At 60.1% G+C, this 57671-nt stretch carries 47 protein-coding genes and 1 riboswitch (1 of these 48 running past the window's edge); of the genes, 28 read left to right on the top strand and 19 right to left on the bottom strand.

All coding sequences use genetic code 11. From position 1 onward, the window contains the following. Nucleotides 1–662, bottom strand: the 5' portion of a protein-coding gene (locus tag AC13DD_RS18865) for a 3'-5' exonuclease (RefSeq protein ID WP_008177073.1). The gene continues 67 nt to the left of window position 1, outside the view; 662 of the gene's 729 nt are visible here — the first part of the coding sequence; its start codon is at nt 660–662; its stop codon lies beyond the left edge, outside the window. Continuing rightward, nucleotides 655–2529 (bottom strand): putative nucleotidyltransferase substrate binding domain-containing protein, encoded by a 1875-nt coding sequence (locus AC13DD_RS18860; RefSeq protein WP_014579070.1) that lies wholly within the window; start codon nt 2527–2529, stop codon nt 655–657. Before AC13DD_RS18860 ends, AC13DD_RS18865 begins: the two co-directional genes overlap by 8 nt. Before the next feature lie 122 nt (nt 2530–2651). After that, nucleotides 2652–2874: riboswitch (cobalamin riboswitch) on the top strand. A gap of 135 nt (nt 2875–3009) precedes the next feature. Between AC13DD_RS18860 and AC13DD_RS18855 the strand changes: the two genes are divergently transcribed. The 6 genes from AC13DD_RS18855 to AC13DD_RS18830 all read left to right on the top strand — a co-directional run bounded on the left by AC13DD_RS18855 (nt 3010) and on the right by AC13DD_RS18830 (nt 8836). Further along, nucleotides 3010–4848, top strand: coding sequence for a TonB-dependent receptor plug domain-containing protein (locus AC13DD_RS18855; RefSeq protein WP_053113671.1), 1839 nt, complete (start codon nt 3010–3012; stop codon nt 4846–4848). A gap of 30 nt (nt 4849–4878) precedes the next feature. After that, entirely contained in the window at nt 4879–5763 is an 885-nt protein-coding gene (locus AC13DD_RS18850) for a cobalamin-binding protein (RefSeq protein ID WP_273155715.1), read from the top strand. Then, a complete protein-coding gene (locus AC13DD_RS18845) occupies nt 5750–6724 on the top strand; it encodes a FecCD family ABC transporter permease (RefSeq protein WP_053113674.1) in 975 nt (324 codons plus the stop codon). The genes AC13DD_RS18850 and AC13DD_RS18845 overlap by 14 nt, the downstream gene beginning before the upstream one ends. Next, on the top strand, nt 6724–7488 hold the full coding sequence (locus AC13DD_RS18840; RefSeq protein ID WP_273155713.1) for an ABC transporter ATP-binding protein: 765 nt from the start codon (nt 6724–6726) through the stop codon (nt 7486–7488). The genes AC13DD_RS18845 and AC13DD_RS18840 overlap by 1 nt, the downstream gene beginning before the upstream one ends. Before the next feature lie 72 nt (nt 7489–7560). Continuing rightward, nucleotides 7561–7911: a RidA family protein gene (locus tag AC13DD_RS18835; protein ID WP_008177087.1), complete on the top strand. Its 351-nt coding sequence runs from the start codon at nt 7561–7563 to the stop codon at nt 7909–7911. Between the two features lie 76 nt (nt 7912–7987). After that, the gene (locus AC13DD_RS18830; RefSeq protein WP_273155711.1) at nt 7988–8836 is read left to right on the top strand and encodes a sulfurtransferase; all 849 of its coding nucleotides are present in this window, start codon (nt 7988–7990) and stop codon (nt 8834–8836) included. Nucleotides 8837–8865: 29 nt separating this feature from the next. Here AC13DD_RS18830 and AC13DD_RS18825 read toward each other — a convergent pair whose 3' ends face one another. Continuing rightward, nucleotides 8866–9390 carry a cytochrome b gene (locus tag AC13DD_RS18825; protein WP_273155710.1) on the bottom strand — a complete coding sequence of 175 codons (525 nt, stop codon included), beginning with the start codon at nt 9388–9390 and terminating at the stop codon, nt 8866–8868. Nucleotides 9391–9453: 63 nt separating this feature from the next. Then, entirely contained in the window at nt 9454–9807 is a 354-nt protein-coding gene (locus tag AC13DD_RS18820; protein ID WP_008177093.1) for a hypothetical protein, read from the bottom strand. Nucleotides 9808–10025: 218 nt separating this feature from the next. Here AC13DD_RS18820 and AC13DD_RS18815 point away from each other — a divergent pair, with 218 nt between their 5' ends. Beyond that, nucleotides 10026–10751, top strand: a complete 726-nt coding sequence (locus AC13DD_RS18815) for a response regulator (protein ID WP_008177094.1) — start codon at nt 10026–10028, stop codon at nt 10749–10751. Next, entirely contained in the window at nt 10748–12166 is a 1419-nt protein-coding gene (locus AC13DD_RS18810; RefSeq protein WP_104270458.1) for a sensor histidine kinase, read from the top strand. Before AC13DD_RS18815 ends, AC13DD_RS18810 begins: the two co-directional genes overlap by 4 nt. A 6-nt stretch (nt 12167–12172) precedes the next feature. Here the strand turns inward: AC13DD_RS18810 and AC13DD_RS18805 are convergent, their stop codons facing one another. From AC13DD_RS18805 to AC13DD_RS18765, 9 genes are all read right to left on the bottom strand, one after another. Then, a complete protein-coding gene (locus AC13DD_RS18805; RefSeq protein WP_008177099.1) occupies nt 12173–12403 on the bottom strand; it encodes a hypothetical protein in 231 nt (76 codons plus the stop codon). Between the two features lie 30 nt (nt 12404–12433). Beyond that, nucleotides 12434–14182, bottom strand: coding sequence for an ArnT family glycosyltransferase (locus AC13DD_RS18800; RefSeq protein ID WP_482931575.1), 1749 nt, complete (start codon nt 14180–14182; stop codon nt 12434–12436). A gap of 9 nt (nt 14183–14191) precedes the next feature. After that, nucleotides 14192–14860, bottom strand: a complete 669-nt coding sequence (locus AC13DD_RS18795; RefSeq protein ID WP_136630665.1) for a TVP38/TMEM64 family protein — start codon at nt 14858–14860, stop codon at nt 14192–14194. Between the two features lies 1 nt (nt 14861). Further along, complete coding sequence (locus AC13DD_RS18790; RefSeq protein ID WP_136630666.1) at nt 14862–15629, bottom strand: glycosyltransferase family 2 protein; 768 nt, start codon at nt 15627–15629, stop codon at nt 14862–14864. 93 nt (nt 15630–15722) lie between these two features. Beyond that, nucleotides 15723–17135, bottom strand: coding sequence for an ATP-binding protein (locus AC13DD_RS18785; protein WP_412536935.1), 1413 nt, complete (start codon nt 17133–17135; stop codon nt 15723–15725). Then, nucleotides 17132–17815 carry a response regulator gene (locus tag AC13DD_RS18780; RefSeq protein WP_069182625.1) on the bottom strand — a complete coding sequence of 228 codons (684 nt, stop codon included), beginning with the start codon at nt 17813–17815 and terminating at the stop codon, nt 17132–17134. Before AC13DD_RS18780 ends, AC13DD_RS18785 begins: the two co-directional genes overlap by 4 nt. Before the next feature lie 22 nt (nt 17816–17837). Further along, nucleotides 17838–19385 (bottom strand): ArnT family glycosyltransferase, encoded by a 1548-nt coding sequence (locus AC13DD_RS18775; protein ID WP_412536936.1) that lies wholly within the window; start codon nt 19383–19385, stop codon nt 17838–17840. After that, nucleotides 19369–20343 carry a glycosyltransferase family 2 protein gene (locus tag AC13DD_RS18770; RefSeq protein WP_083231744.1) on the bottom strand — a complete coding sequence of 325 codons (975 nt, stop codon included), beginning with the start codon at nt 20341–20343 and terminating at the stop codon, nt 19369–19371. The genes AC13DD_RS18775 and AC13DD_RS18770 overlap by 17 nt, the downstream gene beginning before the upstream one ends. Nucleotides 20344–20347: 4 nt before the next feature. Beyond that, nucleotides 20348–20761, bottom strand: a complete 414-nt coding sequence (locus tag AC13DD_RS18765) for a GtrA family protein (protein ID WP_482931574.1) — start codon at nt 20759–20761, stop codon at nt 20348–20350. Between the two features lie 217 nt (nt 20762–20978). Between AC13DD_RS18765 and AC13DD_RS18760 the strand changes: the two genes are divergently transcribed. The 8 genes from AC13DD_RS18760 (at nt 20979) to AC13DD_RS18725 (ending at nt 30286) form a co-directional block, all read left to right on the top strand. After that, entirely contained in the window at nt 20979–21689 is a 711-nt protein-coding gene (locus AC13DD_RS18760; protein WP_194838957.1) for a thermostable hemolysin, read from the top strand. Continuing rightward, nucleotides 21673–23859: an AMP-binding protein gene (locus tag AC13DD_RS18755; protein WP_069182629.1), complete on the top strand. Its 2187-nt coding sequence runs from the start codon at nt 21673–21675 to the stop codon at nt 23857–23859. The genes AC13DD_RS18760 and AC13DD_RS18755 overlap by 17 nt, the downstream gene beginning before the upstream one ends. After that, a complete protein-coding gene (locus AC13DD_RS18750; RefSeq protein ID WP_136630669.1) occupies nt 23846–24628 on the top strand; it encodes an SDR family oxidoreductase in 783 nt (260 codons plus the stop codon). Before AC13DD_RS18755 ends, AC13DD_RS18750 begins: the two co-directional genes overlap by 14 nt. Continuing rightward, nucleotides 24625–25245: a tetratricopeptide repeat protein gene (locus AC13DD_RS18745; protein WP_136630670.1), complete on the top strand. Its 621-nt coding sequence runs from the start codon at nt 24625–24627 to the stop codon at nt 25243–25245. The genes AC13DD_RS18750 and AC13DD_RS18745 overlap by 4 nt, the downstream gene beginning before the upstream one ends. Before the next feature lie 94 nt (nt 25246–25339). Further along, on the top strand, nt 25340–26854 hold the full coding sequence (locus tag AC13DD_RS18740; RefSeq protein WP_482931573.1) for a sensor domain-containing diguanylate cyclase: 1515 nt from the start codon (nt 25340–25342) through the stop codon (nt 26852–26854). A gap of 82 nt (nt 26855–26936) precedes the next feature. After that, nucleotides 26937–27803, top strand: a complete 867-nt coding sequence (locus AC13DD_RS18735; RefSeq protein ID WP_069182633.1) for an MBL fold metallo-hydrolase — start codon at nt 26937–26939, stop codon at nt 27801–27803. An 8-nt stretch (nt 27804–27811) separates the two neighbouring features. Then, a complete protein-coding gene (locus tag AC13DD_RS18730) occupies nt 27812–29545 on the top strand; it encodes a SulP family inorganic anion transporter (protein WP_069182634.1) in 1734 nt (577 codons plus the stop codon). A gap of 81 nt (nt 29546–29626) precedes the next feature. After that, a complete protein-coding gene (locus AC13DD_RS18725; RefSeq protein ID WP_069182635.1) occupies nt 29627–30286 on the top strand; it encodes an energy-coupling factor ABC transporter permease in 660 nt (219 codons plus the stop codon). Nucleotides 30287–30297: 11 nt separating this feature from the next. Here AC13DD_RS18725 and AC13DD_RS18720 read toward each other — a convergent pair whose 3' ends face one another. The 3 genes from AC13DD_RS18720 to AC13DD_RS18710 all read right to left on the bottom strand — a co-directional run bounded on the left by AC13DD_RS18720 (nt 30298) and on the right by AC13DD_RS18710 (nt 34391). Then, nucleotides 30298–32430 carry an EAL domain-containing protein gene (locus tag AC13DD_RS18720; RefSeq protein ID WP_412536939.1) on the bottom strand — a complete coding sequence of 711 codons (2133 nt, stop codon included), beginning with the start codon at nt 32428–32430 and terminating at the stop codon, nt 30298–30300. A gap of 162 nt (nt 32431–32592) precedes the next feature. Beyond that, entirely contained in the window at nt 32593–33123 is a 531-nt protein-coding gene (locus AC13DD_RS18715; RefSeq protein ID WP_069182637.1) for a response regulator transcription factor, read from the bottom strand. Then, entirely contained in the window at nt 33120–34391 is a 1272-nt protein-coding gene (locus AC13DD_RS18710; protein WP_412536940.1) for a sensor histidine kinase, read from the bottom strand. The genes AC13DD_RS18715 and AC13DD_RS18710 overlap by 4 nt, the downstream gene beginning before the upstream one ends. A 138-nt stretch (nt 34392–34529) precedes the next feature. Between AC13DD_RS18710 and AC13DD_RS18705 the strand changes: the two genes are divergently transcribed. The 7 genes from AC13DD_RS18705 to AC13DD_RS18675 all read left to right on the top strand — a co-directional run bounded on the left by AC13DD_RS18705 (nt 34530) and on the right by AC13DD_RS18675 (nt 45827). After that, nucleotides 34530–36539, top strand: coding sequence for a TonB-dependent receptor domain-containing protein (locus AC13DD_RS18705; RefSeq protein WP_412536941.1), 2010 nt, complete (start codon nt 34530–34532; stop codon nt 36537–36539). Between the two features lie 272 nt (nt 36540–36811). Further along, nucleotides 36812–38260 (top strand): YfcC family protein, encoded by a 1449-nt coding sequence (locus tag AC13DD_RS18700; RefSeq protein ID WP_136630676.1) that lies wholly within the window; start codon nt 36812–36814, stop codon nt 38258–38260. Nucleotides 38261–38284: 24 nt separating this feature from the next. Continuing rightward, nucleotides 38285–39514 carry an arginine deiminase gene (locus AC13DD_RS18695; protein ID WP_136630677.1) on the top strand — a complete coding sequence of 410 codons (1230 nt, stop codon included), beginning with the start codon at nt 38285–38287 and terminating at the stop codon, nt 39512–39514. Nucleotides 39515–39532: 18 nt separating this feature from the next. Further along, nucleotides 39533–40534: an ornithine carbamoyltransferase gene (locus tag AC13DD_RS18690; RefSeq protein WP_136630678.1), complete on the top strand. Its 1002-nt coding sequence runs from the start codon at nt 39533–39535 to the stop codon at nt 40532–40534. A gap of 1 nt (nt 40535) precedes the next feature. Beyond that, complete coding sequence (gene arcC, locus AC13DD_RS18685; protein ID WP_153637089.1) at nt 40536–41444, top strand: carbamate kinase; 909 nt, start codon at nt 40536–40538, stop codon at nt 41442–41444. 82 nt (nt 41445–41526) lie between these two features. Further along, on the top strand, nt 41527–42600 hold the full coding sequence (locus AC13DD_RS18680) for an efflux RND transporter periplasmic adaptor subunit (protein ID WP_405417954.1): 1074 nt from the start codon (nt 41527–41529) through the stop codon (nt 42598–42600). Beyond that, on the top strand, nt 42597–45827 hold the full coding sequence (locus AC13DD_RS18675) for an efflux RND transporter permease subunit (RefSeq protein ID WP_405417956.1): 3231 nt from the start codon (nt 42597–42599) through the stop codon (nt 45825–45827). The genes AC13DD_RS18680 and AC13DD_RS18675 overlap by 4 nt, the downstream gene beginning before the upstream one ends. Before the next feature lie 10 nt (nt 45828–45837). Here the strand turns inward: AC13DD_RS18675 and AC13DD_RS18670 are convergent, their stop codons facing one another. Further along, complete coding sequence (locus AC13DD_RS18670; protein ID WP_482931572.1) at nt 45838–46893, bottom strand: GGDEF domain-containing protein; 1056 nt, start codon at nt 46891–46893, stop codon at nt 45838–45840. 137 nt (nt 46894–47030) lie between these two features. Further along, complete coding sequence (locus AC13DD_RS18665) at nt 47031–47480, bottom strand: potassium channel family protein (protein ID WP_136630730.1); 450 nt, start codon at nt 47478–47480, stop codon at nt 47031–47033. 152 nt (nt 47481–47632) lie between these two features. On the opposite strand from AC13DD_RS18665, the gene AC13DD_RS18660 reads away from it, so the two are divergent. Genes AC13DD_RS18660 through AC13DD_RS18640 form a run of 5 tightly spaced genes read left to right on the top strand, consistent with a single transcriptional unit; the run spans nt 47633 to nt 56136 of the window. Beyond that, nucleotides 47633–48871, top strand: coding sequence for an efflux RND transporter periplasmic adaptor subunit (locus AC13DD_RS18660; protein ID WP_412536942.1), 1239 nt, complete (start codon nt 47633–47635; stop codon nt 48869–48871). Continuing rightward, nucleotides 48868–52035 (top strand): efflux RND transporter permease subunit, encoded by a 3168-nt coding sequence (locus AC13DD_RS18655; RefSeq protein WP_136630681.1) that lies wholly within the window; start codon nt 48868–48870, stop codon nt 52033–52035. Before AC13DD_RS18660 ends, AC13DD_RS18655 begins: the two co-directional genes overlap by 4 nt. A gap of 60 nt (nt 52036–52095) precedes the next feature. Next, nucleotides 52096–52779 (top strand): ABC transporter ATP-binding protein, encoded by a 684-nt coding sequence (locus AC13DD_RS18650; RefSeq protein ID WP_482931571.1) that lies wholly within the window; start codon nt 52096–52098, stop codon nt 52777–52779. Between the two features lie 7 nt (nt 52780–52786). Beyond that, nucleotides 52787–55057 (top strand): ABC transporter permease, encoded by a 2271-nt coding sequence (locus AC13DD_RS18645; protein WP_136630683.1) that lies wholly within the window; start codon nt 52787–52789, stop codon nt 55055–55057. Next, the gene (locus AC13DD_RS18640; protein WP_136630684.1) at nt 55054–56136 is read left to right on the top strand and encodes a lipocalin-like domain-containing protein; all 1083 of its coding nucleotides are present in this window, start codon (nt 55054–55056) and stop codon (nt 56134–56136) included. The genes AC13DD_RS18645 and AC13DD_RS18640 overlap by 4 nt, the downstream gene beginning before the upstream one ends. An 11-nt stretch (nt 56137–56147) precedes the next feature. Here the strand turns inward: AC13DD_RS18640 and AC13DD_RS18635 are convergent, their stop codons facing one another. Further along, nucleotides 56148–57356, bottom strand: coding sequence for an ammonium transporter (locus tag AC13DD_RS18635; protein ID WP_069182647.1), 1209 nt, complete (start codon nt 57354–57356; stop codon nt 56148–56150). Nucleotides 57357–57671 lie beyond the last annotated feature (315 nt).

Here is a 57671-nt window from a genome sequence, read left to right as displayed (position 1 = left end):
TCGGCCGTGGCAACCGCATCAATCAGGGCGTTGTGGGCGGCATAGTGAGGCAGCCCATAACGCAGCCGGCTATCAGCCAAGCGAATCGACACGGGCTTCTTCCCCAGCAGTTGTTGCCAGCGTGACGGGTTTCGGTCCGGGTGCAGGTGAGCCTCAATGGCCATGGTATCGATCAACGGAAACCGGATTCCTTCCCCCAAGCGCCATTGCAGGGCAACGTCGAAGAACGATCTCTCGATGTTGCGGTAGTGAACCACAGGGATACGCCCGTTCAGGCTGGCAAACAGATCCTTCAGGATATCGTTCAAATCCGGGGCCTGGTCGATATCACTGTGGGTAATGCCATGGATAGTAATCGAGGTCTGGTGTAGCGGGAGCTTGGGCCGCACGATCCAGTGGCGGGCTTTGCCCAGCTGGATGCCGTCGAGCGTAAACGGCACCAGACCGATACTGACAATCGAATGTTGATTGGCGTCCAACCCGGTGGTCTCGAAATCGAGCGCGACAAAGGGCACCTCGGATAAGGGCGTCTCCGGCGACACACACCCACTCTCGTAATAGGCTTTAAGAATCGGGGACTTGCTCTGCTCCGCCAGGGCCTTGAATTGCTCGGGCCATGGCAGGCGTGTAACAGAATTCTCGGCCTGCTCCTCACTAGACATTACGGGCCACCCCGGCGTGATACCGGAATTTCAGGAACTTCTGGGCACCGCTGACTACCTGGAACGCATCCTTGAGATGGCTGCGCTCAAACGGTGAAAGGTCTTCGGGCCGTACGTTGTTGTCCGGCTGCCGGTCAGCCTCGATTGCCAGGGCCTGGTGTCGGATACGAACGATGGAGATAAACTCAAGCGCATCCCTCAGGTTGCCCAGATCGTCGTCCAGCAGGAGCTTGGTGTTGCCAATGGCTTTCAGTCGTTCGAACGAGTTCTGTGCACGGGAGCCGCAGGCCAGGGCATGAACCCGGATCAGATCCGACAGGGGCGCTGTTCCGCGACGTTTCAGGTTGAAGGTCTTCTGGTGCTTGCCATCCTCTTCCAGCACGAAAGTCCGGAAAAAGCCGATCGGCGGCGTGCGGTTCAGGGCGTTGCGCGCCAGCATTGCCAGGAACCGCTGGCTGTTGCTGGCTTTGTCCGCCACCAGTGTCTTGAGCTGTTCGGCAAAGTCGGTCTCGCCGTAGATGCCATCCAGATCAAAGAAAATATTGCTGTTTAACAGAGCCTCGGCTTTCGGATTATCAATCCAGTCGGTGAAGTAGTCCTTCCAGACGCGCAGTGGCTGCCGCCATTTCTGGTTGGTGGCCATGATGTCGCCGGTGCAGTAGGTATAGCCGCACTCCGCAAGGCCATCGCTGACAAATTTCGCCAGCGCCAGGAAGTATTCGTCGTGTTCTTCCGGCACAAAGCTGTCGTCCAGGATCATGGCGTTATCCTGGTCCGTGACCACCAGCTGCTCGTCCCGCGCCATGGAGCCGAGGGCCATAAAGCAGTAGGGCACGGGTGGGGGGCCGAGTTTCTCCTCGCCCAGTGTCAGCAGGCGCTGTGTAAAGCTGCGCCCGATACCGGCCATGGCACTGCCAATCATGTGGGAGTTGGCATCTTCGTTCACCATGCGAACAAAGCTGTCCCGCACATCCAGGCTGATCTTCTTCAGCCCTTTTACATCCTGCTGATGGTAGATGTTGCTGACCAGGTATAGGCTGCTCTGACTCTCGTACTTTACGATGTCAGACAGCGCAATCACGCCGCGAACCTCATCCCGATCCATCACCGGAAGATGGTGCACATTGTTGTGCAGCATGGTGAGCATGGCCTCGAATATGAACATGTTCGAGCGGATGGTGATCAGATCCTCCGACATGATCTCGCTGATCGGAGTTTCCGAGGCCAGGGCTTCGCTAAGGGCCCGGGTGCGCAGGTCCCGGTCGGTAATGATGCCTTTGAGCAGGGGCTTTTCACCTTCCTCGTCCATCAGCAGCAGTGCGGAGACGCCGTTTTCGGTCATGATCCGCGCCGCTTCCTGCAGGCGAACGGTGTGGGGCGCTGATACCGGCTCCCGGGCAATCAACCGGGTAACCTTGGACGTCATCAGCTGGTTGGACTTTTCGCGACGGGAAACGGCGGATCGCAGGCGGCTTCGGTCTTCAATTTCAACGAAATCGGCGAAGTTGTCGTCATTTTCCCAGAGGTACTGGAACGTATCGTAAGGAATCTTGTAAAGCAGGACGTCTTCCAGGGCTTTGGCTGGGAAGCGTACCTTCCTGTTCATCAGCAGGCCAAACTGGCCGAAGACTTCGCCCTCGCTGATGCGGTTGTACAGCTCCCCGGTGCGCCGATAGATCTCGACGGCGCCACTGCGCACGTAATACAGCCAGCTGCTCGGGTCACCCAGTTCGAGGATCTGGCTCCCGGCCTTGAAGTACACAATCTCGATGTCGCCAACCACTCTGTCGAGCAGCTCCTCGGCCATCTCGTCAAACGGCGGGTATTGAGCCATGTGATTGCGGATGTCGACCAGCTCGGCCTGCATAAAACTCCCTGTTCTGGCGAAGAATAAGTGATTGTCAGTCATGGAATATAGCAGTGGCAGAGGTCTGCGGCCATGTCGACCTTTGATGGATTTCATTGACCGCTTACCCGGGTGTTGCTAGCCTTGCCACACTTTTTTCAGGTGTCCGTCGCAAAGCGCGACGGGTGAAACGGGAAATCGGTGAGCCTGGTAATGCCAGTGCAAGGCCGATGCTGCCCCCGCAACGGTAAGCAGGACAACGGCAATCTATGCGCCACTGTGTCGCCACGACATGGGAAGGTGATTGCCCGGGAACCCAGGGTTCCGCCTGCCAGCCCGGAGACCGGCCTGGAAAAACACCCGATGTTGCGGTGGGCAACCTGGGTGGGTGATATGCCGGTTCCGCTCTCCTGACACCTGTCTACCGCCTGCCCCCATTCCCTGTTCCGCAACAAAACCCAGATTCCCGTGCGGGTGCGCGCGGAGTGCGGAGCAAGTTTCATGTTCAGAATTCAAAGCCCTGTTTTACTGGCCGGCGTTGCCATGGCCGCCCTGCCTCTGGCCGTTTCGGCCCAGTCTGCCCCTGAATCCGATGCCCTGGATCCCATCGTGGTTACCGCGACACTGGGGCCGAAGACCGTTGGGGAGAGCCTGTCTTCGGTTACGGTCATCGAGAAGGAGGATATTGATCGGCAACAGCCCGCGGAATTCCGCGACCTGCTGCGCGCCCAGCCGGGGATCAACGTGGTGTCGGACGGCAGTTACGGCAAGACTACCAGCGTATTCCTGCGTGGCGCTGGCAGCTCAGGTACCGTGCTGCTTCTCGATGGTATCCGCCTGCGCTCGGCCTCTGCGGGTATCCCACCCTGGCAGTTTTTGCCTCCCGAATTGATGGAACGGGTTGAGCTGGTGCGAGGTGCGAAGAGTTCCCTCTACGGTGCCGATGCGGTGGGTGGTGTCATCCAGGCGTTCACCCTGGAACCGGAGGCCGGGCGCCAGGGTTGGGGCGAGCTGAAAGGCGGTTCCCATGAAACCCGTGAGGCAACGGCCGGGCTGGCTGGCCGGGAAGGCCGTTCGTCGTTCCTGGCCGGTGGCGTTTATTCGGATACCGATGGCACGAACCTGCGTGCTGGCGGCGAGGACAAAGGATTCCGGAACGCTGGTGGCCTGGCCAAACTGAGCCACAGTTTTGACCAGGGCGGCGGCGCAGGACTGACGGTTTTCCAGTCTGAAGGTAATACCGAGTTTGAAGGCGGTGATACCGATTTCCTGATTCGTGCCATGGGGCTGCATCTGGAAGCGGTTGCCAGTGACTACTGGCGTACACGTATCCAGTTCTCGGAAGCTCGCGACGAACAGGATACCTTCGGAGCCAATCCCAGCACGTTCGACACCCTGTCTCGCTCCGCGCGCTGGGAAAACACCCTGACGGCCGGTGTTCATGAGCTGGTTCTGGGTACGGAGGTCATGCTTGACGAAGTGGATGGCACCAGCAATTTCACAGAAGACAGCCGGACCAACAGCGCGGTTTTCGGTCAGGGCCGTTTGAACTTTGATGCCACCGATCTGATGCTCAGTCTGCGTCTGGATGACAACGAGGCCTATGGCAAAGAGGAGACTGGCGGTGTGGCCTTCGGTCACCAGCTGGACCGCGCCCATCGCTTTCGCCTCAGCTATGCGACATCGTTCCGGGCACCCACCTTTAATGACCTTTACCTGACGGTGCCGTTCTACACCGGTAATCCTGACCTCGATGCGGAAGAGGGGCAGATGGTCGAAGCCGGTTTCTCCGGGCGATATGACCGGTGGTACTGGGACATTGCGCTTTATCAGAACGACGTGAAAGACCTGATTACCTACGTGTCGGACCCGGTGACCTTTGAGGGCACCATGGAAAACGTCGAGACGGCCAGAATCCGTGGCGTTGAGGTTTCTTCCGGTATCGAGACGGCTGACTGGAATCTGGCGGCAGCAGTAACCTACGCGGATACCGAGAATCGCGATACCGGCGCCCGTTTACCACGCCGCGCGGAAAAAAACGTGCGTCTGGATATTGATCGCCTGTTCTCCCAGTGGTCGGTGGGCGCCAGCTTTATTGCCGAGAGTGACCGCTATAACGATGCGGCAAATACCAGTCTGCTGCCGGGCTATGGCACGGTAGACCTGAGAGCGGCCTGGAATTTCCAGCCTGGCTGGTCGGCCTCATTCAAGGTCGATAACATGCTGGATCGTCGGTATGCCACCAGCATCGGATATGACAGTGCGACCTTCGCGCCCTTTGATTATCTGGCCGCCGGACGAACCTTCATGGCCTCGGTGCGCTATGATTTCCAACAGTAAATTCATTGATCTGAGAGGCTCCCGCCCTCTATGAGGCACCTATGGCTCGCTGCACTGTGTGTACTGTCTCTGCTTGCGCCCTCGTTGGCGCAGGCCCAGGGACCCTGCGTACGCGATGCACTGAACCAGAAGGTATGCCTGGCCGAGCCAGCGCAGCGTATTGTTTCTTTGTCACCGGGTGCCACTGAGCTGTTGTTCTCCGCCGGTGCCGGCGAAAAGGTCGTTGCGGTGAGTGCCTGGAGCGACTACCCGCCAGAGGCGGAGAACTTACCGCAGGTGGGCGACAGCAATCGCCTGGACCTGGAAGCCATTGTCTCGCTGGCGCCGGACCTGGTGGTCGCCTGGGTGGATGGCAATTCCCGCAGCCAGCTGGAACGCCTGTCAGATCTTGGCATTCACGTTTTCTGGCTTGCTCCGCGGACGTTTGACGACATTGCCGCGGCGGTATCGGATCTGGCGTTGCTGACAGGATTACCGGATCTGGGCAATGAGCGGGCCGAAGCGTTTCGTGCAGAAATGGCCGCGCTTGAAGCTCAGTATGCCGATGCCAGACCGGTTAAGGTGTTCTACCAGATATGGGACCAGCCACTGATGACCGTGAACCGGGACGAGCTGATCAGCAAGGCCATAACCCTGTGCGGCGGAGTGAATGTGTTTGGCGGGCTGCCACGGCTGGTGCCCCGGATCAGCCGGGAGGCGGTTCTCGAAGCCAACCCTGAAGTCATTATTACCGCCGGGTCGTCGGACGACAGGCAGTGGCTGGAGGCCTGGCGTGAGTTTCCGGGCCTGGCAGCGGTAGCCGCGGGCAACCTCTTCCTTGAACCACCTGACCTGCTGGCACGCCCGACGCTACGTATGGCAGAGGGTGCCATGCACCTGTGTCAGACCCTGGAGCAGGCCCGTGCCAATCTCTAGCCCTTCCAAGCCCCTCCTGATTCTGCTGCTGGCGGGCTTTCTGGCGGCACTGCTCTCCGTCAGCATTGGCAGTACGTCCATCGGTTTTGGTGACACTCTGAGGGTGATCACCGGCAGTGGCACCGAGTTGCAGCAAACGCTGATTCTGGAGCTGCGCCTGCCTCGCACCCTGAGCGCGTTCGCAACTGGCGGATTGCTGGCCGTGGCCGGGGCACTGATGCAGGTATTGTTGCGAAATCCCCTGGCCGATCCTTATGTGTTGGGGCTTTCTGGTGGCGCGGCAGTGGGTGCGTTATTGGCCATGCTGGCCGGCGCTGCCGGTTTTCTGATATCCGGCTCCGCGTTTGCAGGTGCCATGCTGGCCACCCTGCTGGTGTTTGGTTTGGCTCACGGTAGTGGCAGCTGGACCCCATCGCGGCTGTTGCTTACCGGTGTGGTGGTCGCCGCCGGCTGGGGCGCCATGATTACCCTGATCCTCTCGATGACCCCGGCCAGCCGATTGCCGGGCATGCTGTATTGGTTGATGGGCGATCTTTCCCACGCCGCCACTCCGTGGCCGGGACTGATCATTCTTGTGCTCGTATGCCTGATGGTGTTTCCTCTGGGCCGGGCCCTGAACGTGCTGGCACGGGGCTCCCTGCAGGCGGCGGCGCTGGGCGTTTCGGTGCGGCCACTGGAATGGTCGATCTACCTGATGGCCAGCCTGCTGACCGCAGCCGCCGTCACCATGGCCGGTTCGGTTGGTTTCGTTGGCCTGGTGGTACCGCACATGTTGCGGCTGGTGCTGGGCAACGACCAGCGCCTGATTCTGCCGGCCTGCGCACTGGCGGGCGGTACGCTGCTGGTGCTGGCGGATACCCTGGCGCGGGTGGTGATTGCGCCGGAGCAGTTGCCGGTTGGGGTGATCACCGCGCTGATCGGCGTCCCGACCTTCCTGTACCTGCTGTATAGGAGCCGATGATGACACGCCTGGCAACCGAAGCGCTGATTATCGACATTCCGGGCCGCAGCTCAGGCGTTCCCCTGAATCTGGCCATCGAACCGGGACAGGTCTGGGGCGTGCTGGGCCCTAACGGTGTGGGTAAAACCACCTTGCTCCATACTCTCGCAGGATTGCGGGAGCCCAGAAGCGGAAAGCTGCTGCTTGATGGAACGCCGTTGGACGGCATCCGCCGCAAGACCGTATCGCAACGCATGGGCCTGGTATTTCAGGACCGGCAGGATGGATTCCCGGCAACGGCACTGGAAACCGCCCTGATCGGCCGCCACCCCTGGTTATCGCCTTGGCAGATGGAGAGTGGTGATGACCTCGCGATTGCTGAAAGGGCTCTAATAGAGCTGGACGTGATCCACCTGAAAGATCGCCTGGTAAACACCCTCTCCGGCGGTGAACGCCAGCGGGTAGCCATTGCTACCCTCATGACCCAAAGCCCCGAAATCTGGCTCCTGGACGAACCCACCAATCACCTGGATTTACAGCACCAGACCGCCGTTATGAAGCTGCTGCGCCAGCAGGCAGCGTGCGACCGGGGCTTGTTCATGTGCCTCCACGACCTCAACCTGGCTGCGCGATGGTGCGACCAGATCCTCCTTCTGTACCCCGACGGCCAGGCCTGCTGGGGACCGGCCCGCGACATGCTGGTGACTTCTGCACTCGAAAGCCTGTTTGGCCAGCGTTTGCTATCTGCCGAACTGGATGGTTTTCCGGTGTTTGTGCCGGGCTGAAGTGTGAGGCTTTATCCTCGAGCCCGTTATTGGTTATATAGTCACTCAAATCCCCCCAACAAGGCCATCACCATGACCATTGAACGTATTTCCACCAACAGCCGAATGAGCAAGATCGTAAAACACAACGGCACTGCTTACCTTTGCGGTCAGGTTGCCAAGGACCGTAACGCCGATATTCATACCCAGGTAACCGGGATGCTGGAGAAAGTGGACGAGCTGCTCGAGACCGCCGGCTCCAGCCGCGATCGAATCCTTTCGGCAACCATTTACCTGGCAGACATGGCCGATTTCAAAGCCCTGAACGAGGTGTGGGACAACTGGGTGCCTGAAGGTACGGCGCCGGCCCGGGCCTGCGTTCAGGCTCAGATGGCGTCGCCGGAGTTGCTGGTGGAAATCTCGGTGATTGCCGCAACGTCCTGACGGCAGCCGGGAAGGTCTGGCGATTTGTCGGCCTGAGAAGTCGGCCGTTTATTTCTGGTAGGAACAGGAGCACACCATGGCGTCCCCACTCGTAACCACCGACTGGTTGCAGGAAAACCTCGATAACGAACGGTTGGTTCTTATCGACGCGAGTATGGCCACGGTTATTGGCAAGGAGCCGATCGTTTATGATCACCCGGTGTGGATACCGGGGAGCTTCCAGATTGATCTGGAGGGAACGCTCTGCAATACGGAATCGTCCCAGCTCCATGCGTTTCCTACCGAGGAACAGTTCACTCAGGAAGTTCGCAGGCTGGGCATAACGCCTGAAAGACTGGTGGTGCTTTACGACAACCAGGGAATCTATTCCGCTCCCCGGGCCTGGTGGATTCTGCGGTCGATGGGCCTCGAACAGGTTTTCGTGCTCGATGGTGGCCTGCCACAGTGGTTGGCAGAGGGGCGTGAGACGGTGTCGGCCCCGATTAATAGTGCGGCTTCCGCCGGGAACATGGCGGGCCGTCTGGACCGCGGACGGGTTCGGGATTCCGCCTTCGTGCTACAGCATTTGGACGACGAGCGAGTTTCGGTGATTGATGCGAGATCCCGGGCGCGGTTCCTGGCTCAGGCCCCGGAACCCCGCCCGGGAGTGCGCGGCGGCCATATTCCGAACTCACTCAGTCTTCCGTTTACCGAGGTGCTGGATGGTTACCGGTTTAAGCCGGTCAGTGAGCTGGAGGCAAAGTTCAGGCATCTCGGTACGAACCTTCAGCCCGGAGACGGGCATCAACTGGTGTTTTCCTGCGGTTCCGGCATCACCGCCTGCATCATTCTGCTGGCGGCCGAGCTGGCCGGGTATGACCAGCTCTCTCTTTACGACGGTTCCTGGGCGGACTGGGGCAGCGACGAATCCCTGCCGGTGGCTTGAGCCCGGGGGATTTCGGTTATTCCGGCCTGTCAGGCCATGCGCTTCATGATCCGGTCTCCCAGCAGGTACTGATGCGCCAGGGCAGCTGCTACGTGTACGCCAATCATGAGCCACAACACGTTGGCCAGCACTTCATGAACCTCTTCCCCGCTGTCTTCCAGCCACTCGATTTCCGGGCCGTAGCCAAAGACTGTCCAGCCGAAAAAGGTAACAGGATCGCCTTCACCGAGGGAGGATGCGAGCCCTGACAGCGGCATCAGGATCATCAGGGCATAGAGCGCAATGTGCCCGAGCTTGGCCATGGTCGCCCATTGAGCCGGTGGTGTTACACGTGCGCGGTTAAGCCAGCGCCAGAGACCGCGAAAGATAACCAGCCCGAAAATGGTCAGGCCCAGGGTCTGGTGCCAGGCCATAAGCGACGCATCAGAGAGTGTGTGTTCCAGGGCTTCAAACCAGACTTCGCTGGCAAGCATTACCAGCAGCAGAACCGCCATTATCCAGTGCACAGCCCGGGAAACGGCACCATAGCGGTTGTCAGCGTCCATCAATGTCATCGCGATTCTCCTTGATCAAAGGCTGGCGGGGCACCTCTCGGGCCCCGCGCTGGCTGTTGGTAATCAGCTCCGGTGTCCGCCGCGAACCGGGGCACCGTACTGGTTGAACTCCTGCTCCCGGATCAGATTCTGCTCGGCATCTCGCAGTTGGACCCGGTATGTGCCATCCGACGTTTCCTCAACGGACACATCCACGCCCGGGCCGAAGCGTCTTAGCGCCTGGCCGTAAGCCATGATGCGCATTTCGTCGGTGCTGTATTGCTTCAGATCGGAACCCATGGATTTGCCGTGGTGGCGATTCTCGTAACGATCGTCACAGTCACCTCGCCCGTAGTCGTCATCGGCAGACGCAAGCAGTGGCGTGGCGCCGAGTATCGCGGCGATGGAGAGAGCAGCAATGGTGGTCGTTTTCTTCATGGTCGAACTCCTTGGTTGGTTAAACCCATGACGGAATGTCATTGTTGGTCGGGAGTTATTCCATCAAGGAAACGTCGCAGAATTGTCTCGGTGACCCACCGACTTTGTCGCAACTTGTCGCAAGGCAGGGATTTGCGACGGTTTTTGACAAGATCGCGCCCAAGCGGGAAGTCGACTCCCCTATAATCAGGGCAGACGGTAATTCAACGGAGTAACGAGTGAGCGACTCTCCCACAATCCTGGTGGTCGATGACCACCGGGACATTCGAGATCTGGTCGGCCGCTATTTGCAGGAGCATGGCCTGCGCGTGCTGCTGGCGGATGGCGGCGATGCCTTGAAGCGCCAGTTGCGACAGCACTCCATCGACCTGGTTGTGCTGGACATCATGATGCCCGGGGACGATGGCCTCACGCTCTGCCGTTACCTTCGTGAGCACACCGAGTTGCCTGTTATTCTGCTTACAGCCATGAGCGAGGAAACCGATCGCATTGTCGGCCTCGAAATGGGCGCCGACGATTACCTCACCAAACCCTTTAACCCCCGGGAGTTGTTGGCCCGCATAAAAGCAGTTCTGCGCCGTACCACAGCGCTGCCACCGCAACGCAGCCCCATGGCCGGGCAGTCCCTGACGTTCGAGGGCTGGACGCTGGACGTCGACCGCCATCAACTCATCGATCCGGAAGGTGTCGAGGTGTCGTTGAGTACCGCCGAGTACAAGCTTCTGCTCGCCTTCCTTGAGCACGCCGGCCGCGTGTTGTCCCGTGATCAGCTGATGGACCTGACCCTCGGCAGAGAGGCGGATGCCTTTGATCGAAGCATTGATAATCATGTCAGCCGCCTGCGCCGAAAGATCGACCCGGATGCCCGCAGCCCCAGGCTGATCAAGACCATCTGGGGCGGTGGCTACCAGTGGATTGCTGCGGTCGAAGGGGCTGAACAATGAGACTGTGGCCACGGCGCGCCGGTGGGCAGCTGGCGCTGTTATTGATTCTGGTGCTGCTGGTGGCCCAGGTTATCACCATCGTTATTCTGGCGGGTGAGCGCCAGGGAGCGTTGCGCAGTGCCAGTCTGGAACACGTCCTCCAGCGGGTGGCCGATGGCTATACCCTGGCCGATACCACGGACCCGGAACGGCAGGAGCGAATTCTGCGGGCACTCTCCAGCCCGACTCTGCGGCTTTCGATCGATCCTGCGCCCTATCTGACCGAGGATCGGGCCTCCGGCATGACGCGCCGGCTGGCCAAGGAATTGGAACTGCCGGTGGAGCAGGTTCGGACAGCCATGGAGGCTGACGAAGACAATTGCATGCCGGATCGCGATGAACATCGGGACCGTGAACGGCATGACGATGAAGATGATGAGCACCACGAGTATGAAGAACACCGTGACGAGGACGACCATCGGGATGACCGGCACGAATGCCCCCCGGTCCTGGGGGTTTCCCTGGCCTTGTCCTCCGGCCAATGGTTCAATGCTCGGGCCCGACCACCAGCGCCCTCCTGGTTGTGGTTGAAGGCTACGCTCACCAGCGTAGGGATTACCGCTGTGCTGCTCACGCTGACCTTGTTGCTGGCGGTTCGTCGAATCCTGCAGCCAATGAACGAGTTGAGCCTGGCAGCCCACGCGTTCGGGCGGGGAGAGAAAGTCCGGGTTCCTGAAAAGGGACCGGAGGATGTTCGTGAGGTTACCCGCGCCTTCAACCAGATGCAGGATCAGGTTGGCCGCGCCCAGGAAGACCGGGCAAGGCTGCTGGCGGCTCTCGCTCACGACCTGAGGACACCCATTACCTCCATGCGGCTGCGGGTTGAAATGCTGCCGGAAGGTGAGGACAGGGACCGTCTTCTCGATTCCCTCAGGGAAATGCAGCATCTTGCCGAAGCTACCCTCGATTTCATCCGGGGCACCACCACCGAACAGCACCGTCGCTATGATCTGGCGACCCTGCTGGACAGCCTGTGTGGTGATCTCCAGGAAATGGGCTTGGCGGTGCACTGCGATGACAGCCCGAGATGTGTACTCCAGGGGCAGCCTGAAGCCGTCAAACGTGCCCTGCGTAATTTGATTGAGAACGCGGTTAATTATGGCGACCAGGCGGAAGTAACACTGGCAACCACAGACACAGAAGCGGTTGTCACGATTGTTGATCAGGGGCCGGGTATTCTGGAGGCGGACCGGGAACGGGTTTTTGAACCCTTCTATCGGCTGGAACACTCACGCAGCCGCGAAACCGGTGGCGCAGGCCTGGGCCTGGCTATCGCCCGCACCCTGATTCGGGGGATGGGTGGCGATATCCGGCTGGGTGCTGGCCCGGGAGGTCAGGGCCTGCAGGTTTCGGTGACCTTGCCCAAAACCAGGTAGGGCCTGTCAGAACAGCACTTCGGCACGGGCAAACCCCAGGGCGTCGAGTGCCTCGACGGTCGCATCCAGGTTTGCGTAGCTGCAGACATGATCGTCGTCTGAGATCAGGAAAAAGGTCTTTCCTTCAATATCCTTAAAAAGTATGACCCATTCGTGCGCATTCGAGGGGGATCGTACGATTTTCACGGAATCAACACGGTTTTCTTTCCGACGGGCTTTAATTTCATGCTTTTTCATCGTTTCTTCTTCTCTTAATCCCTCGCCAGCTCAATCCTGCCAACTGCCGGGCTCAGGCGTGGTAAACCGTTTGACCTTGTCTGGTGGTGCGCAGCTGGGGTTCATTTGTTCATCAGTCAATAATAGGTAGCTGTCCCGGTGGGCCGTGCCCACGGGAATGGCACCCTCTTTGGTGAAGCAGGGTAGCTCAATCTGATCGGCGACGAGGAGATAGCTGTCCTCGGTTTCGCTCATCCACAACCAGGCATTGCGATTTTCCTGTTCCCGACCGGTAAAGAAGCTGAAATGGGTGAAGTCGCGTTTGGAAAACAGCAGGAACTGCTCCCGGAAGTCGATCATGCCGAGCTGCCCGCCGGGCGGGATATGCTGTTCTGCGGCGGCCAGCACGTTGCGAGGAGTTCGAAGCGGCTCAAGAATTCGATAGCCCCAGGTGCCCAGCAGCAGCCAGGTGATCATCATGGCCAGAAACAGACGCCCCAGCGCACGGGAGCGCCAGAACCCGAACAGGGTGATCAGCCAGGCCAGTCCTATGACGAAGACGAACGTCCCCGCCTCGTGCAGTTTGGCCGGGTCGGTGCTGTAGTCAGCCACTTTTTCAACCAACCTGGGGTGGTCGTTCCAGGCCAGGACGCCAACCGCCATCAACGCGATACCGAGCAGTAACTGCACACCTGTCAGGAGCGGCGGAAACCACCCCGCCGGTTTCTGGCTGCTGAGCAGCGGGGCGAGAATCAGCGCCAGCATGGGCAATGCTGGCAACAGGTAAACACCGCGCTTGCCGGGGCTGAGGCTGAAAAACACGATGACCAGGGCAATCCAGCCCAGAAGTACAGGAATAATCGGCCGGTACCGGGCGGTTTCAGACAGGGGCCGGATCAAGGCCAGCAGCAACAGCGGAAGAGGAAACCAGAGCGAGGGAATTACGCTGGTGAGGTAATAGTACCAGGGCTGGATATGGCCCCATGAGTAGGCATAGCGCTCGCCGGTCTGCTTGAACAGGATATTATTCCGATAAGCCAGGGCCTCTTCGGTGCCGAGATTGTTAACGTAAAGCACCATGGGAATCAGCCAGGCGGCAACCACTGCCAGCATGGCCAGCGGGCCCAGTGCGCAGCGCCAGGTGAGCGTGCCACGGAACAATGCGCGATCGCGAAGCTTCATGACCACGATCGGAATGAGCATCAGCGCCGGCAGGAAGCCAACCCCTTTGGTGATGATCCCGAGCCCCATAAATGCCCAGCCAACGAAGTACCAGCCCCAGGCGGGCCCGGTGAAAAAGTGTCGGATCAGACCGTAGCAGGCGACGGCAATCCAGCAGGCAACCATGGCATCGATCTGGGCTTTCTGGGCCTGGATCACGAACTGTGGCGCGAGCATCAGCAACATCACCGCGATGGCACCGGTTCGCTGGTTCCACAGGCGGGTGCCCAGATCAAAGACCAGTCCCAGTGTCAGCAGGCTACACAGCGCATTGGGCAGCAGGAATGCAATCTTCAGGTTGCCGGTCAGCCAGTAAAAGAAGGCAATACTCCACATGAACACCGGTGGCTTGTCCGGGTAGAACTCACCACCCCGCATGGGGATAAGCCACTGCCCGGAGGCGACCATTTCACGGGCCACTTCCGCAAACCGCGGTTCGTCGGCAGGCCAGGGGGAGCGCAGTCCGATCCCGGTAAAAAACACGACTGCAGCAATGGCGAGCAGTAACAGCAGGAGTTGATTGCGGGACAGATTGAACAGGGTGTCCGGCAGGTGGCGGACGAAGGGGGATGCAGGCATGGGTCGGTCTCAGAGAGAGTCGGAAACGGAATCGGCCAGCGTCCTGGCCCTCTGGTTGTGGTAGAGAAAGGCACCAATCAGCGAGGCAATAATGAAAAAGCCGATGCTGACGGCAAGCTGATAGGCATTGGCATTGCCGATACCGGCACCGGCCAGGGCGAACACCAGCATCTGGGGCAGGTAGCCCAGTGTGCTGCCAAAGAGAAACGGTGAGAAACGGATCCCGGAGCAGCCGGCGACAAGGTTGGTCACCAGGTTACTGCCCACGGGCAGCAAGCGGACCATGAGAACTTTCAGCAGGGTCTGCTCCCGGAACAGGCGATCAAACTGCTGCATCCGGTGGCTGAACCGCCGGCTCAACGGCGTCCGCAGCAGCCAGCGGGCGGTCATGAAGCAGCCGGTGGCCCCGATGGCGGCGGCCAGAGTCGACAGCAGCGTTCCATTGAGCCCGCCCAGGGCAAAGCCCAGCACGAAGGCGAGCAACTGGCGGGGAGCCCCAAGGCCGGTAAACAACGAACCGGCCAGGGTAATCGCTACCAATCCGCCGACACCATGGCTGTGGAGATAGTTCGCTACTTGATCCTGATCGGCAATGAAGTCGAGCCATCCGTTATGGATGGTCAGATAGCCAACCAGCACAAGGGCGGCGAAGGCCAGCCAGCGGGAACCGTTGATCATGTCAGGAGCGCTCCGCCACCGACCCCTGTGGATCGGCCTGACCGGCACTGCTGATGACAGGAACGCGGGTGCGGTGCAGCAACCACAGCACACCGAGCAGGTCCAGAATGCCGGCCCAGGTCCGGTTCCAGGCGTTGTATTTGGAGATGCCGGCAGTCCGTGGGCGGTGGTTGACCTCCACGATGGCAATGTCACCGCCAATTCCCCGTACCAGAGCCGGGATGAAACGGTGGCCGTGGTCGAACCAGGGCAGTTTGAGGAAGGTTTCCCGTGGAAACAGCTTCAGGCCGCAGCCGGTATCGGGCACGCCATCATGAAGCAGCGCATCCCGCACGCGGTTCGCAAGGCGGGACTGGAAGCGTTTCCAGGCGGTGTCCTTGCGATTCTTGCGATAGCCGGCAATACAGAAATCCGGGTTGCGCAGGGTGTTGGCTTTCTGGAGCATGGCGGGGATGTCGGCCGGATCGTTCTGGCCATCGCCATCCATGGTAACGATGAGCCTGCTCCTTGCCTGCCGGATACCCGATGCCAGGGCACCGCTCTGGCCGATGCTGCGCTCGTGACGAATGGTCAACAAGCGGCCACCGAGGGCCCGGGCGGTTCTCACGGCTGTGTCCAGCGTGCTGTCGGTGCTGCCATCATCCACCAGCACCACCTCGAAGCCGTGATAGTCACGCATCACCCCGTAGGCCTCGGTTAGCAGGGTAGCGATGTTGGCTTCTTCATCCTTGGCAGGGATAACCAGCGACAGTGTTCTTTCCTGACCCATGTAGAGACATCCTCGAAAACGGAATATCAACCGGGCCGTCTGGCGGCCCTGTTCACTTGGGCAGGAGTATCCTCTTCAAACCTTAAACCAACCTTAAGTCTGCCTGCGACGGGAAGCCGCACGGGCCGGCAGCCAGATGCTGACGCACAGGCCCGAGTTGCCATCCGGCCGGTCGCCGAGGGTGAGCTGGCCACCATGAAGTTCCGCAATACGCCGGGCGATGGCCAGCCCGAGACCGGCGCCGCCGCCGAGGCGCTGGTCCAGTCGGACAAAGCGGCTGAGCGCCCGTTCGCGCTCCTCGGCAGGAATGCCGGGGCCCTGGTCGCACACGGTGATGTGGTATCCCTCGCCGGAAGGCGTCAGGTGTGTCTCAATGGTGGTGTGTTCGGGGCTGTACTGGATGGCGTTGGCCAGCAGGGAGCGCATGAGGGTGTTGATCAGTGCGCTGTGGCAGGAGACCAGGGCCTGACCAGCATCGTCCTGGAGTACCGGGTCGATGTGCTTTTTCAGGGCCAGGGGTGCCACATCGGCAATGCTCTGCTCAACGATGGCAGACAGGTTGTGGTATTCCGGCGTGAAATCGGCACCGGAGTCGACGCGGTTGAGCAATAACATCTGTTCAACCAGGTGCACCATGCGGTCCACGGACTGGATCAGGTCACCGTATTGTTCCGGATCCTTCTCGTAGACTTTTTCCAGGTTCAGTCGCAGGGCCGTCAGTGGCGTTCGCAGCTCATGGGCGGCATCGGCAGAGAACCGCCGTTCCCGTTCCAGGGCCTGGTTGAGGCGTCTGAGCAGGCCATTCACCGCCTGCACCAGACCGGCGACCTCCTTCGGTGCCTGGCGGTCGTCCAGGGGATGAATGTTTTCCGGAGCCATGTTCCGTACCGGCTTCTCAAGCTTTCTCAGCGGCTGGAAGCCCACCTGAATTGAGACCAGAACCGCCAGAGCCAGCACGGGCAGCACGATCAGGAAAGGCAGTACGTTGCCAAGCGCGATTTCCTGGCTGAGTTCGTCCCGGACGTCCTCGCGCTGGGCTGTACGGATCCAGAAGCCGGTGGCAGGATCTTCAATGGTGAAGGTTCGCCACTGGAACCCGGCCACTTCCTGCCAGCCGAAGCCGCGTTCAAGGCCCTGGGAATCATTGGCGCGCAGGGTGTCCAGAATCGGTTTCCGGTCCGGCGACCAGACCTCAAACGCAAGCTTCCGCTCGTATTTGTGACCCGCGCCGTCGGGCAGGATTTCGTTCTCCTCCTCCTCGCCCTGATATACGCTGTCTGGCAGTTGGAGGGTCGTTTCCAGGGTATGAGTGATCTGGTCTATCGACTGTGTCGATGAGAGGTGCTCAACCAGGCCCTGGACGATGCGGGTGCTCTGGGCCAGCTCCGCGTCAAAAAGCTCCTCCAGTTGATGGTCGCTGACGTAAAAGCCCCAGCCGGCGGCAATCAGGGTAATGAAAAACACCGTGCTGGTGATCAGAAGGATCAGTTTTCGGGTCAGGCTCATTCGGGAGATACCTCTGCGGCAGCTTTGCTGTCCAGCATGTAGCCAACGCCGCGGACGGTGCGGATGGTCTGTTTGCCAACGCGCCGGCGCAGGTGATGGACGTGTACCTCAAGGGCATTGCTTTCTGCGCCCTGCTCCCAGCCATACAGCTGTTCTTCCAGCCGACGGCGGGTCGCCACCTGGTCCGGGTGGCGCATCAGATAGTACAGAATCTGAAATTCGCTGCGCGGCAGGGTTGCGTTGTCATCGCCAATCTGAAGCTGACCCGAGTCAGGGTCGAGAGTGAGCCTGCCCACTTGCAGTCCGCCGGTTCGGACCCCCGAGCCCCGGCGCGTGACGGCCCGGATTCGGGCTTTCAGTTCCGCCATGGCGAAGGGTTTGGTCAGGTAGTCGTCAGCACCCGCATTAAGCCCCTGAAGTTTTTCGTCGAGATCTCCGCGCGCGGTGAGGATGATGACCGGGGTGTCAATACCCTCGTTCCGGATCTTTTTGACGATATCCAGCCCGTCCACCCGGGGCAGCGTCAGATCCAGGATCGCCAGATCGAAGCTGTCGTTCAGGAGTGCATTGAGCGCCTGCTGGCCATCGTCCAGCCAGTCAACGGTATTCTGTTCGTCGCGCAGCATTCCCAACATGGTGTTGGCGAGCAAATGATCGTCTTCAATCAGCAATATTCGCATGTAGCAGGAATCCGATAGGTGTTCAGCTTAGCGGATGATCGTTGGATGCATTGTAATCGATACCGCCGTTTTTGCTTTTGTCCTGGAAGCTGTTTGCGTTAGTTGTAGCTGACGGTGTCAAGAGAAACAGCTGAAAGCGACGATTCTCAGCAATCGGTGTGGTGACGCCCTCAAGGCGCCGGAGCATCGCTTTGTTGCCTTTCTCGACGGCCAGCGCCATGGGCTTCTCCAGGTTGCTCGATTCAAGTCGATCAATAACAGTAGTCTGCTCCACTGCATGGGCCTCGCCACGGCTGTAAAACCGCGCGGAGAAGGGCGCCTTTCCCAGGTAAAACAGATTGTCTGCACTCATGCCGGGGAGTTGTTCGACTTGCGCGACCAGATCCCGCTCGGTTTTCAGTTGCTCCGGGTGCAGGCTAAGCCAGCCGGCGGCGGCAATTCCCAACATGGGAATCATCAACACTGCGGCCAGGCTGGACGCGGGCATCCGACCGCAAAGTTCCTTCGGCCAGAGGCTGGATGCCAGCACGGCGAGAAATGGTAACCCCGGAAGCACGTAGGTCCATAGAATGTTGCCGGACAGGGTAAAAAAGATGGCCGGACTAAGCGCGGACGCAAGAATCAGTCCGCCCACGCCTTTCTCGAGAGACAGCCACTCCTGCTGTGCCGGTTGGCGGCGCCAGCGGCTGACGCCAAAAGCAGCAACTGCGATCAGGCCCCAGGGAAAACTGGCAGCCAGCAGATAGAGCCAGATGGTACCTCGAGTAAATTCATGTGCGTTGCCATACAGGTCGCCCTGCCAGCTACTGACCAGGAAACGTTTGAAGTGTTCTCCCACGATGAAGTAATCCAGAAACCCGGGGGTCTTCAGTTCGGCGAGGACATACCAGGGAGCAGCAACCACCATCATCAACAGTAAACCGCGGAGCCAGGGCAATTGCTGCCACAGGGTCAGCCACCGCCGGGTCGTCGCCACCCAGAGGAAAACCGGCAGTCCGGTCAGAACCAGAATCAGGGGGCCTTTGGCGAGCAGGCCGATGGCAAGGCCGATGAAGAAGAGCCAGCCCCACACTATCGGGCCGCCCTGAAGACGAATAACAAGGCTGGTCAGCACCAGCGTCGAGCCAAGGGCAAGGAACGAATCGGTCATCACCGTACCGGCCGTCAGAAAGCCCAGTGCCGTGGTGGCATAAATCAGGGCTGCCCAGAGGCCGGCCGACTTGGCCGCTTCGCTGTTGCGTTCCGGGTGCAGGTAACGACGCAGGGTGAAGACAAGATAAACGATGACAACATTGGCCAGCCAGGAAGGCAGCCTGCCGGCGAATTCAGACACACCCAGCAGTTTGAACGACAGTGCCTGCGTCCAGAAAGATAGGGGTGGCTTGCCCCAGAAGGGCACGTCGTAGTCAAACCAGGGGGTGATCCAGTCGCCGGTTTCCGCCATTATGCGGGCAATCTCGGCGTAGCGCGGTTCCGTGGTATCTGCCAGAGGCAGTATCGCCGTCAGTCCGAGGCGTGCGGCAAGCACAGCAAACAGGAGCCAGAGCAGGGTGTTAATGTTTCTGGTCATTTCCGGCTACTCGCAGTTGGGGGAGAACCGGCTGGGCAGTATCGTTGCTGTCTTCCGAAACAATGAAGACCGGGCGCTGTTTGGTCTCCATGTAGATGCGACCCACGTATTCCCCCAACAGGCCAACACACAGAAGCTGAACCCCGGAAAGGAACGTGATCACGACGATCATGGAGGCGTAACCCGGTGTGGAAATGCCGAAAACCAGCGCCCGGATAACTTCCCAGGTGCCGAAAAGGCCACCTGCGCCGGCCGCAAGCAGGCCCAGGATCAGGGCAATCCGCAGGGGGCGAGTGGAAAACGAGGTAATTCCTTCCATGGCCAGGTGCATGAGCTTCAGGTAATTCCACTTGGTTTGGCCTGCCAGGCGGGGATCACGATCGAATTCGAGTGTCACCGTTGGCATGCCGACCCAGGCGAACATGCCCTTCAGGTAGCGGTTGCGCTCGGGTAGCCGGTTGAGGGCATCCACAGTGCGTCGGCTCATTAGTCTGAAATCTCCGGTGTCGACTGGTATCGGTGCATCACTGATGTGGTTGATCAGGCGATAGAAAATGCTGGCAGTGGTGCGCTTCAGCCAGCTTTCACCGGCCCTGGACCGCCGCTTCATCAGCACCACGTCTGCCCCCTTTTGCCATGCTGCGACCATTCTTGGGATTAACTCCGGCGGATCCTGAAGATCGGCGTCCATCAGTACCACGGCATCGCCGCGTGCACTCTCCAGGCCCGCGGTAACGGCCGCTTCCTTGCCAAAGTTCCGGGAGAGCTGAACCACCCGGATTCCGGCGTAGCGGTCCCTGGCCCGAAGTAGCTGGGCAACAGAGTCGTCCCGGCTGCCATCGTCCACGAACAGCAGCTCAACCTGGCCCGGCAGTTGGCGGCAGACCAGACCCAGCCGTTTCAACAGGGTTGGAATCACATCGGCTTCGTTGTGAACCGGGATAATAATGCTCAGCATCGGGTTACTGAACGTTGATTGTCTGTTCTTCATGGAAAACAAACCTCTGTGCAAAGAGATAGTTGGCAAAGGCAACCAGCCCGGTCGTGATTAGTTGCGAGGAGGTGACGCCGAGACCCGCAACCAGGAGTAGCGAAAAGCCCGTTAAATTGAGAACCCAGCCCAATGCAGCCGCGGTGAGATATCGCGGGAACGCAATTCTATGGGGCAGGTTGGAATAAAAAGCGTAGCGATGCTGGCCAACATAATTTGCCAGCAATCCAGCCGTGGCACCGGTGGCGGTTGCGAGAACGGCGTTCAGTCCCCAACCGATCAAGACCAGCATGGTCAGCCAATGCAGCAGGGTGGCGACGCCACCGGCCAGCAGGAAACGTGGCAATCTGCCCCAGCCGGTTAACCGCAATAACGGGAATCTCATACAGCCTCACTTCAGAACCCGGCGTTATCGGAAGAATCCGAATGATGGCCGGCACCTTACCCGACCATTCTTAAGCAAGCCTTAACCGCACCCTCTGAAAAACCTTAAGCCCGCCTTAAGGTTTCTCCTCGCGCTCCTTAAGCCTGGTTTAAGGCTTGGCTCCTAATCTGGCATTCGTGATGAAAGCGCCCAAAGGGAGCCAAACTGGAGAGCCTATATGACAGACCCGCTGATGATGTCCACGTGTTGTCCCCCGGATTCCGGGGAGGTGGTTCCGGTCATCCGTTGTGCCGGTCGCTGGTTTAACGAGATCCGTCCTGACACGGCCATGGCCGAGACGGTTGCGGGTTTTATTCGCCGCCGCTTCCTGCATGCCTATGGCGCTGAACCTTCTTTGCGCATACCTGCGCTCCTGGCCCTGACCACGGCCCAGGGCACACTTCTGGCAGCGGTCGGTGTTCGAAACGCCGCGCTGGAAAAACTGTTTCTGGAAGACTACTTGTCGGTGTCGGTGGAATCGGTGATGCCGGTTGCGGGTGTCGAGCGCCATCGGATTGCCGAGATTGCCCATCTGGCCGGCGTTGAAGCCGGCGTCAGCCGGTTTCTGTTTGCCTCGCTGTCGGTGTGGCTGGATGGGGCCGGCTATGACTGGGTGGTGTGCACCGGCACGGATCAGCTGCGCAACAGTTTTCACCGCCTGGGTATTGCCACCGAGGTTCTGGCGACGGCGGATCCGGCCCGGTTGCCCGATGGGGGAGCCGGCTGGGGGCGTTATTACGACCATCATCCGGTGGTCATGGCCATCCGGGTGGCCGATGGCATGTCCGCCCTCCGGAGTGCGGGTCTGCTCAGGCTGATTCAGCCCGTTGAGTCTGAAGCCGCCGGGAGCGAGGCGATGGCAGGAGGTTCCTATGGCCACATTGCCTGAACTTCTGCAACGCCAGGCCGATAAGCAACCCTCAGGCATCGCGCTTCAGGGGCCCGATTCAGCGTTTAGCTATGCCCAGATGATGCAGGCGGCCGCTGCCCTGGCCGATCAGCTGACACGGTTGGGTGTCCGCCGGGCCGGTTTGTGTGGTGACAATTCCGTGGCCTGGATTCTTGCGGATCTGGCCTGCTTGCTTGCCAGCGTGGTGTGTGTACCGGTGCCGGTTTTTTTCTCCAGAACACAGACTCAGCATCTGACTGAACGTGCTGACCTTGATTGCCTGCTGTCTGCGGACACAATCGATGGCGGCGAACACATCGGCCATGGCGTCTGGTTAAAGCATCTGCCTGTGTCTGCTGCCGGGGCCTGGATGCCGGAGCAGACCGCAAAGATCACCTTCACCTCTGGCAGCACCGGCAACCCCAAGGGCGTTTGCCTGTCGGTGGCACAGATGACAGCCACCACGCTGGCTTTGCAGGAGCGCCTTGAAGGCGTCGAACTTGAGCGGCACCTGTGCATCCTGCCGCTGGCCACACTGCTGGAGAACATTGCCGGTGTTTACCTGCCCCTGCTGATGGGCAGCACGGTGATGGTCGCTCCCTTGCAGGATCTGGGCATGACCGGCAGCAGTGGCCTGGAATTCGGGCGGCTGGTGCAGGGCATCAACAGGCACCAGCCACACTCGCTGATCCTGGTGCCAGAACTGGCCGTGGCGCTGGTGTCCGCCGCCGAACAACAGCATCTTGAGAGTGAGTCTTTCCGGTTCTTGGCGGTTGGTGGCGGACGGGTTTCATCCGACCTGCTTGCCAGGGGCCGAGCGGTCGGTCTGCCGCTTTACGAAGGCTACGGACTTTCCGAGTGCAGCTCGGTGGTTGCATTGAACACCCCCCGGACAGAGCGCGAAGGAACGGTGGGCCAACCACTCAGCCATGTGCAGGTTCGGGTGGACGAGCGGGGCCACATTCTGGTGGCGGGCAATACCCATCTTGGCTACCTGGGGGATGAACCGGCAGGCGATGAATGGCTGGATACCGGTGATCTGGGTGCCCGGGATGACGAGGGCTTCCTGTCAGTCAGTGGTCGCGCGAAGAATCTTCTTATCACCAGCTTCGGCCGCAACATCAGCCCCGAATGGCTGGAAAGTGAGCTGATCCAGGCAATCGGCGCGCGCCAGGCGGTGGTGTTCGGTGATGGCGACCCCCGGCCTTCCGCCCTCGTGATGGTGCAGGATGGCCGCTCACCGGACGCGTTGCGTTCCCAGCTGGAATCCCTGAACGACACCTTGCCCGACTACGCCCGTTTGTCCGGTGTCTATATCCGCCGTCAGCCTCTGAGTCAGGCCGACGGTTATCTGACCGCAAACGGACGGCCTGTACGCCAGCAGATTCAGGACGACCTGCCGAGCCTGCTGGCCGGCGCGTTTCCGGTTTTCATGAATCTTTCCATCTCAACCCCTGATTTTCCAAACACGCCAGGAGGATCTTTCATGGCATTTTTCGATCGACTGCAGTCCGAAACCGCACAAGCCCGCGCCCACGTAACCGGCGCACCCGTTATTGCAGCCATCCGCGAGGGTCGGTTTGATCTGACGGGCTATACCTGGTTCCTGACCCAGGCCTATCACCACGTCAAACACACGGTGCCTCTGATGATGGCCTGCGGCGGCCGTCTGCCCGAGCGTCTGGAATTTGTGCGCAAGGCGCTGGTGGAGTACATCGAGGAAGAGTACGGCCACCACGAGTGGATTCTCAACGATCTTGAGGCCTGCGGAGAAGACAAGGAAGCCATCCGTCATGGCAGTCCGGATACCTCCATCGAGCTGATGGTTGCCTACCTTTATGACCGCATCAACCGCGGCAACCCGGCGGCGTTCTTCGGCATGGTCCAGGTGCTTGAAGGTACGTCGATTGAGTTGGCGACACCGCTTGGTGAGGCCATTCAGAAGCAGCTCGGGCTGCCGGATGAGGCCTTCAGCTATCTGTACTCTCACGGAGCCCTGGACCAGGAGCATTTCGAGTTTTTCCGGAACCTGATGAACGACATCACCGATCCGGAAGACCAGCAGGCCATCATTGAGGCGGCGCGCATGGTCTATCGGCTTTATGGCGACATGCTGCACAGCATTCCCCTGCCCGAAAGCCGGAAGGAGCAACAACATGAGGCTGCATGACCGCGTTTTCCTGCTGCTGGGTGGTACAGGAGGCATCGGCAAGGCGCTGGTCGAACCTCTGGTAAGAGCGGGTGCCCGGGTGATCATTGCTTCCCGGCACCCGGAAAAGCTTGAGCATCGTGAGGGCGTCTCGCTTGCTCACCTGGACCTGTCAGCGCCGGACCTAGACCAGCAGCTGGACCGCCTTGGCGATGCCTATCCGGACATTGATGGCGTTATCCACTGTGCCGGGCAGAACCGGTTTGCCAGCCTGGGCAATATGGCCGTCAGTGACCTGGACGCACAGATCGCCGTCAATCTCCGGTCAGCGATGATTGTAGCCAGGCATTTTGCGCCACGGTTTGAAAGAGCTGGGCAGGGGGCGCTGGTGTTCGTGGGTTCTACCTTTGGCAGCATCGGTTTCCCGGGTTACACCGCCTACTGCGCCAGCAAGTTCGGTCTGCGGGGCTTCACCGAGGCGCTGCGCCGGGAGCTGGCCGATACCCCGGTTCAGGTGATCTATGTAGCGCCGCGCGCCACCGCCACGGATATGAATCCGGAAGCCGTAAATGAGCTTAACCGGGCACTGGGCAATGCCATGGACGCGCCTGAAGCGGTGGCGTCACAGATTCTTGCCGCCATGGAAAACGACGATCGCCGGCGCTTCCTGGGCTGGCCGGAAAAGCTGTTTGTGGTGATCAACGGCATCCTGCCGAGAATTGTCGACAAGGCGATGCTGAAGCAATTGCCGGTCATCCGGCGGTTTCTGAATCCGGGAGTGTTGTCATGAAACGAGTGCTATTGGTGATTCTGTGCCTGGCGGCCCAGCCACTCTGGGCGGCGGCTCTGGAGACCGAACTGGCAGGTATCCAGCATCGCTGGGCGGAGATTCAGTATCAGGTACCGGCGGACGAGAAAGAGAAAGCCTTTGAGGGTTTGGCTGATGAGGCAGAACAGTTCGTCGCCCATTATCCGGGCCGGGCAGAGCCTCTGATCTGGCAGGGTATAGTGTTGAGCACCTACGCCGGCGCCAAAGGTGGCCTGGGGGCCCTGGGGCTGGTGAAGGAGGCCCGTAAATCATTGGAAGCGGCCCTTGAGATTGATCCGGACGCGCTGGATGGTTCAGCCTACACCTCTCTTGGCAGCCTTTATTACCAGGTCCCTGGCTGGCCCCTGGGCTTTGGTGATGATGATAAGGCCCGGCAGTATCTGCAGAAAGCATTGGCCATCAATCCTGATGGCATGGATGCCAATTTCTTCTTTGGCGATTTCCTGCTGGACCAGGGCGAGCCGGAACGCGCCCGGAGTTATCTGCAGAAAGTCCTCGATGCACCCGACAGGGCCGGACGAGACGTCGCCGACGCCGGTCGGCGGGAAGAAGCCAGGAGCCGCCTGGACTCGCTCTGATTCGTCCTCTTCAGAACGGGTTTGCTTCCTGTCAGCGTGGGCTACACTCTTTAATGGAGAGGGGTGAATCGTCCGTCAGGAGGACGTGTTGTCCATGGCGTCAAGGTCCGGTAACGGGCAGCAAACTGCTTTATCTGCCCGTTTTTTTCAGAAGCTGGCCTCAGGGGTTCCTGGAGTCCTCTTCATATATTGGGTGAGTTCGGAAGGAGATTCCCACCGCTGTCCTTTTATCAGCGAACATGTGCAGTCGCTCTTTGGCATTGATCCCGCAGATCTGAGTGATAACGCGGATGCGATTTTCGCCATGATCCATCCGGAGGATGTTGATGCCGTTATGGCCAGTATCCGTGCCTCGGCAGACAGGTTGAATACCTGGAGCTATCGGGCCCGGCTCAGGCTTGAGCATGGCGGTTACGAGTGGTTCGAGGTTAATGCGGAGCCCGAGCGCCAGCCTGATGGCGGCACGCTCTGGTACGGCCAATTCCACAACATCCAGCACTACAAGAACCTGGAGCAGAGCCTGCGCGAAAGTGAGGCGGAGTTTTCCTTCCAGGCCGGGTTCCAGCGGCTGATTGCCCGTCTCTCCACCGAATTCATCAATCTGGGATTTGGCACCATTGATCAGTGTATTGATGAACTTCTGAGATCCATCGGAACGTTTTTCAAGGTAGACAGGGCCTACCTGTACTGCTTTTCCGATGACTATTCCGTGATGACCAATACCCATGAGTGGTGCAGGGACGGTGTGCCCGCTCTGATCGACACACAGCAGGAGGTGTCGATCGACAGTTTTCACTGGTGGCAGGAACAGATCGAGGGGATGGTGAGTGGTAGCCGGGTGGTGTTTATTGAAGATGTCGACCGACTGCCCCGGGAAGCTGCTCCCGAGCGGGCACTGCTTCAGGAGCAGGGGGTGTCGTCGATGTTCTGCGTGCCTATCCGGGTACGCGGACGGGTAACGGGCTTTTTCGGCGTTGACTCCCTTCGCCGAAGAACCTGGCGTCTGGACCAGGCCGACCTGTTGATTATTGTTTCCGGCCTGTTATCGGGTGCCCTGGAGCGCAACCGCCTGGAAGAAGAGCTGCTGAACCAGTCCATTCGGGACCCGCTGACCGGCCTGCACAATCGCCGTTACCTGATGCCGAGGCTGGATGAAATGCTCGGCCGGAGCAACCGCCGGGGTGAGCGCTTCGCCCTGGCGATCTTCGACATCGATCACTTCAAAAAGATTAACGACTCCATCGGACACCTCGGCGGGGATTATATCCTGCAGCGGTTTGCCGACATTCTGATCAGCCAGACACGCTCCATGGATGTGGTTGCCCGCTTCGGCGGGGAAGAATTCATTGTTGTCTTCAGCGCTGTAGAGCACGGCGATGTACGACAGCTCGTCCAGCGAATTCTCGAAGCTGTGCATGAGGAGCGTTTTGTCTTTGATGACGATGAGATACCGGTGACCGTCAGCGCAGGTGTGGCCGGAATAGAGGAGTTCGTTGACCGCCCAGCCTCGCCGGACGCTCTCATTGCCGGGGCGGATCACAGGCTTTATCTGGCCAAGCAGGCAGGGCGGGACTGTCTTGTTGATGTATCAGGAACATTGCGCATATAAAAAAAGATCATTTCACCTCATATTACTAAATAGTATATCCTTAGATTAAAAGTGATATTTGGATTGTCTAGAGGTGACTGTCATGAGCAACCCGATCGTTCAGCATTTTTTTGATGAACCCACCAATACGTTCAGTTACGTGGTGCGTGACCCGGACAGCCAGGCCTGCGCCATTCTCGATTCGGTCCTGGATTTTGATTACGCCGCGGGCAAAACCGATGTGCGTTCTGCCGATGAAATTATCGAGTACATCCGCAGCAACGATCTGAAGGTCGAGTGGATCCTGGAAACCCACGTCCACGCGGATCACCTGTCTGCCGCGCCCTACCTGCATGAGAAGCTGGGTGGCAAGACCGGCATTGGTGCGCACATTCGCGACGTACAGGAAATTTTCGGCAAGGCGTTCAATGCCGGTACCGAATTCCAGCGCGACGGAAGCCAGTTCGACAAGCTGTTCAAAGAGGGCGACACTTTTGCTATTGGCGGTCTGGAAGGACGCGTTCTGCATACGCCGGGGCATACCCCTGCCTGTCTCACTTATGTGATTGGCGATGCGGCTTTCGTCGGGGACACCCTGTTCATGCCGGACTTTGGCACAGCTCGCTGCGATTTCCCCGGTGGCGATGCCCGCACCCTGTACCAGTCCATCCAGAAGGTGCTGTCCCTGCCTGCGGAAACCCGAATTTTCCTGTGCCACGATTACAAGGCGCCCGGCCGCGATGAGTACCAGCACATGACCACCGTTGCGGAGCAGCGCGCCGCAAACATTCACGTCCATGAAGGTGTCTCCGAGGAAGAGTTCGTGAAAATGCGCACCGAGCGGGATGCGACCCTGGATATGCCACGGCTGATTCTGCCGTCCGTTCAGGTGAACATGCGGGCAGGCCACATGCCGCCGGCCGAGGACAATGGCCAGGTTTACCTGAAAGTACCGGTTAACCTGTTCTGAGATTCCTGATGAATCTTAAACGTTATCTGCCGATTCTGGACTGGGCGCCAACATACGGCCGTGATCAGGCCACCAGTGACCTGGTGGCCGCGATCATCGTCACCGTCATGCTCATTCCCCAGTCGCTGGCCTATGCTCTGCTGGCCGGGTTGCCCGCCCAGGTGGGGCTGTACGCCAGTATCCTGCCCCTAGTGATTTACGCCGTCTTCGGCACCAGTCGGACCTTGTCCGTCGGGCCTGTGGCCGTGGCCTCGCTGATGACGGCGGCGGCCCTGGCACCGCTGGCCGAGGCGGGAACTCCGGAATACGTGGCCGGTGCCGTTCTGCTGGCCGTTATGTCGGGGCTGATGCTGACGCTGATGGGGGTGCTTCGGCTCGGGTTCCTGGCCAATTTTCTGAGTCACCCTGTGATTTCCGGCTTTATCACGGCCTCTGGCATTGTGATTGCGGCCAGCCAGTTGAAGCATATATTCGGAATTCAGGCCTCCGGCCATAACCTGTTGGAAATCGGTCAGTCACTGTTCCAGTCCATTGGCGATACCAACCTGGCCACCCTGTCTGTTGGCGCCGGGGCGCTGTTGTTTCTGGTGCTGGCCCGCAAACGCTTGAAGCCACTTCTTATGGCGATGGGCCTGGCACCGAGAATGGCCGACATTCTGACCAAAACCGCGCCCATTCTGGCGGTTCTGGTGACCACCCTGGTGGCCTGGCAATTCCAGCTTGATGGCCAGGGTGTGCGACTGGTCGGGAATGTACCCCAGGGGCTCCCGGAGTTCACCATGCCGAGCCTGGACATGGGCTTGTGGCAGCAACTGGCGGTCAGCGCCTTGCTGATCAGCGTTGTCGGTTTCGTGGAGTCGGTGTCCGTGGGCCAGACTTTGGCGGCCAAACGGCGCCAGCGCATCGATCCTGACCAGGAGCTGATCGGCCTGGGGACCGCCAACCTGGGTGCCGGCTTTTCCGGGGGTATGCCGGTTACCGGTGGTTTCTCCCGTTCCGTGGTCAACTTTGATGCCGGGGCCGAGACCCCGGCCGCTGGCGCCTACGCCGCGGTCGGTATTGCCATGGCGACGCTGTTTCTGACACCGGCCATCGCGTATCTGCCACAGGCGACGCTCGCCGCCACTATTATTGTTGCGGTAGCCACACTGATTGATCTTCCGGCCCTGGGTCGAACCTGGCGCTATTCCCGCACCGACTTTGGAGCCATGCTCGCAACCATCGTGCTGACCCTGGTGCACAGTGTCGAGGCCGGTATTATCGCCGGGGTGGCGCTGTCCATCGGGCTGTTCCTGTATCGAACCAGTCGGCCCCACAGTGCGGTTGTTGGCCGTGTGCCCGGTACCGAGCATTTCCGCAATGTGCTTCGTCACGATGTTGAACTGTGCCCGAAGGTGACCTTCCTCCGTGTAGATGAGAGCCTGTACTTTGCCAATGCCCGGTTTCTCGAGGAAACCGTGATGGATCTGATGATCCGGGAGCCAGAGCTCAAGGACCTGGTGCTGGTGTGTCCGGCAGTGAACCTGGTGGATGCCTCTGCGCTCGAAAGTCTGGAGGCCATCAACGAGCGTATGAAAGATGCAGGGGTCAGATTGCATCTGGCGGAAGTGAAAGGCCCGGTAATGGACAAGTTGAAAGGGACGGAACTGCTTTCCCATCTGGGTGGCGAGGTTTTCCTGAGTACTTATGAAGCCTGGCAGCGCCTGACCGACCTCGGCAAACTCGAAAAACAGGTCGCCTGATCAATCTGGGCTCGCTTGCACCGGGGGTGGGGCGAGCCGCTAAGATGTCATTCCCGACCCCGTTGCTGCGGTAAGTTCACTATGGGCATGACTGAAAACCTGCTATCCACCAGCCAGTGGATCATCACGCTTCTGCTCTTTCTGGTGATTCTGGTCCGGGCGCTGCGCTCGATTGACTGGCAGGCCTTTCGCAAGGACAACGCACTCCAGCACTCGTTCTTCGGTGCTGCCGTGGTGCTGGGTTTTGTCTGGCAGTTGCGGGCCGGCATTTCACCCGGCCTCGCCATCCACGTTTTTGGTATCACGGTGATCACGCTGATGCTGGGGTGGGCCCTGGCAGTGCTGGCGGGCCTTATGGCACTGGTGATCACGGTGATCACCGGTCGCGAGCCTCTGATCATGTTTGCCGCCAACGGGCTGATCACGGTGATGGTGCCTGCCATTGTCAGCCACGGCATCATGCTGTGGGAGCGCCGTCGGGATTTTCGGAACTTCTTCGCCTACATCTTCTTCTGCGGGTTCTTCGGTGCGGGCATTTCTGTAGCGGCGGCCGGCACGGTCATGTGTCTGATGCTATGGACCAGCGGCGTCTACACGTTTGATGAACTGGTGCACGAGTACATCCGTTACCTGCCACTGTTCATGATTCCTGAGGGATTTGTGAACGGCACCTTTGTAACCGGCCTGATGGTGTTTCATCCCGACCGGCTGACCACGCTGGACCAGAGACGGTATCGCTAGGGTGATCCGCCCTAGCGACCCTCGCCCCGGGCCACAACGGGATTGAGCATGTCACCGCTCTTGCCGGACTCTGCCTGTGCCCGCCAGTGACGGGTCCAGTCCAGCACTTCACCGGAAGGCATGGGGCGGGCAATGCCGTAACCCTGAACGAAATTGCAGCCCATCCGGCGCAGTGCCCGGGCATGCTCCATGGTTTCCACGCCCTCGGCCAGAACCGGGTGGGCGAACCGCTGGGCCAGGAAGATTACGCTCTCCACAATGGCATGGTCGCTGGCATCCTCAAGCATGTTCCGAACAAAACTCTGGTCGATCTTGATAATGTCCACCGGCAGGGTGCGCAAATAGGTCAGCGATGAGAAGCCGGTGCCAAAATCGTCCAGCGCCACCTGAAGGCCAAGGCTCTGGCAATGCGCCAGAACATTGCTGGCCCGTTGGGTATCCTCCAGGGCGGTTGATTCCAGAACCTCCAGGGTGATCTGGCCGGGCGCTATCTCGGGATGGCTGTGCAGATAACTCTCAAGATAGTCGGCAAAGGAGCGGTCCATCAGGTGCGGAGCGCTGATGTTGATGCTGACCGCCAGATCCTCGCCAGCCTCTTTCCAGGTGTTCATCTGGTGAATTGCTTCTTTCAATACCCACTGTCCCAGTGGTACTTCCAGATGACTGTTCTCCACAATCGGCAGAAACTCGCCCGGTGAGACAAGCCCTTTCTGGGGATGATTCCAGCGGATCAGCGCCTCGAAACCGAACAGCTGGCAATCGGTCACGCGGATCTGGGGCTGGAAAAACAGTTCGAACTCCTCGTTTTCCAGAGCACGTGTGAGTTCCATCAACTGGTTGCGTCGCTTCCGGCGATGTTCGTCCAGCCCGGGATCGAAAAAGTGATACTGGTTGCGGCCTTTTTCCTTGGCGGAATACATGGCCTGGTCGGCGTGACGAATAAGGCCTTCTGCCTCTGATCCGTCTTCCGGGTAGCGGGTGATGCCAAGACTGGCTGTGAGGGTGACGGTTTGATCGCCCACGGCCACGGGGTCGCCTACAGTGGCCAGGATCCGCTGATACACCGCATCGTGGTTGTCGTCCCCCTGCAGAAGGAGGACGAATTCGTCGCCACCGATGCGAGCCACGGTGTCGCCGCTCCTTAGAGCACGGGTCAGTCGCTCGGCAAGGGTTCTGAGGGCCTGGTCGCCCGCCAGATGGCCCCATTTGTCATTGATAGCCTTGAAGCCATCCAGGTCCAGATAGCACACGGACACAGTGCGATGTTGCCGGTCGGCGTGATTACGGGCCGTGCGCAGGCGCTCTTCCAGCAACTGGCGGTTGGGCAGGCCGGTCAGGTCGTCGTAGTTGGCTGCCCGGTCCAGCTCACGCGCATGGTTCTTGAGCGCCGTGATATCAGAGAACGCTGCCACGTGGTAATACTGCCCCGGTTCCTCCAGATGGACACGGCTGATGGAAAGCAGTTCAACATACTCTTCACCGTTTTTCCGCCGGTTCCAGATTTCGCCCCGCCAGTGGTCGGTTTTCTCGATGGTGCGCCACATGGACCGGTAGTATTCTCCGGAGTGGCGACCAGAGCTGAGGATCGCCGGGTTCAGTCCCAGCACTTCCTGCCGGCTGTAGCCGGTGATCCGTGAAAACGCGGGATTCACATCCAGGATCCGATTGGACTGGTCGGTGATCAGGATGGCTTCGTGGCTGCGATCGAACACGCTGGCCGCGATGCGCAGGCCCCGTTCGCCGTGCTTCCGGTCCGAGATATTGTTCTGAATGGCGATAAAGCCGGGTGCGACGCCCTGTTCGTTGCCGATTGGAACGCAATAGGTATGCACCCAGTAAGGTTCGCCGGCCCGGGTGTAATGGAGGATGTCTTCCTCAATGACCTCGGCCTTGTGCAGCTTCTGGTTGATGCGTTTGATGGTGTCAGGGTCTGTGTCCGGCCCGTACAGCACTTCCTTTGGCAGACGTCCGCGCACCTCCTCAAGCTGATACCCCGTGTGCTCCTCAAAACTGGGGTTTACCCATTCAATGCGACCGGCATCATCCAGCATCACCAGAAAATTGGGTGTGACCGACGCAATCATTGCCAGGCGATTGGGGTCGATGTCTGCGGGCGGTGCAATCGTGGTGGGGGATCTGGGCATGAGAGTCAGTAATGTGTGCTCCGGTGTGTCAATTTACGAACTCCCCTCCCTGTGAGACCTGTCGTAAGTGTCAGGGCATGCTACCGGAATAGACCTGAAAAGCCATGGGTAAATGGTCTGGATGAGTTGATAGATGTCAGTTTTGCGCCAATTACCTATCGGTCAGCGCCAGCGCGAGTGTTTCTGGAGTTTGCGTTGCAGGGTGCGGCGGTGCATGTTCAGAGCCCGGGCCGTGGCAGAGACGTTGCCCTCGTTCTCGTTGAGAACCCGCTGGATATGCTCCCACTCCATTTCCTCGACTGAAGGCGGCTCCGCCCGGAGATCGGGTGGTGCATCGATCGGCTCGAATCCGGCCAGCAACTGGTTGACCGTTACAGGTTTGCACAGATAGTTCACCGCGCCCCGGCGCATGGCCTCGACCGCCGTGGCGATACTGCCGTAACCGGTGAGCACCAGTATTTCGAGATCCGGATGCAGGTCCAGCAATTCCGGTAGCAGTTGCAGTCCGCTCTCACCGGCCAGGTTCAGATCCAGAACGCAGCGGTGAAACGTTCCGTTCAGCAGAGCGTTTTTTGCCTCCTGGTGCCCGTGGGCAAGCTGGGCCTCAATACCCTGGCGGGCAAGTGAACGCTGAAGCACTTGCAAAAAAGCGTCGTCGTCATCAATCAGTAGCCAAGCCTGTTGTTTGCTCACGCCTGTTCTCCCCATGGGCTGTTGGTCGCTGACGCTATTGGCAGCTCAATGATGACGGTGGTGCCTTCGGCGCTGCCGCGGGCTTTCAGGTTACCGCCAAGACGCTGGATGGTAGCGTTGGAGAGGAAAAGGCCAACTCCCAGCCCGTTCTCTGAACTGACCACCCTCTCCCCGAGCGTACCTTCCGGGGTGGATTCCAGACCGTCGCCGTGGTCCTCGACAACCAGTTCCATCAGGCCGTCGGCACTTTCCCGGGCGGACACGGCGACCCAGGACGGGCTGGCTGTCACCGCGTTGGCCAACACATTGAGCACGGCCTGATCGAGGGTGGCGTCCACGGCAACCGGGGCGTCCAGTACCGGCTGTCGCCATTGAATGGGGGCACCCGGCCAGAGGAGAGTGGCTGATTCCCGAAGGCGTGCGACCCAGTCCCGGGCGGGGAGGGTTTCCAGTTGCGCGGTCTTGGCCTCAACGGCAGCTCTCGACAGTTGTTGCAGGTGGGCACTGCAAAGACCCAGTTGACTCTCCATCAGCGCAAGATCGTCTGCCATTGGCGCACCCCCCGGAACTGAGGATTTCATTTCCTCCACCAGCAGCGTCATGGTGTTCAGCGGTGTGCCCAGGCGATGGGCGACGGCCGCGGCGGAAAGCCCCAGGGCGATGATCTGCTCATCCCTAAGCCGTGTCTCCCGTATCTGCGCAAGCTGGGCCTGTTGCTGGCGCAAACGTCGGGCGAGAGCGCCGACAACCAGGAGCAGGATGGCGGCGGTTGTGGCGAAGGTGACCCACATGCCTACCAGGTGCAACTGGGCGAGGTTGGCGCTGTGATGTTCATGGGTCACCGGCGTATGCCAGATCACCAGTGAGGTATAGACCGCCACCCCGGCAACGGTGACGGCAATACTCTGGCCCATTGGCACCAGCACAATGGCAACGGCGATGGGCAACAACAGCAGGGAGACCAGAGGATTGGTGTAGCCGCCCGTCAGGTAAAGCCAGGCTCCGATCATCAGCAGATCGACGATGAGCACCAGGCTGACGACCCGGGTCGAGCGGGGCGGGCGTCGGGTAAACCAGAGCCAGGCCAGGGTTGCCAGAACGCCGTATGCCATTAGCAGGATAACCGCTTCGGCACGATGGGCCAACGTGACCATGGTTTCTGCCACGGCGATCGAAATCAGCTGCAGCGCAACAATAGTCAAACGCATGCCCAGCAGATAGCGGGCAGTTTGTTGAAATCCGGTCTGTGAGTGGGTCAGCCATTCCATACCGGGCATTCTAGCCGTTTTTTACGCCGGGATACGCGGTAATACCTCCGAGGGGATGCGGCATTTGGTCTCAGGCGCAAGCGCCGGCTGACCTTTATGATTGGCGCCAACTATCTGAGCTGGTCAGGACAAGGTTGTATGGCGACGGTAATTGGAGCGCGTTTTATCGGATTGTGTGCTGCGGGATTGGTTTCACTGCCCGCCGGGGTGATGGCCCAGGAAATTTCACCCGAGCTACCCGTGATCCGGGTGACCGAAGGGCAAAGCATTGAAGAGGCGTCGAGCCAGTTGGCTCCAGAACCGGTCGAACGTTTGTCTGCCAATCCCTCAGTGTCTCTTTCCCGAATGGGTGGACGCGGGCTGGAGCCGGTTATCCGGGGCCAGAGTCAGGAGCGGGTGGATGTGCTTCTGGATGGCGTTCGCGTTGAAGGCGCCTGCCCGAATCGCATGGACCCGCCCACCAGTCGTCTGAGTTCGGCGCTGGCGCCCTTGCTGGAAGTGCGCACCAGTAACCAGACCCTGCGCTGGGGCCCTATTTCCGGCGGCCAGGTGGTTGCGACCACGGTCGCGCCCGTGTTTGACGGTTCAGGCGCGACGGGTCATCTCACCGTGGGTGGTACAGACAACGGCAATGGCAAGCTGGTCAATGGCAGTGTCGCAGTGGGTAGCGACAGTGCCTGGCTTCGCCTCGCAGGGGGATACGACGAGGCGGACGATTACGAGGACGGCGACGGAAACGAGGTCCGCAGCGCCTACAAGAACTCCGAGGCTCGCCTGGATGCGGCGTGGAAGGCGGATAATGGTTTCTTCATCAAGGGTCTGGTGAGCCGGCAGGAAGAGCGGGATGTCAAATACGCCGGCTCCGGCATGGATGCGCCAAAAACCGATACCGACATCATGCGCCTGGAGCTTGGTTCTCCGGTGGCGAACGGCAACTGGAACCTGCTGGCCTGGCAGGCGGATGTCGACCACATCATGGATAACTTCAGTCTCCGTGAATCCATGATGAAAATGCTGACGGATTCCGAGACCGAAACCCGGGGCTTGCGTCTGACCCTGGATCAGAGCCCGGATGCCCGAACAGACTGGGCCATTGGCGCCGATATTGAGACCAATAACTGGTACGCCGAACGGTTCGGGGGAGCCAATCTTGATGTGCTCACCTCCGTACTCTGGCCCGACGTGGATCGAGACCGCTTCGGCCTCTTTGCCGAGCGCTTCTACCGGGTAACTCCCGAATTGAAGCTTGGCGGTGGCGTGCGCTACGACCGCGTGGAAATGTCTGCAGCGGCAGCCGATGATGTGTTCGGCAGTGGCATGATGGCCATGTCCGCGGCCGACGCCTACGAGTCGATCTACGGCACCACGAACACCGATGTTGCCGATGATAATTTCAGCGGTTTTGTCAGCAGCGATTGGCGATTCTCTCCGGTCCAGTCGATGGTGGTTACGGCCAGCCACAGCGTCCGCAGCCCGGGCGTGACGGAGCGTTACATTGCCAGCTGGAACAACATGGACCCGTCCAGGCGCTGGGTGGGCAACCCTGCCCTGGACCCTGAGACCCACCGCAAGCTGGAACTGGCGATGCCCGGCCAGAGTAACGGCTGGAACTGGCGCCCGGCTGTGTGGGTGGATCAGGTGGATGATTTTGTCCTGCGTACCCGCAATGCTGACCAGGTCAGCGTCTACCGCAATATTGATGCGCGCCTGATGGGCGTTGAAGCACAGCTTGGGTGGAACAACGGCACCTGGAACACCAACAGCAGTCTGGCATCGGTACGGGGTGAAAATCGCGACGATAACCAACCGCTGCCGCAGATTCCGCCGGTGCAGTTTATTCAGACCCTCGGCTGGCAGCACATGGGCCATGCCCTTGAACTGGAGTGGGTGCTGGCCCGCCGCCAGGATCGCGTGGATCTGGAATCCGGTCAGGATCCCGGCACGTCACCGGGTTATGGCGTGCTGAACCTGTCCGGCAGTCACCCTCTTGCAGGCTATCTGAGTGTCACCTGGGCCGTGGATAACGTGTTCGACAATACCTGGGCACCTCACGTCAGTCGGGCCAACACTGATCCATTTAATCCCGAAGCCGTAAGAGTTAATGAGCCTGGCCGGACCCTGCGTGCCGCACTGACAGCCAGGTGGTAAGACCTTGTATGGCGGTTACCCGTTTCTCATAGCTGGCGGGTGACATTGATGCCCCGGGTGGATCCAACTCCTCCACCCGGGGCTTTTTTATGGCTGGTCAAAAATTGCGCTACCTCAATTCCGGAAATGGAATCCTGCACTATGCTGTTTTCATGCAGATCTGGACCAGTAGCGCTTGGCTGCTGAGGATGTGTTCGGCTTCTTGAGGTTCCCGGGCGGGACCTGTCTGCATCATGCGATTGCACTATGCGATTAAGGAAAGGAGACGCATCGTGACTGAAGATGAACAGTTGCCAGAAAACCTCGAGAACGACCTCGCCTCGCGATTCCCCACGGCTTACACCATTCTTTTCGGCCTGATTATTCTTGTTGCCGCGCTGACCTGGATAATTCCCGCCGGGCAGTACGAGCGCGCCATGAATGAAGAAGTCGGACGGGAAGTGGCGGTGCCGGGAACCTACCAGACCGTCGAACCAAACCCGCAGGGCTTCGTTGATGTGATGCTGGCACCGACAGCCGGGTTCTACGACCCCGACAGTTACGTCGCCAATGCCATCGATGTTGCCATGTTCATCCTGTTTCTGGGCGGTTTTCTCGGTGTGATGAATGCGACCGGGGCCATCGATACCGGCATCCGAAGCGCGATGCGGCACCTGAAGGGCCATGAGATCTGGATGATACCGATCCTGATGGTGCTCTTCGCCATCGGTGGCACCACCTACGGGATGGCAGAGGAAACCCTGGCGTTTTACGCCATTCTGATACCCGTGATACTTGCGGCCGGCTACGATGCCGTGACCGGGGTCGCCATCATCCTGATCGGCGCCGGCATTGGTGTGCTGGGTTCCACCATTAACCCCTTTGCCACCGTGATTGCAGCCAATGCCGCGGGCATTCCGTTCACTGACGGTATCTTCCTGCGATTTGTTCTGCTGATTGGTGGCCTGTTGATCTGTATCGGCTACGTGATGCGATACGCGCACAGGGTAAAAACCGATCCGTCGCGATCGGTGGTCGCCAGGCAATGGCCGGCGCACAAGAAACTCTTTCTGCAAGGCGATGATCAGGAGATTCACAGTGCCACCCTGACAACCACCCAGATTGTTGCCCTGGTGATCTTTGCCCTGACCTTCGCCGTGATGATCTGGGGTGTGTCTTCCCAGGGCTGGTGGATGGCCCGGATGGGTTCCCTGTTCTTTGGTGCGGCCATTGTGATCGGCATTATTGCCCGCCTCGGTGAAAAGAAACTGACCGGCAGCTTTGTCGATGGCGCCCGGGATCTGCTCGGGGTTGCTTTGGTGGTTGGCCTGGCACGCGGCATCGTGGTGATCATGGAGCAGGGCATGATTGCCGATACCATACTGCACAGCGCTGAAACCTCCCTGGGCGGCCTGCCGGAACTGGCCTTTATCAACCTGATGTTCTGGATCGAGGTGGGCATGAGCTTCTTCGTGCCCTCGTCCTCAGGCCTGGCCGTGCTGTCCATGCCGATCCTCGCGCCACTGGCGGATTTTGCCAACGTGGGGCGGGATCTGGTGGTGACCGCCTATCAGTCTGCCAATGGCCTGGTAAACCTGATCAACCCGACCTTTGCGGTGGTGGTTGGGGGGCTCGCGATCGGGCGGGTGTCCTACGATCGCTGGCTCGCCTTCATCTGGCCTTTGCTGCTTATCCTGACCGTGTTTATCACGGTAGTCATAAGCCTGGGCGCCATGCTGTGAGCATTCGGCAAAAGGAGCTTTGTCATGTCTGAACACACACTTGGAGTGCACTCTGAAACCGGGAAATTGCGCCAGGTCATCATCTGCCGGCCCGGGCTGGCGCACCGACGTTTGACCCCATCCAACTGCGATGCCCTGTTGTTTGATGATGTCTTTTGGGTCAAACAGGCCCAGAAAGATCATGACGTGTTTGCCAGCGTGATGCGTGGTCGGGGCGTTGAGGTTCTGGACGTCAACGAGTTGCTGGCGGAAACGCTTGCCATTCCCGAAGGCCGTGCCTGGATTCTCGACCACCGGATCAACTGGAACCACATAGGCGTGGGCATGGTGTCGGATTTGCGGGCCTGGATGGATGAACTGCCAGAGAAGGCACTTGCTGAATTCCTGATCGGTGGTCTGGAGGTGGGGGATCTGCCGTTTGATCCGGTCGGTCTGTTCGGCAACCATCTGGGGCGCTTCGGGTTCGTATTGCCACCGCTGCCCAACTTCCTGTTCACCCGGGACAACAGCGCCTGGGTGTATGGTGGGGTGACTCTCAACCCGATGTACTGGGCTGCCCGCAAGCCGGAAACCCTGCTGATGGCTGCCATCTACCGATTCCACCCGAAATTCGCGGGCAAGGTTAAGGTGCATTGGGGCGATCCTCTGGCGGATCACGGTCTGGCCACGCTTGAGGGTGGGGATGTCATGCCGCTGGGCAACAGAACGGTGCTGGTGGGCATGGGCGAGCGAACCTCGCCTCAGGCCATCGGCCAGCTGTCAAAAGCCCTGTTTGATGGCGGCATGGTGGATCGGGTGATTGCCTGCCAGTTGCCCAAAACCCGTTCGGCCATGCATCTGGATACCGTGTTTACCTTCTGTGGCGGCAACGTGGTCACCGCCTTCAAGGAAGTGGCAGATGCCGTGATCTGCTACGACCTGCGCCCCGGCGAGGGAGCGAAAACACTGGCCTTCAATCAGGATTCCCGGCATCTGTTCGAGGTGGTCGCGGAGATTCTGGGCTACCCGGCTCTGGAGGTCGTGGCAACGGGTGGCGACACGCCCGAAGAGCGTGAGCGGGAGCAGTGGAACGACGGCAACAACGTGCTGGCCCTGAGCCCCGGTGTGGTTGTCGGCTACGATCGTAACGACGATACCAATGCGGCCCTGGCGGCTGCGGGCATCGAGGTTCTGGCAATACCCGGTGCGGAGCTGGGCCGGGGTCGGGGCGGCGGTCGGTGTATGAGTTGCCCGACCATCCGGGATGCTGTCTGATAGCCAAGGAGAAACGTTATGGCATTCAATCTTAAGAACCGGCATTTTCTGACGCTGCGGGATTTCACACCGAAGGAAATCGGTTTTCTGCTGAAGTTGTCTGCGGATCTGAAGACCGCCAAGTATGCAGGCACGGAGGTCCCCAAGCTCGAGGGTAAGGACATCGCGTTGATCTTCGAGAAAAACTCCACGCGTACCCGGGTCGGGTTTGAAGTTGCCGCCTTCGATCAGGGCGCGCGGGTCACTTACCTCGGGCCAACCGGCACTCACATCGGCCACAAGGAATCGGTGAGGGACACGGCGCGGGTACTTGGCCGGGTCTACGATGCCATCGAGTATCGGGGCTTTGGACAATCCGTTGTCGAGGAACTGGCGCAGTACGCCGGCGTGCCGGTCTATAACGGGCTTACCAACGAATTTCACCCCACCCAGATACTGGCGGACTTCCTGACCATGCAAGAGCATGTGGAAAAGCCGCTGCGTGACGTGGCGTATGTGTTCATCGGCGATGCTGCCAACAACATGGGCGACAGCCTGCTGATCGGCGGCGCCAAAATGGGCATGGACGTGCGCCTCTGCGCACCAAAAGCCTGCTGGCCTGGCCAGGCCGTTCAGGAGGAGGCCCAGGCGCTGGCGGCTGAAACCGGAGCCCGCATCACCATCACGGAGGATGTTGACGCCGCCGTTGCGGGGGTCGATTTCGTGTACACCGATGTCTGGGTGTCGATGGGTGAGCCAAAGGAAAAATGGGCGGAACGCATAAAACTGTTGATGCCTTACCAGGTCAATGCCGCCCTTATGGCAAAAACCGGCAATCCCCGGGTTCGATTCATGCATTGTCTGCCGGCCTTTCACAACACCGAAACCGTGGTGGGGAAGGAGATTCAGGAGACCTATGGCATCGACGCCATGGAGGTGACGGAAGAAGTCTTCGAAAGCCCCGCTTCGATTGTTTTCGATCAGGCCGAGAACCGCATGCACACCATCAAGGCCGTTCTCGTGGCGACCCTGGGAGGCTGACATGCTGGTTGTGGCAGCTTTGGGGGGTAATGCCCTGCTGAAACGCGGAGAACCGCTGACGGCAGAGGTCCAGCGTAAAAATGTGCAGATTGCAGCCCGATCGCTGGCTGCGGTCGTTCGGGCCGGTCACGATCTTGTGGTGACCCATGGCAATGGGCCACAGGTCGGGCTGCTGGCTCTGCAGGGCGCTTCCTACAAACCGGATGAGGCTTACCCGCTGGATGTCCTGGGCGCGGAAACCGAGGGCATGATCGGCTATATGATCGAGCAGGAACTGGAAAATGCTCTCGGCCATGACCGGCCGGTCGCGACCTTGTTGACTCAGGTCCTGGTGGATCCGAAGGACCCTGCCTTCGAAAAACCGACCAAGTTTGTCGGACCCGTCTATGACCGCGAGGAGGCTGAGCGCCGGGCAGCCGGTGCGGGCTGGAGCATTGCGCCGGACGGTGACAAATGGCGCCGGGTGGTGCCCTCGCCGAAACCGCTGGAAATACCGGACATGCGGGTACTGAAACTGTTGCTCGATCAGGGCGTGGTTGTGGTTTGCGCCGGCGGCGGTGGAATACCGGTGCTGCGTCGTGACGACGGCAGCATGGTCGGCATTGAAGCGGTTATCGACAAGGATGCTGCCAGTGCGTTGCTTGCCCGGCAACTGGGAGCGGATGCATTGCTCCTGTTAACGGATGTGGATGCTGTTCATCGCGATTTTGGTACCGACCAGTCGACGCCGCTTGCCGAGCTGACCGTGGCCGAGGCGCAGGCGCTGGAAATGCCCGCCGGCTCCATGGGCCCGAAACTGCAGGCCGCCTGCGATTTTGCCGAGGCCGGCGGAGTCAGTGGCATTGGCCGGCTGCAGGACGCCGTGGCCATCCTTGACGGCTCCGCGGGCACCCGCGTATCGGCCGGCTAGCTGTTCCTGCCGTGTTTTCCGGGTGCGATCCCTGATAATATCTGGTTATTACCTAATAGCCAGAATTTCCCGGAGGTGCCCCATGTCGCGAATGGCTGCCGCAGGATTGATCGTGACCCTGGGCCTGCTGGCCCAGACGGCGCTCGGCCAGCAGGCGTCGCCTTCCCGACCGGCGACGACAACGGTCGTCGAGCGCAACGAGCTGCACGAAACCGTGCACCTCGATGGCATCATCGAAGCCGTTCAGCAGAGCACCGTCTCAGCCCAGACCAGCGGCACCGTTCAGAGCCTGCCCTTTGATGTGGATGATTCCGTGGCTGCCGGCGACCTGATTGTCCAGCTGGAGGACAGTGAGCAGCGATCCCGTTTGCGCCAGGCACAAGCCGGGCTGGAAGAGGCCGAGGCAGCACTGGTGGACGCACGCCAGCGGTTTAACCGGATTGAGGCAGTCCACGAACGGGGGCTGGTATCCCGGCAGGAGTTCGATCAGGCCCGCAACAACCTGGCCGCTGCCCGGGCCCGGGTAGAGCGCGCCAGTGCCGCCGTTTCCGAGGCGCAGGAGCAGCTTTCCTATACCCGTGTGGTGGCGCCCTATGGCGGCATCCTGACCGAACGCCACGTTGAGGTTGGCGAAGCGGTCAATCCCGGCCAGCCGCTGCTCAGTGGCTTGTCTCTGGAACAGCTTCGGGTTGTCGTCGATCTGCCCCAGAAATACGCCGAACTGGCGCGTACGGAGCGTCAGGCCCAGGTTACCCTGGCCGACGGCCGGGTGCTGGAAACCGGTGAAATGACTTTCTATCCCTATGCGAATCCGCAAACCCATACTTTCCGCCTGCGCATGCGCCTGAGTGAGCCCAACGGTTCCCTGTTTCCCGGCATGCTGGTGAAAGTCAGCGTGCCGGTTGCCACCCGGGAGGCCCTGTGGGTGCCGGCCAGCAGCCTGATTCAACGCAGTGAACTCAGGGCGGTATTTGTGCTCGATGATCAGGATCAGCCCAGGCTGAGGCAGGTTCGCACTGGGGTGCGGGACAATGGCCGGCTGGAGATTCTTGCGGGCCTGAGCGAGGGCGAGCGGGTAGTCACAAACCCGTCTGTACTGGTGGGCAGCGAGCGCCTGAATCCGCTTGAAAGAACGGGCGAGGAGTCGAACCCGTGAGCCGTAATTTGCCGCCCGTTGGTCCATCCGGTGCCATCGCCCGGGTTTTCCAGAACAACCATCTGACACCGCTGCTGGCCATTCTGGCAATTATTCTGGGCATCCTGGCCGTGGTGGTCACGCCCAAAGAAGAAGAGCCCCAGATTGACGTCACCATGGCCGATATCATGGTGGCCTTTCCCGGCGCCAGCACCCGGGAGGTGGAAAGCGCGATTGCCACGCCCGCCGAACAGGTGATGAGTGAGATCAAAGGCGTCGAACACGTCTATTCGGTATCCCGCCAGGGCCAGGCCGTGATCACGGTGCAGTTCGAGGTGGGTATTCCACGGCAGGAAGCCCTGGTGCGGCTGTACAACCAGGTGTACTCCAACCAGGACTGGTTGCCGCCCGATCTGGGCGCGACCCAGCCGGTGATCAAGCCCAAGGGCATCGATGATGTGCCGGTGATGACCCTGACCCTCTACGATCCGGTCAACGGCCACACGGGTGAGGAGCTGACCCGTCTGGCGCACATGCTGGAAGTCGCCCTGAAACGGGTTCCCGGTACCCGGGATGTCTATACCACCGGTGGCATTCCGGATCGCGTGGATATCCGGTTCGATCCGGCGTTGCTGGCGGGGTTCAATCTCACCATCGACGATGTCCGTAACGCCCTGGCGGCGGCCAACACCAGCAGCCAGGAGGCCCGGATTACCCGGGATAACCTGTCGATACCGGTCCAGGCCGGAACGCTTCTGGAAACCGTGGAGGATGTCCGGCGCCTGGTGGTGGGTATGCACAACGGCGCAGCGGTGTACCTGGAAGATGTGGCGGATGTCAGCCGCGGTGGCACCGTGGTGGACCAGAGTGTGATGACCGGATTCGGGCCGGCCCACAAGGACGGCCAGGCCGGCCGGCCCGGTGAGGTTTACCCCGCGGTGACCCTGGCCATTGCCAAGAAGCCGGGCGAGAACGCCATCAACATCACCACGGCCATTGAAGAGCGTCTGGAGCAATTACGCAACCGGGCACTGCCGGAATCTGTGGAGGTTCTGGTGACCCGTGACTATGGTGTGACCGCCTCCCAGAAAGCCCGCAAACTGATAACCGATCTGATCTCCGCCACCCTCTGCGTTGTGTTGCTGGTGCTGGCGGCCATGGGCTGGCGCCAGGCGCTGATTGTCGGCATTGCGGTGCTGATCACTCTGCTGCTGACCCTGGTGTTTTCCTGGGCCTGGGGCTTCACCCTGAACCGCGTCTCCCTGTTTGCGCTGATCTTCTCCATCGGCATTCTGGTGGACGACGGCATCGTGATCACCGAGAACATCAACCGGCGGATCCAGAACACCCGGCGGGCGGTGAAGGACATTATTCCCGTTGCAGTGGACGAGGTGGGCACCCCCACCATTATGGCCAGCCTCACCATCATGGCGGCCCTGATTCCGATGGCCTTTGTCAGTGGCCTGATGGGCCCCTACATGAGCCCGATTCCGATCAACGCCTCGGCCGGTATGGTGCTGTCCCAGATTGTTGCCTTTGTGGTGGCGCCCTGGCTGGCGTTCCGGTTGCTCAAGCACAAGAAGGGTGAGCAGGCCGCCGAAGCCGAGGAGGCTTCCAGCTCTGCCGATGGCGTCAGCCCGGTGTCCCTGCGGATTTTCCGGACCGTGCTCGGGCCGTTCCTGGGGGATCATCCCTGGCGGCGTCGTGTGCTGGCGCTGGGTGTGGTGGGTCTGACTCTCGCTGCAACCTCGCTGCCGGTGTTCCAGGCGGTGATCCTGAAGATGCTGCCGTTCGACAACAAGTCCGAGTTGCAGGTGGTAGTGGATATGCCCGAGCGCACGCCCATGGAGCAGACCCAGCGGGTGTTGATGGAAATGGGCAGCTACCTGGAAACGGTGGATGAGGTGGCCAACTGGCAGACCTACGCCGGCACCGCGTCGCCGATCAATTTCAACGGTCTGGTCAGGCAATACTACTTGCGTGGCGACCCTTACCATGGCGATATCCAGGTCAATCTGATTCATGAGGAGGACCGGGAACGGCAGTCCCACGCCATTGCCCAATCCCTGCGGGGGCCGCTGACCGAGATCGGTAAGCAGTACGGTGCCAGCGTCAAGATTGTTGAGGTTCCGCCTGGCCCGCCAGTACTGTCACCCGTGGTGGCGGAAATCTACGCGGTGGATGAAACCCGCCGGGCGGAACTGGCCCGCCAGGTGGCCGAGGGCATGACCGAGGTGGATGGCCTGGTGGATATCGATACCACGCTGGAAGCGCCCACACGACAATGGGAAGTGGTTGTGGATCGGGACCGCGCGGCAAGGCTTGGCGTGTCCCAGGCCCAGGTGGTCGGTGCCCTCCAGACGGCCCTGGGCGGTACCAGTGTCAGCTTCCTGCACGATGACCATGCCAAGTACCCTGTTCCAATTCGTGTGATTCTGAGCGAAGGTGACAAGGCCCAGCCCTCGGTATTGTTATCCCTGAACGTGCGAAGTCGTGATGGCAACCTCGTCCCGCTGGCGAGTATTGCCGACGTTCGCGAGGCCGACTGGATGGGCGCGATTTACCACAAGGATTTGCTGCCGGTGACCTACGTGACGGCGGATATGGCAGGAGAGGTCGATTCGCCGCTGTACGGCATGTTTGCCATGGTGGAGCGCCTGAACCAGCAGGAGGGAGCGCCAGAGCAGTATTTCATCGATCAGCCCCCGTTGCCGGAAAAAGGCACCCTGAAATGGGACGGTGAATGGCAGATTACTTACGAGACCTTCCGGGATATGGGCGCCGCCTACAGCGTGGGCGTGTTCATGATCTTCGTGTTGCTGGTGGCCCAGTTCCGCTCCTATATTCTGCCGCTGGTGATCATGGCGCCCATTCCCCTGACGATGATCGGCATCATGCCCGGCCATGCCCTTCTGGGGCGGGAATTTACCGCCACCAGCATGATCGGCATGATTGCCCTGGCCGGCATCATCGTGCGCAATTCCATCCTGTTGGTGGTGTTTATTCGGCAGTTGATCGAGGAGGGTGTCGAACTGGACGAAGCGGTGGTCCTGGCCGGCGCGGTGCGCATCAAGCCCATCGCCCTGACGGCGATTTCGGCGATGGTGGGGGCTTACTTCATCCTGAACGATCCGATTTTCAACGGCCTGGCGATATCCCTGGTGTTCGGTCTGGCCATGTCCACGTTACTGACCGTGCTGGTGGTGCCCCTGCTGTATTACACCCTGGCGCGCTGCAAGTGGGTGTGACGCGGGGTGTTTACGCCTGGCATGGCACCAGGACGCTGTCGGAACTGATGATCCGGTTCCGCCCCGCGTCCTTGGCGTTATAGAGGTACTCGTCGGCACGGCCGATCAGGCTGCGAAGGTCGGCGCCGTCCGGACCAAACTGGGCAATGCCGCCGCTGATGGTGAGCCTGATGGCCTGGTCCTGATAGGACACGGGGTTTGACTCGATCTCATTCCGGATCTTTTCGGCCACCCGATGAGCCTGGTCTGCGGTGGTGTTGGTGAGCAGAATGGCGAACTCTTCACCGCCCAGTCGTGTGGCAAGATCGGTTGCTCTCAGCGATGCCCGCAGTGTGCCGGCAACATGCCTGAGCGCCCGGTCGCCCGCCTCGTGACCATGCTGATCATTGACCTGTTTGAAGTGGTCCAGGTCCAGCACCAGCATGGACAGCGGGGTTCCGTTGCGGAGGCTGCGCTTGCGCTCCTGCTCGAAAACGTCGCTCAGGCGTGCGCGGTTGGCGAGACCTGTCAGCGCATCGGTCTGGGCCATTTTCAGCAGGCGCGATTCGGATTGCTCCCGGGTGATCTCGTAAATATGGGAGAAGGCCAGAATGGTCAGGGACATCAGCCCCATGTTGGCAATCGGAAGCGGCTGCATCAGCTCCGGCGCATCGTGGAATTTGAAGAAGAAAATCACTGCCGCCGTAACCATGAACACGGCTGATACCAGAAGACCCAGCCGCCGCCCCATCAGAAGGTGAGAAAGGATGGGAATTAACAGAACCCAGGCGAATACGGTTGTTGTCGCCCGGGGAGACGTGAGCGCGAACATCATGGTGATGCAAAAGGGCAGGATAAACGCCAGGATCCATCGTTCCAGGTGTTTGGTGTTTCCGATTGCCCAGAAAATGAAAACCGAGTAGCACGCCATGCCAATCTCGGCAAAGGCCATGGGGTAGTTCCCTCTCTGCATGTTGAGCATAAAGAAAAGCAGGCCACTGACGGCGGTCAGTATCAGCAGCGTTTTTAACACCGCTTTGCGGTACGGACGGGCAAGGTGCTTCTGTGATTCCGTATAGCTTTCCATGGGTCTGGTCTGGGCATCCGGTGCACTGGAGTGATGTGTACAAAGTGGTTGCACATGCTGCAAGCTCCGGCCATTAGATCAGAAATCCGGCAATGTAGCCGTCTACCTTAGACTAAAGTCTAGGGTGCAGGGGGTCCTCAACGAGTCGGCCAGTAGCGCTGCATTTCCACGAACAGGAAAGAGGCGCTCCAGGTGATCAGAACCAGTCCGGCCAGCGCCTCTATGCCGGTGAGAAAGCGCAGAATACCGAAAGGTTCGATATCGCCGTAGCCAAGAGTCGTGAAGGTGGTGAAGGAAAAGTAGGCGCAGTCCAGGATGCTGCCGCTGAAATTGCCGGTTAAATGGCCCCAGCCCTCGGCGTGGTGCATGAAATAGAAGGCACTGGCAAAGATCCAGACCTGGAGGGTGTGAGCGGCAAGAATGCCGAAGACGGCAGCGATCAGTCGGAAACGGTGGCTCTGGCGCATTCTCGACAGAAGGCTGCTTAAATTCAGGAGCACTTCGTGATGGATCAGCACCACAACGGCAACGATCAGCCCGTTAATGAGCGTTGCGTTGAGAAGATTGACATGGTGTTCTGCTGCCAACAATGATGCTCTCCGTTGCCATGACTGAAAAAACACTGCGTAAAATTGACGCAGGAATTCGGCTTGTCCGATCCGAAAACGAGCCCTGATTGTATAGTAGTCTGAACCCGACAGCCCAATGGGCTTTATTTACCTTAGCTGGCCTGCAAGTAATGTCCAAAAGACTGATTCCCCTGTTGATTCTCGCCGTCGGTATCGCCGGTTTCATGATTCTCAAAATGACCCGCCCGGAGCCTGCAGAGGTCAGTGCCACCGAGCGCAGTTGGCGTGTCCAGGTTCAGGAAATTGAGCCGGGCACGCATACCCCGGTGCTGCCCCTGTATGGCGAAGTACTGGCCCCGGAGCAACTGACGGTGACAGCAACCCTGGCCGGTCGAATCGGTACGCGGCCCGTGACCGAGGGGCGGCGGGTCAAGGAGGGCGAGCTTCTGGTGGCACTGGACGATGCCGATATCCAGCCTGCGCTGGCCCAGGCCGAAGCACAGGTCAAAGACCTTGAAGCCCAGATCCGATCGGAGCAGGTCCGGTACCGGAATGATCAGACGGCGCTGGCCAGCGAACAGGCCATTCTGGAAAACGCCCGGCGGAAGCTGGAGCGTACCCGGTCGTTGGTGAATCGCAACCTGGCTTCCCGCGAGGCACTGGAAGCGGCCACGGACGCCGCGGCCAGAGCAGAGCTGACGGTAAATGCCAGGCAACGGGCAATCGAAGAGCATCCGGCGCGGCTGCAGAGCCTTCAGGCGAAACTCGCCCAGGCAGAGGCAAACCTGCTCAGCACCCGACGGGATGCCGAACGGGCCCGTATGACGGCGCCTTTTGACGGCATGGCGACCGACATCCGCGTGGCCGAAGGTGACCAGGTCAGCCGTAATGAACCTCTGTTGTCGCTCTACCCCGTTGATGGTCTGGAACTCAGGGCCAGGGTGCCGGAGATGTTCCGGGGCGAACTTCTGGATGCCCTGCAGCGGGGAGAAACACTGATTGCCACCAGTGCCGGAGATCAGCACCGGTTTCAGCTTGCCCGGTTTGCCGGAACCAGTGATCCGTCCGGAACCGAAGCCATTCTCGAACTGCAGGGGGATCCCCGTGGGATCCGTCCGGGCGGTTTAATGCCCGTCACGCTTGAACGGGCGGCACGGAGCAATACCGTGTCGATTCCGTTCAGTGCTCTTTATGGCGCCGACAGCGTTTACCTGATGTCTTCAGACGGCCGGATGCAGCGCGCCCGAATAGAACGTATTGGCGAGGCCCGGGGCAGCAATGGTGAGCGCCGTCTGCTGGTATCCGGTGAAGCCCTGGTATCTGGCGCGCAACTGATTACGACGCATCTGCCCAACGCTGTCACCGGCCTCAAGGTGGATGTGGCAGATTCCGGAGTGGCATCTCAATGAGGCGGAAAAAGGGCGTCATCGGCTTTTTCGTTCATCACCGGGTTGCTGCCAACCTGGTCATGCTGGTGATGCTGCTCGGTGGTGTGCTGGCTCTGACCCGCATGAACATCCAGTTCTTCCCCACCTTTGCCCTGGACGTGGTCAGTGTCCGGGTGGTCTGGAGTGGTGCGTCCGCCGAAGACGTGGAGCAGGGCATTACCAACCCTCTGGAGCAGCGCCTGCGCAGCGTCGATGGCCTGAAAAAAATGACCTCCACCTCGGCCCAGGGGGTTTCCTCCATAACCCTCGAATTCGAGGAAGGCACCAATCCGATCCAGGCCCTGGACGACGTACGCCAGCAGGTGGATGAATTCACCAATTTCCCGGCGGAGGCGGAGGAACCCCAGGTAACCCGCATTGAACGCTACGAGCCGGTGGCCCGGTTGCTGGTGTACGGCGATGTAGACCGCAGTGAGCTGCGGCAGATGACCTACCGTTTTGAAGATGAACTGCTCCAGCGTGGCATTGACCGGGTTTCGATCCGCGGCCTGCCGGAGCAGCAGATCAGCATTGATGTGCCGGTTGAGCGGCTGGAAGCACTGGGGCTGTCACTGGAGCAGATTGCCGAGCGCGTGGCCGCCATCTCCCGGGATCTGCCTGCCGGCATGATGGCGCAGCAGGATGCGACCCGGGAACTTCGGGCCGTGGAACAGCGCCGAAGCCCCCAGGAATTCGAGAACATTCCGGTGCTCAGTGGTGAGCGGATCCAGCTCAATCTGGGCGATGTGGCGATTATCCGGCAGGAGGCCCGCGAGAGCCAGGTGACCCTCGAGAAGGACGGCAAGCCGGCCGTTGAACTCCAGCTGCAGCGATCGGAAAACGGCAATTCGCTGGCAGCGGCCCAGGTACTGGAAACCTGGCTGGCCGATACCCGGCCGGTGCTGCCGCCGACGGTAAAGCTGGAGGTGTACGATGAGACCTGGCAGCTTCTGGATGATCGTATCTCCCTACTGGTGAACAACGGGCTGGGTGGCCTGGTTCTGGTGGTATGCCTGCTTTACCTGTTTCTCCCCGGTCGGGTTGCCATGTGGGTGGCTGTGGGTATTCCGACGGCGTTCCTGGCGGCCATGGCGGTTCTCTGGCTGATTGGGGGTTCCATCAACATGATCTCCCTGTTCGCCCTGATCATGGCGTTGGGGGTGATCGTCGACGATGCCATTGTGGTGGGCGAGGATGCCGACGCCCACTCCCGCATGGGCGAGGAATCCATCTACGCCTCGGAAGGGGCTGCCAAACGTATGGTGTGGCCCGTGCTGGCCTCGTCTCTCACGACGGTTGCGGCCTTTATGCCCCTGCTCGTGGTGGGCGGTGTCATTGGCAACATTCTGGGCGATATTCCGCTGGTGATGATCTGCGTTCTGGTCGCGTCCCTGCTTGAGTGTTTCATCGTATTGCCGGCGCACTTGCGTCATGCCTTCGTGCCCAGACGTAAGAAAAAAGCGGGAGAGGCAGAACCCGAGCCAAAAGCACCGGGTCCCGTGGAGCGCTTCCGGCGGGGGTTCGAGCAGCGTTTCGACCGTTTCCGGGAAGGCCGGTTTCGCCGGTTCTCTCGGTATAGCCTGGAACACCGGGGGGCTACCGTGGCGAGCGCGGTGGCCCTGGCAATCGTAACGGTCGGTCTGCTGGCCGGTGGCCGGCTCGGATTCAACTTTTTCCCAACACCGGAGCCTTCGGTCTTCTACGCCAATGCCAGCTTTGTGGCCGGAACGGATCGCGGCACCGTTGAGGAGTTCCTGACCCAGATGCAGCGAACGCTCAATGAGACCGAAGAGGCGCTTGGTGGTGATTTCATTTTGCATGCAGTCACTACCCGGGGCGCAACCCAGGGTGCCGAGGGCAGTTCCCGTAGCGGCGATGAACTGGGTTCGATGATGATCGAACTGGTGCCCTCCGATCGCCGTTCGGTTCGTAATCCGGAATTTATCACGGAGTGGCGCAGCCGTCTGGAGACACCGGCCGGGCTGGACAATCTGACGATTTCCGAACGTCAGGCCGGGCCGCCGGGCCGGGATGTGAATGTGCGTTTGACCGGCGACAACGCGGAGAATCTGAAGCGTGCCGCGGATGAACTGGGGCAGGCGCTCTCGACGCTGCCCGGTGTGCTGGACGTTGAGGATGACATGCCGTGGGGCAGGGAGCAGCTGCTTTACCAGGTCAGCGCCTATGGCGAGGCACTCGGATTGACCACCTCCGATCTCGGGCGCCAGCTCAGGGCTGCCTTCGACGGCCGGATCGCCCAGATCTACCAGGATGGCCGGGATGAAGTCGAAGTTCGCGTGCAACTGCCCAAGGATCAGCGGGAGCGCTTGTCGACGCTCTCCCGAATCACCGTGCGGGTGCCGGACGGTCGCTTTGTTCCCCTGACCCAGGTCATGAACCTGGACCACCGTCAGGGCTTCCAGGCCCTGCGACACGCCGAGGGCCGGTTGGCGGTTGAAGTCACCTCTGGGCTGAACACCCGGGTCAGCACCACCGACCAGATTCTGACCAGCCTTGAAGCAGACGCACTGCCGGATATCGCCAGTCGCTACAATGTGCGTTACAGCTTCGAGGGCCGTGCGGCCGACCAGAGGGAGACCCTGGGAGACATGCAAACCGGACTGGTTATCGGGTTGGCGCTGATGTACGTGGTGCTTGCGTGGGTGTTTGCCTCCTGGAGCCTGCCGCTGATCGTTATGGCCATCATCCCGTTCGCCCTGGTGGGCGCGTTGCTGGGGCACTGGCTGATGGGGCTGCAACTGACCATTCTTTCCCTCTTCGGGTTGTTTGGTCTTTCCGGGATTGTGGTCAATAACGCCATCATCCTCGTAGCTTTCTACAACCAGCAGCGGAAAAAGGGCCTGGGAATCACCGATGCGCTTAACGAGGCCGCGGTACAGCGGGTTCGTGCGGTTATGTTGACTTCCCTGACCACCATCGGCGGGCTATTGCCGCTGATGTTCGAAACGTCCCTGCAGGCCCAGTTCCTGATCCCCATGGCCACCTCAATTGCCTTTGGCCTCGGGCTATCGACTTTGCTGGTCCTGTTGGTCATACCGGCGTTGCTGTCCTGGCTGGAGCAGTTCCGCGAGTGGCGTGCGCGCCGGCACGGAACCTATGCTGATCCTATCGGGGCGGCGGATTGACCACCTGGTTCTGATTGACCCGGGCAAAGCCGTCGCCTCAACTCGTCAGACAAGGAAACTATGGTGGACTCTCTGCTTTCGGCCCGTGGCCTGAACAAGCAATTCCGCAGCGGTAATGAACCGGTGCCCGTGCTCAGGGGGCTCTCCCTGGGTCTGGAGCGGGGCCAGTCACTGGCGCTGACCGGTCGATCCGGATCCGGCAAGAGTACCTTGCTGAACATTTTCTGTGGTCTGGAGAAACCGGATTCAGGGGTGGTTCAGGTGCTCGACGAGACATTTGATGCCCGGTCAACGGAGGCCGAGAGCAAGTCTGAACGTCGCTGGGGGACGCTTCGCCGACAACAGATCGGGGTAGTCTTTCAGGAAGCCAACCTGATGCCGGCCCTGTCTTTGCTGGACAACGTCCGTTTTCGTGCCCGGCTTGCCGGCCAATCCGAGGATGGATGTCAGGACTGGCTCGAGCGCCTGGGGATCGGCGAGCTTGCCGACCGATACCCGGATCAGGTGTCCGGGGGACAACGCCAGCGCGCGGCACTGGCCATGGTGTTTGCCATGAAGCCGGCCCTGGTTCTTGCTGACGAACCCACAGGCAGCCTGGACCGGCACACGGCAGAGGCCGTGATCGGGCAGCTTTTCGAATTGCAGGCCCGCCATGGCTGCGGACTGATCCTCGCCACCCACGATCCGGAACTGGCCGCCCGCTGCAGCCAGCATCTGGATCTTGGCCACGTGCCGGAAACCTGAGCCCGACATGACCCTGTTGGCCGCCCTGTTCAGTCATTACCGCCGCCATCCGCTTCAGCTGCTGGCATTGGCTGCCATGATTGTGCTCGCCACCATGCTCTGGACGGGCGTGCACCATCTCACCAGCCAGGCCCGGGCCAGTCTTGATCAGAGCGAATCGGCGGTGGCCGAACGCCAGCAGATAGTCCGCCAGGACGGTAAGCCCCTGACTGTGGATGATTTTGTCGAGCTGCGCCGAGCAGGGCTCTGCGTGATGCCCTGGTGGGAAGTGCCTTCGCCGCAAGGCGGTCGTGTGGTGGGTATCGCCCCTTTGGCGGCCGGATGCTTTGAGAGTCCTGACAGCGAAGAGGCGCCCTGGCAGGGTGAACTGGATGGTCGTCCCTTTGTTGATATCAGTGAAGCGGCTGAACTTGCCGGAAAGAACGAAGGTGGGTTGTCGTTGCTGATCTCCGATGCCCACACTGACGGGTCACTTCCTGACGGGTATCGATTGGCGCCGTTTCGGGTTGGCCCGGATACCGGAGAGCTGGGCGACAGTTTTCTGCTGAATCTTGACGCGCTGGGCGTGCTGGTTTTGCTGATTACCGCCTTGCTGGTTCGCAGCGTGTATCTGCTGGGGATGGCGCAACGTCGAGACAGCTTCGCTTTGCTGCACCGGTTTGGTGTCCCCCAAGCCCGACTCAACCGGCTGCTGGTCGTGGAGATTCTCTTGTTGGCCCTGCTGTGTATCGTACCTGGTATATGGCTGGGTCGCTGGCTGGCGACCGGGCTGGGTAGCGGATTCGGGCGCGCCCTCGAGGGGCTGTTCGATCAGCCGTTGTACGCGGGCCAGGGTGGCAACTGGCTGGTTCCGCTTGCAACCATGCTGACGGTGGTTCTGGTGGCTTGCCTGGCCGATTTTCTCCGTCCATGGGCCCGAGCGTTTGCGGGAAGTAGCCGCCGGTCCGGCGGTTTGGTGGTGTTGGTGCTTATCGCTGGCCTGGCCTTGTCAGCCTGGGTTACGGATCTGCTCTGGCTTTTTGTCGCCGTGGCCCTCGTGTTTGTGGCTGCCGGGATCCTTGCACCGAGATTGATTGCCTGGCTTGCGGATTGGCGGTCCGGGCACGACCGGAATCTGCAGGCCCGCTGGCGCCATCGGGAGCTATCAGTGCTGGCGCGGCGTCTGGCACTGCCATTGGTCGCTCTGCAGTTCGCCATGGCCATGGTTCTGGCGGTTCAGGCTCTGGTGACGACCTTTGAAAGTACATTTGATCGATGGCTCGCGCAGAGACTGGAGGCGGATTATTACATTGAAGTTCCTGAGTCAGCGGATGCGACCCTCGCGGTGGACTGGCTCGCTGAGCAACCGGAACTCGCAGCGTCTGGCCTGTGGCACCGGGTGATTCGCGGCCGTGCAACTTTGCCGGGCAACGGGGATGAGGCAGGCACAGAGGTGGACGTCTTTGCCATCGGCCCTGTAGGCCCACTGGTGACCGATTGGCAGTTGCTTGAGTCAGCGTCACGGCCCTGGCAGCGACTGCAGCAGGGCCAGGGAGTGATGGTGAATGAACAGCTGGCGCGCAGGCAGAATGTACAGGTCGGCCAGTCCCTGGAGGTAACCCTCGGAAGCGGTTCGTTCGAGTTTCCCGTGCTGGCCACCTACCCGGACTACGGTCGCCCCGCTGGCGAAATCCTGATTCATCCTTCGGTGCTTCCTGAAGACTTCGCAACCGGTTTCCAGAGCCTGTCGGTATCGCCCGGAAATCTCGACATCGAGGAAGTGACCGGTGGATTAAAGCGGGTATGGCAGGTGGATGAGCTGACGGTCCGGGACAACCGGGCTATTGAAGAACTCGCCACGGCCATCTTTGACCAGACCTTCCTGCTGACCCGGGCCATGACTACCCTGACCCTGATACTGGCGGCCATTGCACTGTTGATGATGGGCTGGGTCTTCTTCTCCACCCGGGCCTGGTATTTCCGGCTTTTGGTCGTCTGGGGACTATCCGTGCGACAAGCATCGGCCCAACTGATCCGGCTGTCAGTGTCGTTGACCGCTGCAATTACCCTGCTGGCCCTGCCGCTTGGCATCTGGCTGACCTTGGTTCTGGTGCATCGCATCAACCCCATCGCGTTCGGCTGGTCCCTGCCCATGGCGGTCTATCCCCGGTTCTGGCTGGAGCTTGGGGTGCTGAGTCTGCTGATTGGCCTCAGCATCGGCCTGCTGATGATGCGCCAGTTGAAATCACCAACGGTTGCCCCTGTGAACGCCAACGCGCTGGCGGGAGGTGAGCGATGAGACGCTGGATACTGATGTTGTCCATCGTGGTTCTGGCCGGTTGTTCGGAGTCACAACAAGAAGCAGGGTTCGCCGGACTGGCGGGTGTCGCAGAAAACGACGCCGAAGTGCCCTTCCTTCAGCCCGGGCCGGGCGACCGCCTGATATTTCCCGATGATTTCGGCCCGCACCCGCAACACCGGATCGAATGGTGGTATCTGACCGCCAATTTGAGGACTGAAGAAGGTGAGCCGTTGGGCCTGCAATGGACCCAGTTCCGCCAAGCCATTACGCCCAGACCGGCAGATGCTGAACCTCCTGAGGCAGCCGACTGGCCCCTGGAAGCGGCCTGGATGGCCCATGCCGCGGTGAGCTTTGATGCCCGGCACTACTTTGCAGAGAAACTGGCCCGGGGCGATGTCGGCCATGCCGGCGCACAGGCGCAGCCACTGGCCGTCTGGCTGGACGACTGGCAGCTTGAGGCAACATCCGAAAGCGAGTCATGGCGGTTGCAGCTGGCGGCGGATGGCTGGTCCTACGACTTGTCCCTCTCGATCAATGGCAAGCCTGTTGCGCACGGTGATAACGGCTTCAGTGCCAAATCCGCCGATGGTGAGGGTTCGATGTATTTCAGTCTGGTGGACCTGCACATCGAGGGTACTGTCACGCTGGGTAATGAGACACTTGAGGTTGCGGGCAAGGGCTGGTTCGACCGGGAGTGGAGTAGTCAGTTTCTCAAATCGGGCCAGCAGGGCTGGGACTGGTTTGCGCTGCACCTGGAGTCGGGTGACAAATTGATGGCTTTCCAGCTCCGCGAGGAGGACGGCGGTTTTCGTTCCGGAACCTGGATTCCGGAGGATGGCGAGCCCGTAGCGCTTCAGCCCAGTCAGCTTCGCATTCGCCCGGAGGAACCAGACGCCCGGGGCTTTCCCCGCCTTTGGCGTCTGGAGGTTCCGGATTATGGGGTGAGCCTTGAAATTTCGGCTCCCCCTGGAAACTACCTGAATGACGGGCTTTACCCTTATTGGGAAAGCCCTGTCACCGTCGCCGGCAGCCACTCTGGCGAGGGCTACATGGAATTGACCGGCTACGGCGACTGAACACTCAGTGCTTATTCGACCGCGGTTGCCCCGATCCGGTGGATGCTCAGGTCCGCCCCGTTGAACTCTTCTTCTTCGGTCAGACGCAGTCCGGAAATGGCGTTGATAACCCCATAGACAATCAGACCGCCCACAAAGGCCACCACCACGCCGGCCACCGAGCCGATGATCTGGGACATCAGGCTGACGCCGCCGAGACCACCGAGTGCCTCCTGGCCAAAGATGCCGCAGGCAATCGCGCCCCAGACACCACAGACACCGTGCAGGGGCCAGACACCGAGCACATCGTCCAGGCGCTCGATCTTGGCCTGGGCCCACTCGAACAAATACACGAAGATGGCGCCGGCGACGCCGCCCGTTACCAGGGCACCCACCGGGTGCATCAGATCAGAGCCGGCACATACCGCCACCAGCCCTGCTAGCGGACCGTTGTGGATAAAGCCCGGGTCCTTGCGGCCCAGCAGCATGGACACCAGGATGCCGCCGACCATGGCCATCAGGCTGTTTACGGCCACCAGGCCGCTGATGCCGTCCAGGGTCTGGGCGGACATGACGTTGAAGCCGAACCAGCCGACGGTCAGGATCCAGGCGCCCAGGGCCAGGAAGGGAATGTTGGAGGGGGCAAAAGCCACCACCTTGCCGTTACGGTAGCGCCCATTTCGTGCACCGAGGACCAGAACGGCCGCCAGGGCTATCCAGCCGCCCACTGCATGCACTACAACGGAGCCGGCGAAGTCGTGAAAGGACGCACCAAACTGGTTCTCCAGCCAGCCCTGGAAGCCATAGTTGCCGTTCCAGATCAGCCCCTCAAAGAAGGGATAGATAAAGGCAACAATCAGGCCAGAGGCAATCAGCATCGGATAGAACTTTGCCCGTTCAGCGATACCACCGGAGACAATCGCGGGAATGGCTGCGGCGAAGGTCATCAGGAAGAAAAACTTCACCAGATCATAGCCGTTGGCGGCGGTGAGCTCGGCGGCACCGCTCATGAAATGGCTGCCGTAGGCAATGTAGTAGCCGATGAAGAAATAGGCCACGGCAGAGATGCCAAAGTCGGTCATGATCTTCACCAGGGCGTTGACCTGGTTCTTGTGGCGAACGGTGCCTACTTCCAGAAAAGCAAAGCCGGCATGCATGGCCAGCACCATAATGGCGCCGATGAGGATGAACAGCGTGTTGGCGCTTTCAGTCAGGGTGTGTACTGCACTCGTGATGTCCACGGGTTTTCGCTCCTGATGTTGTGTGTCCGGCCTCTAGCGGGCCGCTTTACGTTGAAATGTGCATTGATGAGGTGCAGCTAAAGCAAGAGCTGTTCCAAAATAATGCATTTCAAGCGCGGAAGGGCAGTTGGGTGGTTCTGGACAGATGTGGGAGACGTGTTTTAGAGCCAAAGTGCACTAGCCCGAATTTCTCATGAGGGGATAAAAGAAAGCGGCTGAAAGTGTTAAAATTTCAGGACCTTACACCATCAATCAACACCAACAACCGCTATCCAAAATGGTACCTCAAAAACTGACCTTCTCGCCACTTTCCCG

This window comes from Marinobacter sp. L-13, from assembly GCF_056857715.1.
This window is presented reverse-complemented; position numbering and strand designations above follow the sequence as displayed.

What these genes read in the sequence shown, in the direction of transcription:
- AC13DD_RS18855 (WP_053113671.1), top strand. Translation starts at nt 3,010, where the DNA reads ATGTTCAGAATTCAAAGCCCTGTTTTACTGGCCGGCGTTGCCATGGCC.
- AC13DD_RS18785 (WP_412536935.1), bottom strand. Translation starts at nt 17,135, where the DNA reads ATGAGCCTGACCCGAAAACTGATCCTTCTGATCACCAGCACGGTGTTT.
- AC13DD_RS18705 (WP_412536941.1), top strand. Translation starts at nt 34,530, where the DNA reads ATGGCGACGGTAATTGGAGCGCGTTTTATCGGATTGTGTGCTGCGGGA.
- AC13DD_RS18710 (WP_412536940.1), bottom strand. Translation starts at nt 34,391, where the DNA reads ATGGAATGGCTGACCCACTCACAGACCGGATTTCAACAAACTGCCCGC.
- AC13DD_RS18720 (WP_412536939.1), bottom strand. Translation starts at nt 32,430, where the DNA reads ATGCCCAGATCCCCCACCACGATTGCACCGCCCGCAGACATCGACCCC.
- AC13DD_RS18640 (WP_136630684.1), top strand. Translation starts at nt 55,054, where the DNA reads ATGAGACGCTGGATACTGATGTTGTCCATCGTGGTTCTGGCCGGTTGT.
- AC13DD_RS18825 (WP_273155710.1), bottom strand. Translation starts at nt 9,390, where the DNA reads ATGACATTGATGGACGCTGACAACCGCTATGGTGCCGTTTCCCGGGCT.
- AC13DD_RS18830 (WP_273155711.1), top strand. Translation starts at nt 7,988, where the DNA reads ATGGCGTCCCCACTCGTAACCACCGACTGGTTGCAGGAAAACCTCGAT.
- AC13DD_RS18650 (WP_482931571.1), top strand. Translation starts at nt 52,096, where the DNA reads ATGGTGGACTCTCTGCTTTCGGCCCGTGGCCTGAACAAGCAATTCCGC.
- AC13DD_RS18765 (WP_482931574.1), bottom strand. Translation starts at nt 20,761, where the DNA reads ATGAGATTCCCGTTATTGCGGTTAACCGGCTGGGGCAGATTGCCACGT.
- AC13DD_RS18820 (WP_008177093.1), bottom strand. Translation starts at nt 9,807, where the DNA reads ATGAAGAAAACGACCACCATTGCTGCTCTCTCCATCGCCGCGATACTC.
- AC13DD_RS18670 (WP_482931572.1), bottom strand. Translation starts at nt 46,893, where the DNA reads ATGGAAAGCTATACGGAATCACAGAAGCACCTTGCCCGTCCGTACCGC.
- AC13DD_RS18850 (WP_273155715.1), top strand. Translation starts at nt 4,879, where the DNA reads ATGAGGCACCTATGGCTCGCTGCACTGTGTGTACTGTCTCTGCTTGCG.
- AC13DD_RS18840 (WP_273155713.1), top strand. Translation starts at nt 6,724, where the DNA reads ATGACACGCCTGGCAACCGAAGCGCTGATTATCGACATTCCGGGCCGC.
- AC13DD_RS18795 (WP_136630665.1), bottom strand. Translation starts at nt 14,860, where the DNA reads ATGATCAACGGTTCCCGCTGGCTGGCCTTCGCCGCCCTTGTGCTGGTT.
- AC13DD_RS18805 (WP_008177099.1), bottom strand. Translation starts at nt 12,403, where the DNA reads ATGAAAAAGCATGAAATTAAAGCCCGTCGGAAAGAAAACCGTGTTGAT.
- AC13DD_RS18790 (WP_136630666.1), bottom strand. Translation starts at nt 15,629, where the DNA reads ATGGGTCAGGAAAGAACACTGTCGCTGGTTATCCCTGCCAAGGATGAA.
- arcC (WP_153637089.1), top strand. Translation starts at nt 40,536, where the DNA reads ATGCTGGTTGTGGCAGCTTTGGGGGGTAATGCCCTGCTGAAACGCGGA.
- AC13DD_RS18810 (WP_104270458.1), top strand. Translation starts at nt 10,748, where the DNA reads ATGAGACTGTGGCCACGGCGCGCCGGTGGGCAGCTGGCGCTGTTATTG.
- AC13DD_RS18725 (WP_069182635.1), top strand. Translation starts at nt 29,627, where the DNA reads ATGGGCATGACTGAAAACCTGCTATCCACCAGCCAGTGGATCATCACG.
- AC13DD_RS18680 (WP_405417954.1), top strand. Translation starts at nt 41,527, where the DNA reads ATGTCGCGAATGGCTGCCGCAGGATTGATCGTGACCCTGGGCCTGCTG.
- AC13DD_RS18740 (WP_482931573.1), top strand. Translation starts at nt 25,340, where the DNA reads ATGGCGTCAAGGTCCGGTAACGGGCAGCAAACTGCTTTATCTGCCCGT.
- AC13DD_RS18735 (WP_069182633.1), top strand. Translation starts at nt 26,937, where the DNA reads ATGAGCAACCCGATCGTTCAGCATTTTTTTGATGAACCCACCAATACG.
- AC13DD_RS18860 (WP_014579070.1), bottom strand. Translation starts at nt 2,529, where the DNA reads ATGCAGGCCGAGCTGGTCGACATCCGCAATCACATGGCTCAATACCCG.
- AC13DD_RS18660 (WP_412536942.1), top strand. Translation starts at nt 47,633, where the DNA reads ATGTCCAAAAGACTGATTCCCCTGTTGATTCTCGCCGTCGGTATCGCC.
- AC13DD_RS18775 (WP_412536936.1), bottom strand. Translation starts at nt 19,385, where the DNA reads ATGACCAGAAACATTAACACCCTGCTCTGGCTCCTGTTTGCTGTGCTT.
- AC13DD_RS18780 (WP_069182625.1), bottom strand. Translation starts at nt 17,815, where the DNA reads ATGCGAATATTGCTGATTGAAGACGATCATTTGCTCGCCAACACCATG.
- AC13DD_RS18695 (WP_136630677.1), top strand. Translation starts at nt 38,285, where the DNA reads ATGTCTGAACACACACTTGGAGTGCACTCTGAAACCGGGAAATTGCGC.
- AC13DD_RS18770 (WP_083231744.1), bottom strand. Translation starts at nt 20,343, where the DNA reads ATGCTGAGCATTATTATCCCGGTTCACAACGAAGCCGATGTGATTCCA.
- AC13DD_RS18755 (WP_069182629.1), top strand. Translation starts at nt 21,673, where the DNA reads ATGGCCACATTGCCTGAACTTCTGCAACGCCAGGCCGATAAGCAACCC.
- AC13DD_RS18655 (WP_136630681.1), top strand. Translation starts at nt 48,868, where the DNA reads ATGAGGCGGAAAAAGGGCGTCATCGGCTTTTTCGTTCATCACCGGGTT.
- AC13DD_RS18745 (WP_136630670.1), top strand. Translation starts at nt 24,625, where the DNA reads ATGAAACGAGTGCTATTGGTGATTCTGTGCCTGGCGGCCCAGCCACTC.
- AC13DD_RS18750 (WP_136630669.1), top strand. Translation starts at nt 23,846, where the DNA reads ATGAGGCTGCATGACCGCGTTTTCCTGCTGCTGGGTGGTACAGGAGGC.
- AC13DD_RS18760 (WP_194838957.1), top strand. Translation starts at nt 20,979, where the DNA reads ATGACAGACCCGCTGATGATGTCCACGTGTTGTCCCCCGGATTCCGGG.
- AC13DD_RS18690 (WP_136630678.1), top strand. Translation starts at nt 39,533, where the DNA reads ATGGCATTCAATCTTAAGAACCGGCATTTTCTGACGCTGCGGGATTTC.
- AC13DD_RS18730 (WP_069182634.1), top strand. Translation starts at nt 27,812, where the DNA reads ATGAATCTTAAACGTTATCTGCCGATTCTGGACTGGGCGCCAACATAC.
- AC13DD_RS18800 (WP_482931575.1), bottom strand. Translation starts at nt 14,182, where the DNA reads ATGCCTGCATCCCCCTTCGTCCGCCACCTGCCGGACACCCTGTTCAAT.
- AC13DD_RS18835 (WP_008177087.1), top strand. Translation starts at nt 7,561, where the DNA reads ATGACCATTGAACGTATTTCCACCAACAGCCGAATGAGCAAGATCGTA.
- AC13DD_RS18645 (WP_136630683.1), top strand. Translation starts at nt 52,787, where the DNA reads ATGACCCTGTTGGCCGCCCTGTTCAGTCATTACCGCCGCCATCCGCTT.